Genomic DNA, 56579 nt, shown 5'->3' with positions numbered 1-56579 from the left:
GCGAGCCGGGCGGCCGCCTCGCGCAGCTCGGCCACCTCCGTCGCGCAGGTCTCGCAGCCGGCCAGGTGGCGCTGGAAGGCGGCCCGCTCGACGTCGTCGACCGCGTCGAGCACGTACGCGCCGGCCAGCGCGTGGATGTCGGTCATCGGCCCAGCTCCACTCCGAGGCAGTCGCGCAGCCGGATCAGGCCGTCGCGCATCCGGGTCTTGATCGTCGGCAGCGCGGTGTCCAGCAGCCCGGCGACCTCCCGGTAGCTGTGCCCGCCGTAGTAGGCCAGCGTGATCGCCTCCCGCTGCACCTCGGTCAGCTCGGTGAGGCAGCGGCGCACCTGCTGGCGTTCCAGCCGCGCCGCCGCCTCCTCGGCCACCTCGTCGTACGGGGTCTCGGCGGAACCGGCCGCGACCCGGCGGACCCGTTCCGCGCCGGCCTGCTCGGACCGGACCCGGTCCACCGCCCGCCGGTGCGCCACGGTGAAGATCCAGGCGGTGGCGGAGCCCCGGGCCGGGTCGAAGCGGGCGGCGGTCCGCCACACCTCGACCAGCACCTCCTGGGTCACCTCCTCGGCCTGGGCCGGGTCGCGGAGCACCCGGCGGACCAGCCCGTACACCCGGGGCGCGACGATCCCGTACAACCGCTCGAAGGCCGCCTCGTCGCCGCGCGCCACCGCGCGCAGCAGGCCGTCGGTCTCCGCCCGGGGCTCGGGCGGGACGTCCGGGACCGCGCGCAGCCGCGGCCCGCCCCCCGGCGGTGCCGTGGAGTCATCCGCGATGTCGCCCATCCGGTCTCGCCTTCCGTCCGCTCCGCATGCCAGAACGGTAGGCATTCGACGCCGCGCCCGCTGCGGATGGGTCCGAAACCGATCGGCCCGGCGACCCGCCGGCGCCCGGGTCGACGGCGTGCAGCAGCCGGAACAGCACCAGCCACTGCTCCGGCCAGACCAGGCCGACCGGCGTCGCCGGGTCGACCCGCGCCGCCCGCAGCGCGCCGTCCACCCGGCCCCGGGGATGGGCCGCCCGCAGTGAGGCCGCGACCGACCCGCCGGCGCCGCCGAACCCCAGCTCCACCATCCGCCGGTACGCGGGCAGCGCCGACGGGGGCAGCAGCGGCACCGGCCGGCGCTCGATCCGCAGGATGCCCCCGTCGACGGCGGGCACCGGGCGGAACGCGGTGCGGGGCACCCGGCCGGCCAGCCGCCAGTGGTGCTCCGGCCAGCTCAGCACGGTCAGCCGGCTCCACCGGCCGTGGTCACCGGTGCGCTTGCGGGCGTACTCCAGCTGGGTGAGCAGGGTGGCCGCGCGCAGCCGGGGCGCGGCCAGGCACCAGCGGACCACGGCGGCGGTCAGCGACCAGGGGATGTTGCCGGCCACCGCGAACGGCTCGTCCGGCGCGGGGGCGGCCAGGAAGTCGGCCTGCCGGTGCTCGACGTGCGGCAGGGCGGCGCAGACCGCGGCCAGCTCGGCGGTGACGGCCGGGTCCACCTCGTACGCGATCAGCCGGCCGCACCGGGCGGCCAGCGGCCGGGTCAGCTGCCCGCGCCCGGCGCCCACCTCCAGCAGCAGGTCGTCCGGCCCGGGCCGGGCCGCGCGGACCAGCCGGGTGACGGCGGCCGGGTCGGCGAGGAAGTTCTGGGACAGTACGCGACGGGACCGGTCGCGTGCGGTGGTGCGGGGTCGGCGGGGCGCCACGGGGATCGTCCTGTCTGTCGCCGGTCGGCGACGGGTACGGACAGGCGGCGCACGGCGGGGCCTGTCCGAGCGGATCGGGGTTCGGACGACCCTGGAAGATCGGCATGGGAACGCGACGGCGCTCTGCGCCCACCGACACGGCAGTGCCGTTCTGCGCCCACGGGCGCGACGGTGGTGCGCGCCTGACCCGCCGCTCTGCGCTCATCGGCGCGGCGGCAGAGCCGCTCTGCGCCCACGGGCGCGGCGGTGGCGTGCAGGTCCGACCCACGGCCGGCGGGCGGCCGGCGTGGGTGGATGGTCAGGTCAGGCGCGCGGGGCGTCCCGGCCGGCCAGGGCCGGACGCCGGACTCGCGGACGGGACGCCAGGAGCGGGCCCCGGGCGGCCGGCGTGACGGCCGCCTCGATCAGGGCATGCGTGATCATGCCGCCAGGCTAGCCGGACGCCTGCCGACCCGCGACGGATTATCGAACCGCGACGGCTCAGAGGGTGACCGTGCGGCCCTCGGTGCGGGCGGTCTCGGCGGCGGCCAGGACGGCGACCACCTCACGGCCGAAGCGCACGTCGCACCGGTGGTCCCGGGCGCCGGACGCGACCTCCTCCAGCAGCTGGTCGATCGCCGTACCGAACGCGGTCAGCGCGCTGCCGTCGCCCGGCGGGACGATCTCGGTGCCGTTCTCGCCGAAGAAGACGAAGTCGCGGGTCATCGCCTCGGACGGCGCGTCCAGGGTGAGCGAGAGCGTGCTGGTGGCACCGCCGTCGTGGGTGAGCAGCAGGTGGACCAGGCCGCTCGGGCCGTCCATCGCGGCCACCCGGGTGACCGCGCCGAGCACCGGCAGGATGACCGACAGGGCGTGCGGGCCGATGTCCCACAGCGCGCCGTGCTCCTTGCGCCACTGCGAGTCGCCGTACGGGTTGCCGGGCTGGTAGATCGAGGCGAACATGGTCGCCCGGGCGTGCTGCCAGCCGCCGGCCGCGGCGGTGGCGGCGAGGAAGCCGGTGATGTTGGGCAGGAAGCGCTGGGTGAAGAAGACCACCGAGGCGACGCCGGCCGACTGCGCCGCGGCCACCACCCGGTCGGCCGCCGCCACGTCGAGCGCCAACGGCTTGTCCAGCAGCAGGTGCCGCCCGGCGGTGGCGGCCCGCACGGCGATGTCGGCCTGCACGTCCGGCGGCAGCGCCACGGCGACCGCGTCGCAGGCGTCCAGCAGCGCGTCGACGTCGTCGAACGCCGGCACCCCGAGCTTCTGGGCCAGCGCGGCGGCCTTCTCCGGGTTGCGTCCCCAGACCCCGGCCAGCTGCGCGCGCGGGTGCGCGTCGAGCGCGGCGCCGTGCGTCTCCGCCGCCCAGTGACCGGTGCCGAACAAGCCGAACCGCAACACGAGTACCCCCGGTGTCGTCGTCGGCCCCGGCGACGCCGGGGCCGAGATCCACGCTAGCCCTCCGGCCAGGTCGGCGCGGGCGCGGGGCGACCCGACGCGCCGACCGGGACGACGGTGAGTACTACGCCGGTTAGTAGGCTGTGCCGGTGACCGGAACTCCGCTCGGATGCCCCCGATGACCAGCGCGGCCGGGGCCGGCTCGCCGGTGGACGGGCTGCTGCCGACGGCGGCGATCGTGCTGTCGCTCGTACTCGCGCTGTGGGCGCTGGTGGCCGCGGTGCGCCACCGGCCGCCGGACCGTACCCAGTTCGTCGGCCTGGCGGTGCTGGAGGCCACGCTGCTCGCGCTGGCCGTGGTGGCGCTGGTGGCGGTCGGCGGCGGTGACCGGCCGGGTGAGCCCGGCGCCTTCTTCGGCTACCTGGTGACGCTGGTCTGCCTGCCGCCGCTGGCGTGGGTGCTGGCGAAGATGGAGCCGACCCGGTGGGGCTCGGCGATCGTCTGCGCGGTCTGCCTGGTCACCCCGGTGGTCGTGGTCCGGCTGCAGCAGACCTGGGAGGTCCTCGGTGGTTGAGACCCGGGCGCCGCGGCGCACCAACTCCGGCCCCGGCCGACTGCTGATCGCGGTCTACATCCTGTTCGCGATCGCCGCCACCTCACGGGCCGGGCTGCAGATCGCCACGAAGTTCGGCGAGGCCCCGGTGGCGTACCTGCTCTCGGCGGTGGCGGCGCTGATCTACATCGTGGCCGCGGTCGGGCTGGCCCGGGCCGGGCACGCCGGCCGGCGGGTCGCGCTGGCCTGCTGCTCGGTGGAGCTGGTCGGGGTGGTCGCGGTCGGCGTGCTCAGCCTGGCCGACCGGGAGCTCTTTCCGGACGAGACGGTCTGGTCCGGCTTCGGCAGCGGGTACGGCTACATCCCGCTGGTGCTGCCGATGCTGGGCCTCTACTGGCTGTGGCGGACCCGCTCCGACGACCGCTGACCCGTCCCGTCCCGCGGCGACGCGGGACGGGACGCTGCCAGTGGGTCAGTCCTTCGGGCCGCCGGCGACGTAGATGACCTGACCGGAGACGAACGACGCGCCCTCGCTGGCCAGGAACGAGATGGTGTGCGCGACGTCCTCCGGGCGGCCGGGGCGGCGGACCGGGATCTCGGCCGCGGCGTGCTTCTGCAGGTCGTCGAAGTCGACCTTCATCCGGGCGGCGGTGGCGGCGGTCATGTCGGTGACGATGAAGCCCGGCGCGACCGCGTTCACGGTGACGCCGAACGGGCCCAGCTCGACGGCGAGGGTCTTGGTGAAGCCCTGCAGGCCGGCCTTGGCGGCGGAGTAGTTCGCCTGCCCCCGGTTGCCCAGCGCCGAGGTGCTGGACAGGTTGACGATCCGCCCCCACTTGCGGTACACCATGTGCTTCTGGGCGGCCTGGCTGAACAGGAACGCGCCGCGCAGGTGCACGCCCATGACCGTGTCCCAGTCGGCGTCCGACATCTTGAACAGCAGGTTGTCCCGCAGCACACCGGCGTTGTTGACCAGCACGGTCGGCGCGCCCAGCTCGGTGGCGACCCGCTCGACGGCCGCCGCCACCTGGTCGCGGTCGGACACGTCCGCGCCCACCCCGAGCGCCCGCCCGCCGGCCGCGGCGATCGCGTCCACGGTCTCCTTGGTCGCCGCCTGGTCGATGTCGACCACCGCGACGGTCATCCCGTCGGCCGCCAACCGTCGCGCGGTGGCCGCCCCGATCCCCCGCGCCGCCCCGGTCACGATCGCGACCCGCTGCTCCTGCGACATGCTTACCTCCCAGTAACTTCCGCCGATCGATGCACCCTAACCCAGGCGTACGCGCGATGGCCCGGCACCGATCGACGGTGCCGGGCCATCGAACGCGTCGGTCAGGCCGACCAGCTGCGGCAGAGGCGGATCCAGCGGTAGCCGTGGCCGGCGAGCTTGAGCCGGTCGAGCTTGCCGACCTCGTCGTAGTTGCGGTCGGAGAGGACGTCTATCGGCAGGTCCGCCTCGCCCTGCAGGGTGCTCAGGTCGATCTCCACGTCCTCGGTGCCGAGGTTGTGCAGGAAGACCATCGACCCGGTGGGACCGTCCGCCCGGTGCGCCAGCACGCCGGCCGGCATCGGCACGTCGATGTGGGTGGTGGTGCCCGAGCCGATCTCCGGCGCCTCGCGCAGCGTCCGGATCATCCGCTCGAACCAGCCGAGCAGCGACCGCGGGTCCTTGCGCTGGGCGGTGACGTTCACCTTGTCGTACGCGTAGTCACCCTTGTCGATCACCGGGCGGACCAGCTTCTCCGGCTCGGCCGTGGAGAAACCGCCGTTGGCCTGGTACGACCACTGCATCGGGGTACGGATCGCGTCCCGCCCGTCGAGCGACAGGTCCTCGCCCATCCCGATCTCCTCGCCGTAGCGCAGCACCGGAGTGCCGCGCAGCGAGAACTGCAGGGCGTACGCCAGCTCGATGTGTCGCCGGTCGTTGCCGAGCATCGGGGCCAGCCGGCGGCGGATGCCCCGGCCGTAGAGCTGCATGTTCTCGTCCGGGCCGAACTTCGCCAGCACGTCGTTGCGCTGGTCGGCGGTGAGCCGGGACAGGTCGATCTCGTCGTGGTTGCGCAGGAAGGTCGCCCACTGACCGCCGGTGGGCAGCTTCGGGGTGTCCCGCAGCGCCTCGATGATCGTCTCCGGGTCCTCCCGGGCCAGCGCGAGCATCAGCCGGCCGTTGAGCATGAAGTCGAACAGCATGTGGATCCGGTTGCCCGAGCCGCCGTCGTCGCCGAAGTAGACCGGCAGCTGGTCCGGCTCGACGTTCGCCTCGGCCAGCAGGACCGCGTCGCCGCGCCGCCACTGCACGTGCTGGCGCAGGTCGGTGAGGAAGTCGAAGTCCTTGGGCGAGTTGGGGTTGCCGGGCTCGGTCTGCTCGATGATGAACGGCACCGCGTCCATCCGGAAGCCGGAGACGCCGAGCTGCAGCCAGAACGAGGTGATCTTCTTGATCTCCTCGCGCACCTTCGGGTTCTCGATGTTCAGGTCCGGCTGGAACTTGTAGAACCGGTGGTAGTACCAGGCCTTGGCGGTGCGGTCGTAGCTCCAGGTCTCGTTCTGCTCGCCCGGGAAGACCATGCCCTGGTGCCGGTCCGCCGGCTCGTGGTCGGCCCAGACGTACCAGTCACGGTACGGCGAGTCGGGCGACGACCGGGCGGACTGGAACCACGGGTGCTGGTCGGAGGTGTGGTTGACCACCAGGTCGATGATCACCCGGATGCCCCGGTTCTGCGCCTGGTGCAGCAGCTCCGCGAAGTCGCCCAGGGTGCCGAAGCGCGGGTCGACGTTGTAGAAGTCGGTGGCGTCGTACCCGTCGTCCTTGTTCGGCGACGGGTGGATCGGGTTGAGCCAGAGGCAGGTCACCCCCAGCCGCGCGAGGTAGTCCAGCCGGCCGATCAGGCCACGGAAGTCACCGACCCCGTCGCCGTCCGAGTCCACGTACGTGTCGACGTCGAGGCAGTAGACGACCGCCTCGGAATACCACCTGTCACCCATGCCGGCCTTATGTCTCCGATCGGCCGACGCGGCAAACGCCGGCCGGCCGGCACCGGGGCGACGACCGGGGCGGTACCGTGCCGGACATGGACACCGGGACCGAACTGCGGGACGTGGACTGGACGGCCGGGACGTGGCTGCGCGAGCCGGTGCGGGCCGAGCGCACCGCCGAGGGTCACCTGCTGGTCGAGCCGGCGGCGGAGAGCGACTTCTGGCGGCACACCAGCTACGGCTTCGTGCACGACGACGGCCCGGCGCTGCTCGCGCCGCTGCCCGGCGGCGCCGCCGTGGAGGTGAGCTTCCGGCTGGACTACCACGCCCAGTTCGACCAGGCCGGCGTGCTGGTGCGGGTGGACGAGCGGAGTTGGGTCAAGGCGGGCGTGGAGGTCAGCGACGGCGCCCCGCAGCTCGGCGCGGTGGTCACCCGGGAGGTCTCCGACTGGTCGGTCGCCCCGGTGCCGGAGTGGGCCGGGCGGGAGGTCACCGTGCGGGTCAGCCGGGACGGCGACGCGGTGACCGTACGGGCCCGGGTGGCGGACGAGCCGTGGCGGCTGGTCCGGCTGGCCCCGCTCGCACCCGACGCCGAGGCGCTCGCCGGGCCGTTCTGCTGCTCACCCACCCGGGGCGGGCTGACCGTCCGGTTCACCGGCTGGCGGCGGGGCCCGGCGGACCGCGAGCTGCACCCGGCGAGCTGAGCCGACGATCAGTGCGGCCGGTCACCCGCAGGTGTGAGCGCCGGTGCCCGGGGTACGACCCGGAAATCCCCCGGCTCCCCTCGGAAGGACGCCCATGGCACTCGCCCAGAACGTCGACCCGCACCAGTTCAGCGGTCTGACCGGCTGGGTGGCGAGCGTCATCGACTCGCTCGGCGCCGTCGGGGTGGCCCTGCTGGTGGCCCTGGAGAGCATCGTCCCGCCGATCCCCAGCGAGATCGTGCTGGCGCTGGCCGGGTACCTGTCCGCCGAGGGCCGGTTCAACGTGGTGGTGATCGTGCTGGCCGCCACGGTCGGCTCGCTGGTCGGCGCCCTGGTGCTCTACTGGCTGGGCGCGGCGCTCGGCGAGGAGCGGCTGAAGCGCTGGCTCGACCACATCCCGCTGGTCGACCGGGACGACCTGGAGCAGGCCGACCGCTGGTTCGAGCGGCACGGCCGGTGGGCGGTGCTGATCGGCCGGGTGGTGCCGGTGGTGCGTAGCCTCGTCTCCGTGCCGGCCGGCGCCAACCGCATGCCGCTGGGCGAGTTCGTGCTGCTCACCACGCTGGGCAGTGGGGTGTGGAACACGCTGATCGTCGGCCTGGGCTATGTGCTGGGCAGCCGGTGGCAGCAGGTGGAGCAGTACAGCAACTGGTTCAACTACGCGATCTTCGCGGTCTTCGCGTTCATGATCGGGAGCTGGGTGCTGAAGAAGGTGCGCAAGCGGCGCGCGCGGCGCGACCGGACGCCGGTGCCGAGCGACCACTGAGGGCCGGGGCCGCGGGTCGGTCGCGCCGCGCGCCCGCTCACCTGCCGTCGGCCGCCGCGGCCGCCGGCTCCAGGATCCGCCGGCGCAGCACCAGCTGCTCCAGGGTGGTCCAGGCGGTGGTGGTGACCAGGTAGAGCACCGCCGCCAGCGGCACCACCAGCGCGATCAGCAGCGTGCTGAACGGCAGCAGCGGGATCAGCCGGCCCAGCGTCGCCGCGCCCGGGCCCTGCGTCGGCGCGCCGGCCACCGTACCGGTCTCGGCCGCCACCCGGCGGGCCCGGCGGGACTGCACGAACGCCAGCCCGGCCAGCGCGGCCAGCAGCACGCCGAACACCAGCAGCACGCCGCCGGTCAGCCCGTCGCCCAGGTGCCAGCCCAGCGGCACCCCGGCCAGCCGCTCGTCGAGCAGCCCGCCGGCGCCGTCGCCGGTGGCGAAGAGCCGGTACATGACCAGGAAGAACGGCGCCTGCAGCAGCGCCGGCAGGCAGCCGGCGACCGGGTTCGCCCCGGCCCGGCGGTAGAGGCCGAACAGCTCGGACTGCAGCCGGGCCGGGTCGTCGGCGTACCGCCGCTGCAGCTCGCGGACGTCGGGGGCGAGCGCCGCGCGGCGCCGCTCGCCGCGGACCTGGGCCGCGGTGAGCGGCGAGATGAGCAGGCGGACGGCCATGGTGAACAGGACGATCGCGGCGGCGGTGGCAGCGCCGCCGGAGAGCGGGCCGAGCGCGTCGGAGAGCCAGCCGACGACGGCGCCGGCCGCGCCGACCGCGTCGTGCACGGGTGAGAAGGAGAGCATGGTGAACCCCTCGGTCCGGTTCCGGACGTCCCGCGCAGACCGGCGGGACGGATGACGACGGAACCGGCCGGGCGACGGGCGCGCGGGCTCAGCCCGCGACCGGGCGCCACCCGACCGGGGGACGGCGGCCCGGCGCGCGCGGACGCGGCCGGCCGGCCGCGTCCGGATCGACCTGGCGGGGCACCCGCCGACCACGGGCCCGGGCCCGCAGCGCCACGGCCCGCCGCCCGACCCGCGGCGCACCCGGCCGGACCGCGCCGGCCCGCACCGCGAGCAGCGTGGTGAGCAGCAGCGCGGCCACCGCCGCCGCGCCGGCGAGCAGGTCGGCGGGGTGCTGGCCGAGCAGCGTCAGGCCGGTGAGCGCGTACGCCCACAGACCCGTCACCAGCAGCGAACCCGGCACGGCCACCAGACTAGGACCCGGTGTCACGCCCCAGGGCGGCAACGGCGGCGGCCACCACCTCCGGGCGGTCGCCGGGCAGCAGGTGCCGGGCGTCCCGCAGCACCTCCTGCCGGCCGTTCGGGAAGCTCGCCGCCAGCCGGGCGTGCCCGGCCCGCCACGCCGCCCGCCCCCGGGCGGTGGGCAGGTCGCCCAGCGCGGTGAGCACCACCACCGGCAGCGGCGGCGGCCCGGTCGCCGCGCGCAGCGCCACCAGGTCCGCCGCCATGCCCGGGTACGCCAACAACTCCACCAGCACCCGCAGCAGCACCGACCCGGACCGGTACGGCGCGGCGCGTTCCGGCTGCGGCGGGCGGACGCTCATCCGGCGTACCGCCCGGCGCCACACCCACGGCCCCAGCCGACCGGCCAGCCCGGCCCGGTCCGCGGCGGCGCCCAGGGTCGGCGCGACCGCCACCAGCAGCCGGGCCAGCCGGGCCGCCGCCCGTTCCGCGTGTGCCCGCCGTACGCCCGCGAGCGTCGGACCCGGGGCCGGCGCGTCCGCCCCGGCCGGGGCGGGGTCGACCAGGCTCGGGTCGACCAGCACCAGCCCGGCCAGCCGTTCCGGGTGCCGGCGGGCGTACGCCTCGGCCGGCAGCGCCGCCGCCGAGTGGGCCACCAGCACCGGCCGGCCCAGCTCCTCGACCAGCGCGCCGATCCGGGCCGCCTCGCCGGCCAGCGTCGGCACCCGCCCGTCGTCCGGCACCACGCCCAGCCCGGGACGGTCCAGCCGGGCGATCCGGTGCCGGCCGGCCAGCAGCGGCACCAGCGCGTCCCAGCTCGCCGCCCCCTCGGCCATCCCCGCGCAGAGCAGCACCGGCACGGGGTCGGGCCCAGCACCGTCCCCGCGCGGACCGACGGCCCGGTCGGCATCCCGGGCGCCGCCGGACGAGGTGGTCATCCGGTGTCGTGCCGGGCGCCGGCCGGGACGGCGCGCCGGGCCGGGTCGTGCGTCCGGGCGGCGACCGCCGCGGCGAGCAGCAGCCAGCCGGAGAGGCCGACCAGCTGGACCCGCTGGCAGGCGCCGAGCGCGTCGTCCGGGTGAACCGCCTCCCACAGCGTGATCGCCGTGCCGATCAGCAACAGCACCAGCACCGCGATCGCCCAACGGCGCAGCCCCGCCGCCCGCAGCGCGGGTAGCAGCGCGATCATCGACACCACCCCGCCGGCCACCGCCGCCGCCGAGCTGATCGAGTGCGCCTCGTGCCGCCAGGACAGGCCGCCCAGCTGCTCCAGCCGGGCACAGCGCGGATCGGTCGACGGCGAGCAGTCCATTGAGGTGAGACCGCCGTCGAACACGGTAGCCGCGCCGAAGACCACCGCCGCCAGCCAGGCCAGCCGGGTGGCGCCCCGCGCGCGGCGGGCCAGGAACAGGCCGGCGACCACGGTGAGCGCCCCGGCCACCACGTCGCCCAACCCGAACAGCAGGTGCCACGGCTGGTCCCGGGCGGCCAGCTCACTGGCGTACCCGTTGGTGAGGCCCAGCGGCGGGTTGAGCACCGGGCCGAGCAGCCAGGACGCGTAGAGCAGCGCGGCCAGCGCGAACGCCGCCGTGGCCAGCGCCCGGACCGCCCGGCCCGGGCTCACGACGACTCCCGCACCAGCGGGAACGGGAGCGTCTCCCGGATCGACCGCCCGGTCAGCAGCATCACCAGCCGGTCCACCCCCAAACCGAGGCCGCCGGTGGGCGGCATCGCGTACTCCAGCGCGGTGAGGAAGTCCTCGTCGAGCTGCATCGCCTCCGGGTCACCCCCGGCCGCCTGCAACGACTGCTCGGTGAGCCGGCGGCGCTGCTCGGTCGGATCGACCAGCTCGGTGTACGCGGTGCCCAGCTCCATCCCGAACGCGACCAGGTCCCACCGTTCCGCCAGCCGCGGGTCGTCCCGGTGCTGCCGGGTCAGCGGCGACACCTCGGTCGGGAAGTCCAGGTAGAAGGTGGGCTCCTCGGTCCGCGCCTCGACCAGCCGCTCGTACAGCTCCAGCAGCACCGCGCCGCGACCCCAGCGCGGGTCGTACGGCACCCGGGCGCCGTCGCACAGCTTGCGCAACGTGGCCACCTCGGTGTCGGCGGTGACCTCCTCGCCCAGCGCGGCGGAGACCGCCTCGTTCACCGTCCGGGCCGGCCACTCGCCGCCGATGTCCACCATCCTGCCGTCGGGCCGGCGGGCCACCGGTGACCCGTGCACCGCCACCGCGGCGGCGACGATCAGCTCCCGGGCCAGCCGGCGCATGTCGTGGTAGTCGGCGTACGCCTGGTACGCCTCCAGCACGGTGAACTCCGGGTTGTGGCTGTGGTCGACGCCCTCGTTGCGGAACGCCCGGCCCAGCTCGTACACCCGCTCGATCCCGCCCACGGCGAGCCGCTTGAGATACAGCTCCGGGGCGATGCGCAGCGACAACCGCAGGTCGTACGCGTTGATGTGGGTGACGAACGGGCGGGCGTTGGCGCCGCCGTGCACCCGCTGCAGGATCGGCGTCTCCACCTCGAGGAAGTCCTGGTCGGCCAGCGACCCGCGCAGGCTGTGCAGGGTCGCCCCGCGGGCGCGCAGCAGCTGCCGGGCCTCGGGGTTCACCGCCAGGTCCAGGTAGCGCTGCCGGACCCGGGCCTCGGGGTCGGCCAGACCGTGGTGCTTGTCGGGCAGCGGCCGCAGGCACTTGGCGGTGAGCTGCCAGTCGCGCACCCGCACCGACACCTCACCGCGCCGGGTGGCGTACACCTCGCCGGTCGCGCCGACGTGGTCGCCGATGTCGACGGCGGCCCGCCACCGGTCCAGGTCGTGCTCCAGCATCAGCTGGAGGTCACCGCTGGCGTCCCGGACGGTGGCGAAGCAGACCCCGCCCAGGTCGCGCACCCGAAGCACCCGCCCGGCCACCGCGACGGTCTCCCCGGTGCCGGTGTCCGGCGCCAGGCCGCCGTGCCGGGCCCGCACGTCCGCGCAGCTGTCCGTCCGCGGATAACCCACCGGGTACGGCTCGACGCCGGCGTCCCGCAGCCGGTCCAGCTTCGCCAGCCGGACCCGCATCTGCTCCGGCAGGTGTTCCGGGGTCGCCTCCGGGGTGACCGCGTGCACGGTGCCGGCGTCCGGCGGCACGAAGCCCACCCCGCCGCCGGCCGGCGGCACCCCGTAGAGCGGCGCCGGACGGCCACCGGGCAGCGCCAGGAAGCCCTCGGCGACAGCCGCGGCGAGCCCCACCCGGGCCAGCTCCCGGCGCTCGCCGAAGCAGAGATAGCGGGGCGTCCAGTGCGGCTGGTACTTCGCGTTGGACAGGTACAGCGACTCCAACTGCCACCAGCGGGAGAAGAACAGCAGGGTGTGCCGCCACAGCCGGATCACCGGGCCGGCGCCGATCCGGGCGCCCTGCTCGAAGACCGACCGGAACACCGCGAAGTTCAACGACACCCGGGCCACCCCGAGCCGGGGCGCGGCCTGCAGCAGCGCCGCCACCATGAACTCGGTGACCCCGTTGTCGGCCGTCCGGTCCCGGCGCATCAGGTCCAGCGACAGCCCGTCCGTGCCCCACGGGCTGAGCGACAGCAGCGCCCGCACCCGGCCGTCGGCGTCGTACGCCTCGACCAGCACGCAGTCGCCGTCGGCCGGGTCGCCGAGCCGGCCCAGCGCCATCGAGAAGCCGCGCTCGTACTCGGTGTCCCGCCAGCCGGTGGCCAGCGCGGCGAGGTCCGCCAGTTCCTGCGGCGACAGCTCGGCGTGCCGGCGGATCCGGGTCGCGTACCCGGCCCGCTCCACCCGGTGCACCGCCTGCCGGACCGGGCGCATGTCCCGCCCGTCCAGGTCGAACTCGCCGGCCACCAGGATCGCCTCGTCGCCCAGGTGCAGCACCTTCAGCCCGTGCCGGTGGTAGGCCCGCGCGCCGGCCTCGCTCGCCCCCATCACCGCCGGGGTCCAGGCGTACTCCCGCGCCTGGTCCAGCCAGGCGCGGATGGCCGGCGCCCACGCCTCCGGGTCGCCGACCGGGTCGCCGCTGGCCAGGCTGACGCCGTTGACCACCCGGTAGGTGATGGCCGCCTTGCCGCTGGCCGAGAAGATCGCCGCCTTGTCCCGCCGGGTGGCGAAGTAGCCGAGCGAGTCCCGCTCCCCGTACCGGGCCAGCAGGGCGCGGATGCGCTGCTCCTCCTCCGGGTGCAGCACGGCGGCGGCCCGCTGCGAGCGCAGCAGGGTGGCGAGGCCGGCCAGGAAGGCCGCCGCGCCCATCGCGCCGAGCAGCAGGTTCACCCAGCCGGGCGCCTGCCCCTGCCGGGTGAGGTCCAGGGTGATCGCGCCGCCGAAGACCTTCTCGATGGCGTACCCGAGCCGGTCCAGCCAGGTCCGCAGGCTGCCCGGCACGGCGGTGAGCAGCAGGTACCCGACCGCCACGGCGGCCGCCGCCAGCCCGAAGAAGACCCCCAGCGCGCGGCGGGTGCTGCCGCTGCGGACCCGGGCGTAGAACTCCCGCCGGGCGGCCAGCAGCAGCGCCAGCGCGCCGGCGGCGAACGCGATGCCGACCCAGACGCCGACCGTCTCGATCAGGTTGAAGATCCGCCGGCCGGCGTCGTCGGTGAGCCGCTCCGCGCCGACGGTCACCAGCAGCACGGCGGCCAGCGCGCCGACCACCAGGCTGAGCGTGAAGTAGACGACCAGCACCCAGTACGCCAGCCGCTTGCGCCGCAGCACCGCCGAGGCGAGGGTGCCGAGGAAGACCGCGTACGCCAGGTTGGCCGGCGCGGGCAGCAGCAGCGTGTCGATGGTCGTCCGGACCGGCTGGAACTCGGCCCGGACCGCGCTGCTGAGCGCGGCCAGCCCGCAGATCACGGCGATCGCCCAGAGCAGGGTCGCGAACGCCCGCGGCACCTGCCGGCGCCAGTCGGGCGCGGGCCGACCGGCGTCGCCGTGCCGTCTCACCGTCACCATCGAGCGCGTCGCCGTCACCCGACCTCCCTCACCTGCCCGTACGGACGGCCCGACGCACCCGTCGGGGTGCGCGACCCGAGCCATCGTAAGCATCCGCCGGTGTGTCCGGACGTGTCGGGTTTCTCCGGGCGGACACACTGGGTAATGGCCGGGTCGACACCGTGGCGGGGTGGATCCGCCGCGACCGGCATGGACGGGACGGTGGTGGCGATGGCCGGCGGGCTGGCGGCGTGGGAGACGGGTACGGCCGAGGCCGGCGTCGACCTGCGCACGGTGGGGGTGGAGGAGGAGTTCCTCCTGGTCGACCCGCACACCGGCAGGGCGGTGCCGGCGGTGGACCTGGTGCTGGAGCAGGTGCCGGCCGAGCTGCGCGGTCAGGTGGAGCGCGAGTTCCAGACCAGCCAGATCGAGATCGGCAGCCCGCCCGGGCTGGAGCTGAGCTCGATCCGGCACTCGCTGGGCGTGCTGCGCGCCGCGCTGGCCGACGCCGCCGAGCGGGCCGGCGTACGACTGCTCGCGATCGGCACCGGCCCGGTGGACGGCCCGGTCCCGCCGGTGGTCGACAAGCCCCGCTTCGACCGGATGATCGAGCGGTTCCGGCTGCTGGTGCCCGGCCCCGGCAACAACGGCATGCACGTGCACGTCGGGGTGCCCGACCCGGACACCGGCGTGCAGGTGCTCAACCACGTCCGGCCCTGGCTGCCGGTGCTGCACGCGGCGACCGCCAACTCACCGTTCTCCCAGGGCGTCGACACCGGGTACGCCAGCTGGCGCTCGGTCGAGTGGGAGCGCTGGCCGTCGGTGGCGCCGGTGCCGTGGCTGGAGTCGTACGAGCACTACGGCCGGCTGATCCGGCAGCTGATCGCCAGCGGCGTGATGCTGGACGAGGGGATGCTGTACTGGTACGCCCGGCTGTCCGCGCGCTACCCGACGGTGGAGATCCGGATCGGCGACGTCTGTCCGTCGCTGGACGACACGGTGCTGGTCGCCGCCCTGGTCCGGGCGCTGGTGGCGACCGCGATGACCGACATCGCCGACGGTCGGCCGGCGGTGAACACCGACCACCACCTGCTGGTCGCGGCGCACTGGCGGGCCGCCCACGACGGGCTGGAGGGCGAGGGCGTCGACCTGTCCAACGGCGAGCTGCGGCCGGCCTGGGAGCTGCTGGACCGGCTGGTCGAGCGGGTCAGCCCGGCGCTGGCCGAGCACGGCGACCTGGCCGAGGTGACCACCCTGCTGGACGGGCTGCGCCGGCACGGCACCGGGGCGGCCCGGCAGCGCGCCGTGTTCGCCCGTACCGGCCGGCTGCGGGACGTGGTGGACGACGTCGCACGGCAGACCCGTGGCTGATCATTCCGTGGCAGAGTGGTCGGCGTGACGCAACGGCTGATCGTCATCGGCGGGGACGCCGCCGGCATGGCGGCGGCCTCCCAGGCCCGTCGCCGGCGCGGCACGGACGACCTGGAGATCGTCGCCTTCGAGCGGGGGCACTTCACGTCGTACTCGGCGTGCGGCATCCCGTACTGGATCAGCGGGGTGGTCCCCGAGCGGGACACGCTGATCGCCCGCACGCCCGAGGCGTTCCGCACCGACCACGCCATCGACGTGCGGCTGCGCACCGAGGTCACCGCCATCGACCTGGCCCGCCGCGAGGTGGTCGCCCGCGAGGTCGACGGCGGGGCCGAGGTCCGCGAGCGGTTCGACACCCTGGTGTACGCGACCGGCTCGGTGCCCCGGCAGCCGGAGTGGGCGACCGGCGATGTCGAGGGCATCTTCGGCATCCAGACCCTGGACGACGGCGCGGCGCTGCGCGGCTACCTCGACGGCGACCCGGCGCCCCGGACCGCGGTGGTGGTCGGCGGCGGGTACGTCGGGGTGGAGATGGCCGAGGCGCTGATCGAGCGCGGCTTGGACGTCACCCTGATCGAGCAGGCCGACCAGCCGATGTCGACCGTGGACGAGGACATGGGCGCGCTGGTCGCCGAGGCGATGCGCGGGCTGGGCATCCGGCTGCGCTCCGGCACCGAGGTGACCGGCGTACTGGACCGGGACGGCCGGGTGTCCGCGGTGGTCACCGCCGACGGCCCGGTGCCGGCCGACGTCGTGGTCCTGGGCCTGGGCGTACGCCCCAACGTCGCGCTCGCCGAGGCCGCCGGCCTGCCGCTCGGCCCGAGCGGGGCGATCCGGGTGGACCGCCGGATGCGGGTGCCCGGGGTGCCGGACGTGTGGGCGGCCGGCGACTGCGTGGAGAGCCTGCACCGGGTCAGCGGGATGCCGGTGCACGTGCCGCTCGGCACGCACGCCAACAAGCAGGGCCGGGTCGCCGGGATCAACATCGGCGGCGGGTACGCCAGCTTCCCCGGCGTGATCGGCACCGCGGTGACCAAGGTCTGTGACCTGGAGGTGGGGCGGACCGGCCTGCGGGAGCGGGACGCGGCGGCCGCCGGCTTCGACTTCGTCTCGGTGCTCACCGAGTCGACCAACCGGGCCGGCTACTACCCGGGCGCGAAGTCGATGACCATCAAGCTGATCGCCGAGCGGCCGACCGGGCGGCTGCTCGGGGCGCAGATCGTGGGCCGTTCCGAGGCGGCCAAGCGGATCGACGCGCTGGCCGTGGCGCTGTGGAACGAGATGACCGTGGATGAGATGGCCGCGCTCGACCTGGGTTACGCCCCGCCGTACGCGCCGGTCTGGGATCCGGTGCTGATCGCCGCCCGCAAGGCCGTCGACGCCCTCGCAAACGCCGGCCGCTGACCCCGCCGTACGCGCCGCTCTCGCCGCCTGCGCGGCTTCCTCGCCACCACCGCAGCCTTCTCGGCGCCACCGCAGCCTTCTCGGCGCGGCCATGTGGCGTGGCGGCGCCGCCGCCGCGGCCCGACCTGGTGGCACGGTGGCGGTTCTACAACAACGGGTGCATCTGTTGTCGCTCGGGGGACAACAAGTGCACCCGTTGTGCGGTGGGATGGCGCGGTGCGGATGCCGGGAGACGACGCGACGGGACTGGACTGGTTGCTGTTCACCCAGTCGGGGGTGCTGAGCTGGACGCAGGCGACCGAAGAGCTGACCCCGGGTCAGGTCCGGCACCTGGTCGCGAGCGGGCGCTGGCACCGGGTGTCTCGCGGCGTGCTGCGGGCGGGCCCCGACGGTCCGTACGACCGGGAGCAGCAGTGCTGGGTCGCCGTGCTGGCCGCCGGGCCGGGCGCGCTGCTGGCCGGCTTGGCCGCCGCGCAGGCGGGCGGTCTGCGCGCCGGGCGGCGTGACGATCCGCTCGACGTGCTGGTGCCGCACGAACGGCGCGCCGCCGAGCTGCTGCGCCGGCTGCCGCTGGGCATGCCGGCGGTACGGGTCCGGCGCAGCCACCACCTTTCCGAGGTGGACCGCCAGCTCGGCCGCCCGGGACGGACCACCATGGCCCGCTCCCTGGTGGACGCCGCGCAGTGGGCCCGCAGCGACGACCAGGCACAGGAGATCCTCGCGGCGGGCTGTCAGCAACGGTGGGTCACCCCGGCGGAGGTCGTCGAGGTGCTGGATCGGCTCCCCCGGGTGCGCCGCCGACAGCTGATCGGGCAGACCCTGCGGGACATCGCCGGCGGGGCGGAGGCGCTCTCCGAGATCGACCTGGTCCGGCTCTGCCGTCGACACCGCCTGCCCACCCCCGAACTGCAGGAGCGGCGGCGGGACGCGGACGGCCGGGTGCGCTATCTCGACGCGTACTGGAAGGAGTGGGGGCTGCACGTCGAGGTGGACGGAGCGCACCACATGGACGTCCGGCAGTGGGCGGCGGACCTGCGCCGGCAGAACCGGATCTGGATCTCCGGCGACCGGATCCTCCGGTTCACCGCCTTCGACGTCCGGCGACGCCCGGCCGAGGTGGTGGAACAGCTCCGCGCCGCCCTGACGGCCGCCGGCTGGCAGGGCTGACGGCGCGCCGCGGTACCCGTCCACCGCAACCGATCGCGGTCCACCCACCGCCCCGGATTCTGTCGGGGGTCACGGTTAGCGTGATCACATAGTCGCAGTGCCGGTTCCGGCGCCGATCCCCTCGGAGGCACCCATGTCGCAGGAGACGACCTACCTCGAACTGTCCGAAGTGGATGGTTCGGCGCACAAGTTCTACGAGGTCGTGGTGGCGGACACCGCGCTCACCGTGCGCTACGGCCGGATCGGCGACCAGGGCCAGGTCAAGACCGCCAGCTACCCGGACAACGCGCGCGCCCGCGCCGCCGCCGCGAAGAAGATCGGCGAGAAGATCCGCAAGGGGTACGCTCCGGCCGTGCCCGGCGTCCGCCAGAAGCGGACGGTGTCCCGGCGGCAGATCGTCAGCACCCGCTCGACCGCCCGCACCGCTCCGGTCCTCTGGCGGTACGACTCCGGCGCGCCCGCGTTCGGCATCTTCGTCGACGGGCAGAGCTGCATGGTCGGCAACGAGCACGGGGTGATCACCACCCTGGGCCACGACGCCCGGGTGCTCAACCAGGTCCGGCTGCCCGACGGGGTGAAGTGCATCGTGGCCGACGACGCCTGGATCTACGCCGGCTGCGACGACGGCAACGTCTACGACCTGTCCGGCAAGGTGCCCCGAGCGGCGTACGCGATCGCTCCGGAGATTGACATCTACTGGCTGGACATCCACGACGGCGTGCTGGGCGTCTCCGACGCCGGCGGCGGGATCGCCGCGATCGACCACGAGGACGAGTTCCTCTGGCGGCGGGCGGGGCGCGGCCGGGCCGCCTGGATGGTCCGGGTCGACTCCGACGCGCTCTACCACGGCCACTCCCAGGGGGTCACCGGCTACGACTGGCGGACCGGCCGGGAACGGTGGCACACCCCCACCGGGTCGGTGCTGTTCGGTTGGCAGGAGCGGGACGCCGTGTTCGCCGGCACCGGCACCCGGCAGGTGGTGCGGCTGCACAAGGACGGGCGCACCGAGCGGCGCTTCCACTGCGACGCCCCGGTCTTCTCCTGCGCCACCGCCGACGGCGGCCGGTACGTCTTCGCCGGCGACAGCCAGTCCTCGATCTACTGCTTCGACGCGGCCGGCAACCGGCTGTGGAAGCTCGGCACCGGCTGTGGTTCGGCGTACTCCATGCAGTACCACGACGAGCGGCTCTACCTGGTCACCACCAGCGGTCACCTGGCCTGCGTCGACGCCAGCGAGCCGGCGATCCGGGCGGCGGAGGCCGGCAGCGTGCCCGAGGTGGTCGACGTGAAGGCGCCGGCCCGGCTGCCCGAGCCGGCGGCCTGGACGAGCGTCGAGGTCACCACGGACGACTCCGACGGCGTGGTGGTGCAGTGCGTGGACGACGGCGGCCGGCTGCGCATCCACGTGCTCTCCGCCGGCTACCGGCGGGACTGGTCGGTGCAGTTCCCCAAGGGCATTCGCGAGCCCGGCGCCCGCTACCTGGTCACCGACGTGCGCGAGGCGGGCCGGGGCGGCTTCTATCGGGCGTACGGCGACATCCGCCGGCTGCGCTGAGCCCGGCGGGCGACCAGCGAGCCGGCGGGCAGGCAGGGGGCGGCGGGCCGCCGGGCACGCGACGGGCCGCCGGGCACGCGACGGTGGGCCGGCGAGCGGCAGCGGCGCCGATCCGGAAACCCCCGGGGGGCACGCCTCCGGGGCTGACGGAAGGATGGGCGGATGGAGATTCCCGCGCACCTGGCCTGGACCGAGCGGACCCCGGCCGGCCCGGCCTGGCGGGCGGTCCTGCCGGGCCGGCTGGCGGAGTGCGTCGCCCGGTGGGAGCTGCGCGGCGTCGGAGCGCCCTATCCGGACGCGTTCGCGTCGCTGGCGGTGCCGGCCGAGCTGCCCGACGGCACGCCGGTGGTGCTGAAGCTCCAGTACCCCGACGAGGACAGCGTGCACGAGGCGACCGCGCTGGCGCACTGGGCGGGCCGGGGCGCGGTCCGCCTGCTGGCCCACGATCCGCATCGCCGGGCGCTGCTGGTCGAGCGGTGCGTGCCCGGCACCCCGCTGCACCACCTGCCACCCGAGGCGGCGCTGGACGCGGCCGTCGCCCTGCTGCCCCGACTCTGGGTGCCGGCCGGCCCCCCGTTCAGCCCGCTCGCCGAGGAGGCGACCGGCTGGGCCGAGCGGATCCCGACAAAGTGGGAGGACGCCGACCGGCCGTACGAGCGGCGTTTGGTGGACGCCGCCCTCGGGATGCTGGCCGACCTGGTGCCCAGCCAGGGCGAGCAGGTGCTGGTCAACCAGGACCTGCACGCCGGGAACGTGCTCCGGTCGTCCCGGGAGCCGTGGTTGGTGATCGACCCGAAACCGCTGGTCGGTGAGCGCGAGTTCGCGGCGGTGCCGCTGGTGCGCGGGCCGGAGCTGGGGCACTCGGCGCGGGCGGTCCGGTACCGGCTCGACCGGCTCAGCGCGGAGCTGGGCCTGGACCGGGAACGGGTCCGGGGCTGGACGATCGCGCACACCGTGGCCTGGAGCATCGGTGGGGAGCACGTCTTCCCCACCCACGTCGAGGTGGTCCGCTGGCTGCTCGACGCGGCCTGAGGCCGGTCAGCCGGACTGGCAGGTGGGGCACCAGTAGAGGTTGCGGCCGGCGAGCGTCCCCCGGCTGACCGGGGTGGCGCAGACGTGGCAGGGCGCGCCGGGCCGGCGGTAGACGTACACCTCACCGCCGTGCCGGTCGACCCGGGCCGGGCGGCCGGTCGCCTCCGGCAGGTGGGGGTCGCGCACGGTGTCGATCCGGCCGCGGCCGACAGCCACCGTCATCAGCTCGACCAGGTCGGCCCAGAGCGCGTCCCAGCCGGCCCGGCCCAGGTCGCGCCCGGGCAGCGTGGGTGACAGTCCGGCGCGGAACAACGCCTCGGTCACGAAGATCAGGCCGGTGCCGGCCACCACCGACTGGTCGAGCAGCAGCGCCGCGAGCGGCGTCGGGCTGCGCCCGATCCGGGCGTACGCCCGCTCGGGATCGGCGTCCGCGCGCAGCGGGTCCGGGCCGAGCCGGCCGCGCAGCGCCGCCACCTCGGGCGGGGTGAGCAGCTCGCAGGCGGTGGGGCCGCGCAGGTCCAGCCAGTGCCGGTCGCTGGCCAGCCGGAGCCGAAGCTGGCCGACCGGCGCCGGCGGCTCCCCCGCGCCGTCGGTGAACTTCCCGTAGAGCCCGAGGTGGACGTGCAGGGTCAGCTCGTCGGCGTAGTGGTGCAGCAGGTGCTTGCCGTACGCCTCGGTGGTGTCCAGGACGGTGCCGGACAGCCGGGCGGCGCCCTCGGCGAAGCGGCCCTGCGGGCTGCTGGCGGTCACCTTGTCGCCGGCGAAGAGCGCGGCGTGGCGGGCGGCGAGGCGGTGGATGGTGTGTCCCTCTGGCACCGGTCAACGGTAGCCCGGCGGGGACGGTCACCGAGTGTGGTGAATCGACGGACGGGGTACCTCATGGTGGTCAGCCCGCGTGGCAGCCGACCGACCCCCGTTCGCGCCTCCACGCCCAGCCCAGGAGGTGTCACGGTGAACATTCCTTCTCTGTCGCGTCGGCGTCGGGAGCCCCCGCCGAACGACCCGCGAGACGACAGCGTCACCCCGGACCCGCGCGATCCGCAGGACGTGGACGGGGACGGTCGGATCGACGGGACCGAGGCCGGCACCGAGCAGGCCGCGTACGCCGGTGACACCGCTGGGCCGGACGCCCGGCCGGTGGTCACCGAGCGGGACGGCGACCAGGCCACCTACCGCAGCAACGCGGTGAGCATCGGCGGCGAGCGCAACGCCGAGGCGGAGCGCCGGGCCGCGGTGGCCCGCGCCGCCACCGCCCGCTCCGCGACCGGCGCCACCACCGGACCGACGGGCCGGGTGGCCCCGATGGACGACGAGCCGCGCACCCCGGTCACCGACACCGACCGGACCGGATCCCTCCGGGCGGTCCCCACCCCCGCCGAGGCCGACACCGACCGGACCGGATCCCTGCGGCCGGTCACCACCCCCGCCGGCACCGACCGCACGGACGACGACCGGGCCCGGGGCGCCGGCGCCGTCGGGGCCGCCGCGCCGCTGCGCACCGACCGCACCGACCGGGACGACGACGCCCTGCGCGACGACGACACGGTACGCACCGGCGAGCCGCGCACCGTCGACCCGGGCCGGGCCGACCCGGACGCCACCCCGGTGGTCGCCGGGCCGCGGCCGCGGGCCAGCCTGCTGGCCACCCTGGGGTTGATCCTGTCGGTGGTGGGGGCGCTCTTCGTGCTCACCGGCACCCTGGCCGGGTACGGCATCGGGCTGGGCGCGGTCGGCGCGGTGTTCTCCGTGCTCGGCCTGCGGGCGACCCGCCGCCGGCACGTGGCCGGCGCCAAGGACGCGCTGATCGGCATCCTGGTCGGCCTGGCCGCGGTGGTGCTGGGCGTGATCGCCTTCACCGGGCAGTTCGACTGGCCGACCACGGACGGCGACTGGGTGGGCCGGTTCCGTGAGTGGCTTGACTCACAGTTTGTCGACCGCTTCTGAGGGCACATTTCTCCTCGCCGGCGGTGCGCCGGCGACGCCCGATCTCCTCCGGTGGTTCACCGGCCGGGCATGCACTCTTTCGGGGGGCGGCGGTTCGCCGCCCCCCGAAGCACGTTCAGGGTCGCCGTGCCCCACCCGGGCGCGGCGACCCTGTCCGGTTTCCGGACACATCCGGCTCCGACGCAACGGATCACCGCTTCGCGCCGGTCAGACGCAACGATCAGCCGCCACACGCAAGCCTCGGCGGTGGATGTCGTCGCCCGGTGCCGCATACGGTTGACCAACGGCGCCAGCCCGTCGGCCGAGGTGGCCGGGCGCGCCCGACCCCCAGGAGCAGGACATGACGATGGACGCGACCCGCCAGCGCTTCCTGATGTGCCGGCCGACGTACTTCGCCGTCGACTACGCGATCAACCCGTGGATGGACCCGACCGCGCCGGTCGACGCCGAGCTGGCCATCCGGCAGTGGGAGCAGCTGCGCCAGACGTACCTCGACCTGGGCCACGAGGTGGAGCTGGTCGACCCGGTGGCCGGCCTGCCGGACATGGTCTTCGCCGCCAACGGCGGCACGGTGATCGACGGCAAGGCGATGGCGGTGCAGTTCCGCGACCCGCAGCGCGCCGACGAGGCCCCCGCGTTCCGGGCCTGGTTCGAGGCCGCCGGCTTCGAGCTGTACGACCCGAAGCACGTCAACGAGGGCGAGGGCGACGTCCTGCTGGTCGGCGACCACCTGCTCGCCGGCACCGGGTTCCGCACCGCGCACGCCTCGCACGCCCAGCTCCAGGAGGTCTTCGGCTACCCGGTGATCACGATGCAGCTGGTGGACCCGCGCTTCTACCACCTGGACACCGCGCTCACCGTGCTCGACGAGCGGACCGTGGCGTACCTGCCGGAGGCGTTCTCGCCCGGCAGCCAGGCGGTGCTGCGCCGGCTCTTCCCGGACGCGATCCACGCCACCATGGCCGACGCCGAGGTGCTGGGTCTGAACGCGGTCAGCGACGGCCGTACCGTGGTGCTGCCCGCGCAGGCCACCGACCTGGCCGCGAAGCTGCGCGACCGGGGCTACGAGACCATCGGGATCGACCTGTCCGAGCTGCGCAAGGCCGGCGGTGGACCGAAGTGCTGCACGTTGCGACTCCGTCAGGGAAAGGCGAGCCAGTGATCGAGGACATGCTGCGGACCCCGTCCGCCGTCCGGGACGCGGAGAAGTACACCGCGCACAACTACCACCCGCTGCCGGTGGTGATCTCCTCCGCCGAGGGCGCCTGGCTCACCGACGTGGACGGCCGGCGCTACCTGGACTGCCTCGCCGGGTACTCCGCGCTGAACTTCGGCCACCGGCACCCCGGGCTGATCGCGGCGGCGCACGCGCAGCTGGACAAGCTCACCCTGACCAGCCGGGCGTTCATCCACGACCAGTTCGCCGACTTCTGCAAGGAGCTGGCGGAGCTCTGCGGCAAGGACCTCGTGCTGCCGATGAACACCGGCGCCGAGGCGGTCGAGACCGGCATCAAGGTCGCCCGCAAGTGGGGTTACCAGGTCAAGGGGGTCACCCCCGGCCAGGCGAACATCGTGGTGGCCGAGGGCAACTTCCACGGCCGGACGACCACCATCGTCAGCTTCTCCACCGACGAGGACGCCCGCGCCGACTTCGGGCCGTACACCCCCGGGTTCACCGTGGTCCCCTACGGCGACCTGGCGGCGCTGGAGGCGGCGATCGACGAGAACACCGTCGCGGTGCTGCTGGAGCCGATCCAGGGCGAGCAGGGCGTCGTGCTGCCGCCGGAGGGCTACCTGCCGGGCGTACGCCGGGTCTGCACCGAGAAGAACGTGCTGTTCATCGCCGACGAGATCCAGTCCGGCCTGGGCCGGACCGGGCACACCTTCGCCTGCGAGCACGAGAACGTGGTGCCGGACATGTACCTGCTGGGCAAGGCGCTCGGCGGCGGCATCGTGCCGGTCTCGGCGGTCGCCGCGAACGCGGACGTGCTCGGGGTGCTCAAGCCGGGCCAGCACGGCTCGACCTTCGGCGGCAACCCGCTGGCCTGCGCGGTCGCCACCGAGGTGGTCCGGCTGCTGGCCACCGGCGAGTTCCAGCGCCGCTCCGCCGAGCTGGGCGAGCGGCTGCGCGCCGGCCTGGAGGGGCTGATCGGCAAGGGCGTGGTGAGCGTCCGGGTGCGCGGCCTCTGGGCCGGCGTGGACATCGACCCGGCGCTGATGAGCGGCCGGCAGGCCTGCGAGCGGCTGATGGAGCGCGGTGTGTTGGCCAAGGACACCCACGGCTCCACCATCCGGCTGGCCCCGCCGCTGGTGATCACCGAAGACGAGATCGACCACGCGGTGGCGCAGCTCGCCGCCGTACTGGCCGGCTGACCTGTCGTACGCGAGAGGGCGCCGGGACCGCGACGGTCCCGGCGCCCTTCGTCGTACGGTGCCCGGTCAGTTCCGGGGCAGTCGCATCGCCATGGTCGGCGCCTCGGCCATCACCGAGGTCGGGGTGTACGGGGCGTCGCTGGGCAGCGCGTCGGCCCGACCGATCTGCACCCCGGGGTACAGCTCGACCATGTCGGCGCCGGCCAGCACCCGCGACTGCTGCGGCGCGAGCGGGACCCGGTCGGCATCGGTCATCGAGCCGTTGGGCCGGATGCCGGAGCCGTTGGTGCTGACGTCGGTCACGATCACCTCGCCGACCCGCAGCTCGAACCGGACGTGACCGCGGCTGATCCAGCGGCGGGCCTCGTCGTTGAGCCACTGGCCGAGCATGATCCCGCCGGTGGACTCGGGGGCCCGGCCGACCGTCACCGGGTCGGTCTCGGTGAGCACGAACCGGCGCCGGACCAGGCCGCCGATCCGTACCGCCAGCACCTCCGTACGCGGCCGGGGGCCGGCGTCGCCGAGCCGGGCCCCGTGCCGGGGGCAGGTCGGCTGGCCGTTGCGCAGGGCCGGCGGCGGCTGGCCGGCCGGGGCGCGCTCCACCCGGGCCAGGTCGGCGAAGGCGCCGCCGCCCCCGCCACCGCCGAACAGCGCGCAGCCCGGCTCGGGGCAGCGCCACTGTCGGGCCAGCAACTGCCGGCCGACCGGGGACGGCTCCCCCTCGACCGGGCTGTGCCCGCCGCCGACGTGGGCGATGAAGACCGGCCCGCCGGCGCCGGGCACCGGGGCGACCACCCGGCCGGGCTGCTCGACCACCCAGGGGAACCGGCCGCGCGCGGCGTCGAAGCGCACCCGGCTGAGCACCGGCAGCCCGAGCAGGTCGGCCACCTCCAGCATCCGGTCGCCGGGGTTGTCGAGCACCTCGACCAGGCCGTCGTCGGCCCAGCGGCGCACCACCATCCGCTCGTTGGAGGTGAGGTCGGCGTCGGAGAGCAGCGCCCGGTGCACGATCGCGTAGACCGGGACGCTGTCCTCCTCCAGCTCGCGGGAGAGCGCGTCGATCACCATGCCGAGCCGCAGCAGGCTGGCCGGCCGGCCGCCGTCGAGGTCCTGATAACGGATCACCTCGGCCAGGTCGATCACGGCCCGGGCCAGCGACGGGTCGGTGCAGACCCGGCCCTCGATGGCGTCCAGCACCTTGCTGATCTCGAATCTCATGCCGCGCTCCGGATGATCTCGTCGATCCGGCGGGCCAGCTCGACGTCGCGGTGGGTGACCCCGCCGCGGAAGTGGGTGACGAGGTGGAAGGTCAGCGTGCGCCAGCGGATGTCGATGTCGGGATGGTGGTCGAGCTCCTCGGCCACCACCGCCACCCGGTCCACCACCGCGATGGCGGCCGGGAAACTGCCGAGCTGGACGGTACGGGCGAGGCCGGTCGGGTCACCCGACCAGTCGGGCAACCCGGTCAGCTCTTCTCGCACCGCGTCCGCGGTGAGCAGGTCTGCCATGCACCGAGCCTACCGGTGGCGTGCGATGGAGGTCGTGGCCGCTGGCGGCCGAGGGGCTGTCAACGGTCAGGAGTCCGCCCCGTCGTTGTGGCCGCCCCGGCTCAGCCGCGCAGCGGCCGGCCCACCTCCTGCAGGTGCGCCAACGCCTGCCGGTACGACTCGACCAGCCCGGTCTCGACGTACGGCACCCCCCGCCGCACGCAGTACGCCCGCACGATCGGCCGGGCCCGGCGCAGGTTGCCCCGGGGCATGTTCGGGAACAGGTGGTGCTCGATCTGGTGGTTGAGCCCGCCCAGCGCGACGTCCACCCAGCGCCCACCGCCCACGTTGCGCGCGGTCAGCACCTGCTTGCGCAGGTAGTCCAGCTCGTCGTCGGCGGTGGGCATGGGCATGCCCTTGTGGTTCGGGGCGAACGCGCAGCCCATGTAGAGGCCCCACAGTCCCTGGTGGACGGCGACGAAGGCGAGCGCCTTGACCGGCGACATCACGGTGAACAGCAGCGCCAGGTAGCCGAGGCCGTGCGCGGCGAGCAGCGCCAGCTCCACGCCGCGGTACCGCACCGGGGTGCGCCACCGGCCGTCCGGCTCCCGGCCGAGCAGCGCCCGGACGCTCGCCACGTGCAGGTTAAGCCCCTCCAGCAGCAGCATCGGGAAGAACAGCCAGGCCTGCCGGCGGGCCAGCAGGCGGCCGACCCCGCTGGTCGCCGCCGCCTGCTCGTACGTCCAGACCAGGGCGCCCGCGCCGACGTCCGGGTCCTCGTCGGTGTGGTTCGGGTTGGCGTGGTGCCGGTTGTGCTTGTCCACCCACCAGCCGTAGCTGAGCCCGACCGCCAGGTTCCCGGCGAGCAGCCCGGCGACCTCGCTGGGACCGCGCCGGCGGAACATCTGCCGGTGCCCCGCGTCGTGTCCGAGGAACGCCACCTGGGTGGTCGCCACCGCCATCACCACCGCCAGCGCGGGCTGCCACCAGGAGTTCCCGACCGCCACCACCGCACCCCAGCCGGCCAGGAACAGCACCGCGGTCAGCGTGATCCGGGCGGCGTACCGGCCGGGGCGCCGGCGCAGCAGCCCCGCCGACCGGACCAGCCGCGACAACTCGGCGTAGTCGCTCCCCCGCCGGATCGGTTCCTCCAACACGGTCGCGCTGCCCATCCGAGCCCCTCTCCTGCCGGGACACCCGGGTGGTGACCCACTGTCGAGTCTGCCGGCGGCCGTCGCTCTGAGTAATCCTGCCCGCACCCCGACCCGTGGTGGTGCTAGCCCTACCCGTCAGCCCATCCGGTGCAGCGCGGCCCGCAACCTGGTCAGGTCGCGGCGCCGCCGCTCGTAGGTGGCGGCGAGCGCGATCAGCGCGACTCCGCCGGCGGCCAGGTAGATCCACCGGGGCAGCAGGTCCCAGCCGCGGGCCACCTCGTGCAGGGCCAGCAGGGCGAGGGTCGCGCCGCCCAGCAGCACCGGCGCCCGCCACCGCCGGACCGCCCCGACCAGCACCACGGCCAGCGCCGCGCCGCCGAGCAGCAGCCGTCGCCAGGGCTGCGGCTCCGGCGCGCCCAGCACCGACGCCAGGCTGGGCAGCAGCCCGGCGGCGAGGCCCGGCCCGAGCGCCAGCCAGCTGGTCAGCCCCGGGCGGGTGCGCAGCGCCACCAGCCCCGCGGCCAGCGCCAGCCCGGCCGCCGGCAGCGTGTACGCCTCCAGCAGCGCCACCTCGCCCGCGGCGAGCAGCAGCCAGGCGCCGGCCAGCTCGCTGCCACCGGCGATGCCCGCCAGCCACCAGCGGGCGGCGGTGGACTCGCCCCGACGCGGCACCCGCAGCGCCACGGCGGCGCCCCAGAGCACGCAGACCGCCGCCGCGTGCCGCGCCGAGCCGAGCGTGAGCAGCAGCGCCAACCCCGCCACCGCCTGGGCGGCGACCTCCAGCGCGGCCCGGGCCGGCACGGCGTACCCGCTCCCGCCCGCCGTCGCCCGCTCCCGCACCGCCCGGCGCGGCACCGCGGCGGTGACCAGCCGGTCGTCCCCCGCCGGCGCAGGCGCCTCGGCGATCGGGCCGGACCGGTCGCGCTCGGGCAGCGGCGCCGCAAACAGCACCAGCACCGCGACCGCGAGCACCGCGAAGCCGGCGGCGCGCAGCGGCAGCCCGGCCGCCAGCGACGCGGTCACCGCGAAGCAGGTCCCGGCGGCGACCGCCGTCAGCCAGCCGAGCAGCCGGGCCATCGCCCGCCGCCCGGCGACGCCGGCCACCGCCGCGGCGACCACCAGGACGGCCAGCCCGGCCAGGGTGGCGGCCCGGGTCGCCAGCAACCCGGCCAGGCCGCAGCCGGTCCACACCAGACCGACCGGCACCGCCACCAGGTCGACCGGGAACCCGGCCCGGCCCGCGTTGGCCCGTACCGGTCCGGCCGGCGCGGGCCCGTCGACCGCGGCCCCGTCCGACGCGGGAGTGGTCGGCGCGGCCGGCCTCGGCAGCGCGGGCATGTCCGGCGCGGGCGCGGTCGGCTCCGCTCGGGTCAGGGCCGCGAGCAGCAACGCGGCGATTCCGGTGAGCAGCACCGCCGCCGGGACGGTCGGCCAGGGGGCGCGCACCGCGACCAGCAGCACCGGCAGTGCCGCCGCGCCGAACGGCAGCGCGGCCAGCGCCGACGCCCGCCGACCGCCCCGCGTCGCGACGGCGGCGGCCACGGCCAGCACCAGCAGCGCCGGCCCGGTCGCCGGGCCGGCCGACTCCGGGACGCCGTGGGGCGCGCCGGACCACAGCCCGACCGGCTCGCCGTACGGCAGCAGCAGTGCCCGCACCACTGTCGGCGCCACGGCGAGGACGGCCAGGCCGCCCGAGATGCCACCCACCAGCCGTCCGGCCACCGCGCCACGGTCGACGACGGCGAGCAGCAGGGCGGCGGACGCGGCGTAGAGCGCGAACGGTTCCCGGGTCGGGACGAGCGGCGTCACCAGGACGAGCACGGCCAACGCCACGGTCAGCGCGGTCGAGGCGTACCCGTCGAGGTCGGGGCGGGCGCGGCGGAGCGTGCGCAACGCGACGAGCAGCAGCACGGCGGCGGCGAACGCGCCCCGCAGCTGCCACCAGGCGGGGACGCCCGCCCAGCGCAACGCGACGGCCACCGTAGCCGGCGCCGCGACCAGGGCGCTGGCCAGCGCGAACCCGGCGATCCGCTGCGGCAGGCGGTCGCCGCGCCCGGCCACCACCGGCGCGGCGAGACCGGCCGTGAGCACGGCGCCGAGCGCGGCCAGCGTCCCGCCCGGGGCGGCGAGCCCGACCAGCAGCCCGTGCCCGATCAGGGCGGCGCCGGCCGACGCGCCGGCCAGCACGGTCGGCGTGCGCCGCCCCGGCCGCAGGACGGCGAGCAGCAACGCCACGCCCACCGGCAGCTCGACGGCGAGCACCGCCGGCCACGGGGTGGCCGCCACCGCCGGCAGCGCGGCGACGGCCAGCGCCAGGCCGGCCGGCACGGTCACCGGCCGGACGGCCCGGGGCAGCAGCAGGGCCAGGCCGGCGACGGCCAGCGCGACGCCGAGCGGAAGCTGCCAGCCCCAGGACAGCCCGGGGCCGGCTTCCGCGCCCCGCCAGGGCGGCAGCGACCGGGCCGCCGCGGCGCCGGCGAGCAGGACGGTGGTCACCGCCGCGACCTGGAACGACCCGCCCACGACGACCAGCGCGCCGATCCGGGGGCCGGGGCGGAACCGGGCCGGCAGCGCCCGAACGCCACCGGCCAGGCCGGCCGCCACCAGCGCCGCGGCCAGCGGCAGGAAGCCGGCGCGCAGCTCGGCCACCGGCCGCAGCACCGCCGCGGCCAGGGCCGGAACCAGCAGCCCCGCCGCCACCTGCCGGAGCGCGACCACCCCGGCGACCCACGCCGCGGCGAGCAGGACCAGGCCCACCACCAGCAGCGGCACGCCGGCCAGCAGCGGCTGACCGACGGCGCGGCCGTGCAGCAGCGGCACCAGGGCGTTGCCGGCGGCACCGACGACCGCCGCGCCGAAGCCCAGCCAGGCCAGGGCCTGCCCGGCGGCCACCGCCGACGGGACGCGCGGGTCGACCGGGACGGCGGCGGATCGGGTCCGCAGCGCGGCCAGCACGCCGAGGTCGGCCAGCGCCAGCCCGAGCAGGGTCAGCGTCCAGCCGGTGGCGTCCGGCCGGGAGTGCGCCACGGCCAGCGGCAGCACCGGCTGGGCCAGTAGCAGCGCCGCGAACCAGGGCACGGTCAGCCGGCTCAGCCGGGCGTACCCGACGGCGACCGCCCCGCCGGCCCCGGCGACCAACGCCGCGTACCGGCTGCCGGGCCAGCCGGCCACCCCGAACAGGTCGATCGCCCAGGCGGCGTACCCGTCGAGGACCACCAGCAGCAGGCCCACCGCCGCGAGCGTCTCGGCCGTGCCGCGCAGCCCCCGGCGGGTCGCGAGCAGCGGCGCGGCCAGGAACAGGGCGGTGACGGCGGCGAGGATGAGCGCCCGGCCGGCGACCCCGACGGTGGCCCAGGCGACCGCGGTGAAGACCACCGCGGCGGTGCCCAGCAGCAGTCCACCGAGGACGAACAGCAGCCCCTGCACGGTGCGGGTGGAGGCCTCCGGTCGTCCCGGCCCCACGCGAGCGGGCCCCACGGGAGCCAGCGGCACGGGGGGCCGAGCCGGCGACGTCGGGCCCGGCACGGGCGGCACCGGGAAATCCGTCCGGACCCGGGTCGCCAGGTCCGCCCGCCGCCGCTGCGCCGCGAGCAGCCGGGCCGACCCGTCCTGGTACGCCGCCCGCGCCCGCTCCACCTCGCGGCCGAGCACCACGATCTCCCGGTCGAGCCGGACCACCTCGGCGGCCGGCGGGTACGGCGGCCGGCCGCAGCCGGAACAGCCACGGCTCAGGTCGGCGGGCGCCCCACAACCGGGGCAGGGATACGCGCTGATCTCCACCCGCCCATCGTCACCGGCGGCCGGGCGCCGGCACAGAGTGCGCGTACCTAGGTACGGGTGTTGTCCCGCACCCAGGCCGCGTACGCCGGGTCGCCGCTGACCACCGAGCTGACCAGGATCTCCGGCACGTCGTACGGGTGGGTGGCACGGATCTGGTCGACCAGCGCGGCGGCCCGGTCCGGCGCGGTCTTGAACTGCACCGACCACTCGGTGCTGGTCTCCACCCCGGACCGCCACCAGTAGGTGCTGTCCACCTGCCCGCCGACCTGAGCGCAGGCGGCCAGCCGACCGGCGACCGCGGCGGCGGCCAGCACGTCGGCGACCGACCGGGCGTCCACCACCGTCGTCACCACACAGATCTGCTCCACGCCCGGCACCCTACGCGCGCCCGGCCGCACCGGCGCCCGGCTCGGCGTCCGCGCCGACCACCCCGTCCCGGTGCTCGGCCACCCAGGCGTCGATCCGGCTCCACCAGTCGAAGAGCCAGTCGATACGCTCCTGGCGGCCGGTCGGCACCTCCTCCGGGGGCACCGACCAGAAGCGCATCACGATGCGCTTGTCCATCGGCAGTTCCCGCCAGACGTCGGCGACGGTGAGCATCCGGTCCAGCCCGGTGTGCGCCACGAAGATCACTCCGGCGTCCGGGGCGGCCTCCAGCGCGGCGAGCAGGCCACCGGGCTGCGGGGCGAGCACGTGCCGCAGCCGCTCGGCGCGCAGCGCCATCCGTTCCAGGCCGAGCGAGCGCAGCCGGGCGATCGCCCGCAGCCGACGGGTCGGGGTGAAGTTGCCGCCCTCCGGGAAGATCACGAACGCGTCGTCGTCGTCCAGCCCGGTGGCGAGGTGGCCGACCTGCCGCACCACCGCGTCCCGCCCGTCCGGGCCGGGGGCGATGAACCGGTTGGGCAGCCGGTTGAGCAGCACGTCGATCGCCGGGTCCCACTGCAGGCTGGCCTTGAGCACGATCCGCGGCTCGCGGTGGAACCAGTTGACCAGGGCGTGGATCAGGATGAACGAGTCACCCGGGCCGGCGTGCCGGCAGAGCACCAGCTCCGGCCGGCCGGGCAGCGCGGTGTCCGGGTCGGTGCCGACCACGTCGATGCTGAGCCGCAGCGTCCAGCGGGCCTGCCAGAAGAGCACCTGGAGGAACCGGCCGGCCAGCACGTAGTGTGCGCGCTGGAAGGCCGGCGACCGCTTCCACCGGCCGAAGCCTGAGGCCAGCCAGAGCACGAAGAGCGCGATCAGCGCCGCCGCGTCCCAGACCAGGTAGACCGCGCCGATCCAGAGCAGCCGCAGCGGGCGCAGCCGGCCGGGCACGAACGGCGAGGCGGCCAGCGCCAGCAGCACCCAGACCGGCACGGTGGTCACCACGGCTACCGCGAGCAGCACCACGGCGGGCCCGAGCAGCAGCCGGCGGAGCCAGCGGGGCGGCAGCGGCATCAGCGGTCGAGCTCCGCGAGGTAGTGCCGGGACGCGGTGTACGCCCGGCTGATCCGGCGGCCCACCGCCGCCATGTCCCGGTACGCCCACGGGCTGTCGTCCCGCGGCTCCAGGCCACCGGTGGGCAGCACGTGCACCCGCACCCCGTCGGGCAGGGCGGCCATCTCCCGGGCGAACCGGTGCCGCCGGGCGATCTCGAACGCGACCTGGGCGATCTCCCAGGGCCGCCGGGGCGGCGTCAGCTCTCGCTCGATCCGGCCCACCTGGAGTACGAAGATCTCCTTCGCGCCCGACGCGACGGCCTCACCGATCGGGATCGAGTTGACGATCCCCCCGTCGACGTAGTGCTGGCCGTCGATCTGGGCCGGTGGCAGCAGCCCCGGCACCGAGGCGGAGGCGAGCACCGCCGGCACCACCGGCCCGCTGTGGAACCAGTGTTCGGCCGCCCGCTCGATGTTCGCCGCGCAGCAGCGGAACGGCACCTTGAGGTCGGCGAAGGTAGTCTCCGCCCCCAGCTCGCTCTCCAGCAGCCGGCGCAGCGGCCCCGGCGAGTGCAGGTGGGTGCGGGCGGCGAACCGGCGCAGCTGGCGGGCGACGGAGTCGCCGTACACCTCGCTCGCCTCCGGCGAGGCCCAGAGCCGGACCAGCCGGTCGGTGACCGCCTCGGACGGGTCGGCGGCCACCAGCGCGCCGTTGACCGCGCCGATCGACGTGCCGAACACCAGGTCGGGGCGGATCCGGGCGCGGAACAGGGCGCGCAGCATGCCGACCTCGACCGCGCCGAGCACTCCCCCGCCGCCGAGCACGAACGCCACCGGACCGCCACCCATGCCGTTCATCCTGGCACGTTCCGGCCGGGCCGCCCGGTGGAGCGTCCCGGCCGGCCGCCGGACGCCCGCCCGCAGGTGGCGGGCGGCGACCCGGTGGGCGCGGAGGGTGAAGAACAGGACGACCGTTGACACGACGGACACGTTCCCGCAACCTGACACCACCCCCGTCCCAGGCAGGTGCGTTCATCGATGGCAGCGTTGCACGCCGGCCGGTTGCTGGCCCGCAGGTACCGACTCGTCGACCGGATCGGCGTCGGCGGCATGTCGGTGATCTGGCGGGCCCGCGACGAGGTGCTGGACCGGATCGTCGCGGTGAAGGTGCTCGCCCCCTCGCTGGCCGGCGACGCCCGGTTCCGGGACCTGGTCCGCGAGGAGGCCCGGTCCGCGGCGCAGCTGGTGCACCCGCACGTCACCTCGGTGCACGACTACGGCGAGACGCTCGCCCCGGACGGGACGATCACCTCGTTCGTGGTGATGGAGCTGCTCACCGGCGAGGTGCTGGAGCGCCGGCTCACCGAGGGGCCGCTGCCCTGGCCGGAGGCGGTCGGGCTGGCCGCCCAGGTGGCCGACGCGCTGGCGGCCGCGCACCGGCTCGGCATCGTGCACCGGGACATCACCCCGGCCAACGTGATGCTCACCCCGGTCGGCGCCAAGGTGCTGGACTTCGGCATCGCCACCCAGGTCGGCGCGCCCGACACCGACGAGGACGGGGCCACCTTCGGCACCCCCGCGTACGTGGCGCCGGAGCGGCTGGACGGGGCGCCCGCGCAGCCGGCCACCGACGTCTACTCGCTGGGCGTGCTGCTGCACGAGACGCTGACCGGCCGGCCGCCGTACCCGGCGGACACCTGGGAGCAGCTCGCCGACGCGCTGCGCGACCAGCCGCCGCCGTCGCTGGACGGGGTCGCCGGGTTGCCGCCCGCGGTGGCCCGTACCTGCCTGCGCTGCCTGGCCCACGACCCGCGCGAGCGGCCGACCGCGCACCGGGTGGCCGCGGCGCTGCGCGAGCAGCTGCTGCCCGGCGACCCGCCGGCGCCGACCGTGCCCCTCCCGGTGGCCGCCTCGCGGTGGCGGCGGTGGCTGTCGCCGGCGGCCGCGCTGGTGGCGGTGGCCGCCGGCGCGGCGGTGCTCACCCCGCGGCTGGTCCCGGACGGCGCGGCCCCGCCGGCCGCCGGGCCGACCGCCGCCGCGCCCGAGCAGCGGCCCGCCGTACGCGGGACGCCGTGGACGCCGCCACCGCCGGCCGGCGCCACGCCGGCGCCGGCCCCGCCGACCACGGGCGGCCAGGGCGCGGGTGGTCTGACCGCCGCCGCGGCCCGGCTGCACCAGCTGATCGACGACGGGGTACGCGCCGGAGACATCCGCACCGACGTCGGCCTGGACCTGCGCAACGTGCTGGGCAACCTGACCCGGGAGGCCACCGAGGGCCGGTCCGACCTGGCCACTCCGGTGGCCCGGCTGCGGCAGAAGGTCGACCGCCGGGTCGGCGAGGGCGGCATCACCCCCGGGTACGCCCGCCGACTCGACGCCGCCATCGTGGCGCTGGACGGCGAACGGACCTGAGCTCAGCGGGCCGCGACCGGCTCCCGGGTCGGCGCCGCCGCCAGAGCGAACCGGCGGTAGACCCGCTCGTAGCCGCGCGCCATGGTCTCGACCGAGAAGTTCCGGGCCGCGTGCGCGACGCTCGCGGCCGGGTCGAGCCGGCCCGCCGCGGACAGCGCCGCCGGCAGCTCGTCCTCCCGGTCCACGATCAGCCCGGTCACCCCGTCCACCACCAGCTCGGGCACCGAGCCGCGGCGCAGGGCGACCACCGGCGTACCGGCGGTCATCGCCTCCACCATCACCATCCCGAACGGTTCGTCCCAGCGGATCGGCATGATCAGGCAGCGGGCGTCGACCAGCATCCGCAGGGTGGCCTCCCGGTCGGCGTTCAGCACCACCGTGACGTCCTCGTCGAGCAGCGGCTCGACCACCTCGGTGAAGTACCGGCGCTCGGCCAGCTCGTTGCACTTGCCGGCCAGGACCAGCGACAGGCCGGCGGCCCGGCAGGCCCGGATCGCCACGTCGGGGCCCTTGTCCGGGCTGAACCGGGCCAGCCAGAGCACCGGCCCCCGGCCGGGTTCCCGCTTGCGCGGCACGTCCCGCCCGTCGATCGCGTTGTGCACGGTGCCCACCCAGGGCAGCCCGGGATTGGCCCGTCGCTGGGCGTGCGAGATGGCGACGAGCCCGACGCCGGTGTCCGTCTCGCTGAGCACCGTGCCGTACTCGCCGACCGGGTTGCCGTGCACGGTGGCCACGGTGGGCACCGCGCGCCGGCCGGCAACCAGTGGGCCGATCGTGGTGTGGTCGTGGACGATGTCGAAGTCCGCGGCGGAGATCAGCTGATTCACCCGGGCCAGGTGGGCCAGTTCGGGCAGCGCCTCGCCGAGCCGGTGGTACTGCAGCTCGGGCACGGTGGAGACGAACTCACCGACCGTGCCGTGCTGCCGCCCCGCGCCGAACAGGGTGACCGCGTGGCCGTGCGCGACCAGGGTGTCCACCAGGCCGTGCACCAGCTGTTCCAGGCCCCCGTACCCGGGTGGCGGCACGGACAGCCAGGGTGGCACCACCATCGCGATCCGCAGCGACCGCTCAAGCGGACGGGCCGGCGGACGGTGGGTCACGGCCACGAGTCCTCCTCGGTGGTCACGATCGGATCGCGGGCGACTTCCCGGCCCCGGCGGCGGTAAACGGCGCGTCCCCGGGCGCGGCCCGGGCGGCCGCGCCACGCGGCGACCGGTCGGCGGGCCGGTGCCGGGCAAGGATCGCCGCGCCGGAGGTGAGACCGCCTCACCCGGCCCGGGTGAGGCGGCGCCGGAACGAAAAGCGGGCGGGGGGGGGGGGGGGGCCCCCCCCCCGCGGCCCCCCCCCCCCCCCCGCCCCTGGAGGAGGCAGGTCTGGTGTTATGACGTCTCAGTGAGCGTGACGGTTGCCTTCGTCTCGGATCCGTTTCGCTTGTAGGTGACCTCGACCCGGTCGCCGACCTTGCCGGCCTGCACGGCGCCGACCAGGTCGTTGGAGTCGTTGATCACCGTGTTGCCGAACCGGGTGACCACGTCGCCCCGCTGCAGGCCGGCCTTCTCGGCCGCGCTGCCGGGAACGACCGCGGCGATCAGGGCGCCGCCGTCCTCGGCCGCGTTGACGCTGACCCCGAGGGACGGGTGGCTGACCTTCTCGCCGCGCTGGAGCTTCTCCGCGACGTCCTTGGCCTTGTTGCTCGGGATGGCGAAGCCGACCCCGATGTTGCCGTTGCTGCCCTGCCCGGCGGTGGCGATGGCGGTGTTGATGCCGATCACCTCGCCGCGGGTGTTGACCAGGGCGCCACCGGAGTTGCCGGGGTTGATCGGGGCGTCGGTCTGCAGCAGCCCGGAGATCGAGCTGGAGCCCTGCTGCGGGGTCTGCTGCTGGCCGCCCTCACCGGCCTGGATGGTCCGGTCCCGGGCGCTGAGGATGCCGGCGGTCACCGAGCCCTGCAGGCCCAGCGGGCTGCCCAGGGCGAGCACCTGGTCGCCGACCTGCATCCCGTCGCTGTCGCCGAACTTCGCCGCCTTGAGGTTGCCCACCCCGCCGGCCTTGACCACGGCAAGGTCGGTCTTCGGGTCGGTACCGACGATCTTGGCCTGAGCGGTCTTGCCGTCGGCGAAGACCACCCGGACGGTGTCCCCGGAGGCGGACGCCACCACGTGGTTGTTGGTCAGCACGAACCCGTCGGCGCTGAGCACCACGCCGGAGCCCTCGCCGCTGTCGGTGATGATCGAGACCACGCTGTCCTGCACCGCGGCGGCGATCTTCGGCAGGTCGGCGCTGTTGATCACCGGGGCGGCCGAGTAGGTGCGGGTGATGCCGCCCGAGTCGCCGTCGACGGCCAGCGCCAGCGCGCCGCCGGCCACGCCGGAGCCGAGCATCAGGGCGAACACGGCCACGCCGGCGCCGACGAACTTCGCCACCTTCGACGGGCGCGGGCCCGGGGCGGCCGCCCACGGCGGCACCGGCTGGCCACCGTGCTGCGGCGGCACCGGCCCGTTGGGGCCGTGACCGCCCGGGTGGCCGCCGGCCCAACCGGCCTGCGGCTGGCCGGGCTGGTAGCCGGCCGCCGGGTACTGCGCGGTGGGGTACTGGCCGGCGGTCGGGTACTGGCCGGGGTACGGCTGGTAGCCGGGCCGGTGGCCCTGGTCCGCACCCGGCGGGTAGGGCGCCACCGGAGCGCCGGACGACGGGGCGTACGGGCCGCCGGACGACGGGGCGTACGGGTTGCCCGACGGTGGGGCGTACCCGCTGCCGGTGGTCGGGGCGGACGGCGGGTAGGGGGCGCCGGAGGCCGGGGCGCCGGCCGGCTCCCCCGCGGTGCCGGCGGCGTCGCCCGGTCGGTCGGCCGGGACGGCCGGGAAGGCGTTGGTGGGGTCGGACTGCCCGTGCTCGACGCGGGACAGCTCGGCGGTGGAGTGCGACGGCTCGGCGTCGGAGGTGGCCGGCCGTCGCTGGGGGTCGGTCTCGAACTCGGTCATATGCCTAGCTTCTCCCCTGGCTCTGTCACGAGCCTGATATCAGCCTGGAAGTTTTCTGAAAGTCAGGACGGCTCGCCGTCGGAGTCCGGCAGCAGCGGCAGCCGGACCCGGAAGGTGGCCCCGCCGCCGGGCGTCCCGTCCACCTCGACCGTGCCGTGGTGGGCGGTGACCAGCGCGGCGACGATGGCCAGCCCCAGCCCGGTGCTGGTGATCCCGCTGGCCCGTCGGGTCCGGGCGGCGTCCGCCCGGTAGAACCGCTCGAACACCCGCTCGGCCTGCTCCGGGGTGAGGCCGGGGCCGGTGTCGATCACCTCGACCACGGCCAGGTTGCCCGGCTCGGTACGCAACCGCAGGGTCACCGACGCCTCGGCCGGGGTGTGGGTCAGCGCGTTGGTCATCAGGTTGCCGATCACCTGGCGCAGCCGGGCGTCGTCCCCGTACACCACCAGCGGGCCGGCGCCCGGCTCGATCTCCAGCGCGATCCGCCGCTCGGGGGCCACCACCCGGGCCGCCTCGACGGCGTCGGAGGCGAGCACCGGCAGCTCCACCGGCGCCAGCTGGACGGGCCGTTCCCGGTCCAGCCGGGCGAGCAGCAGCAGGTCCTCCACCAGCAGCCCCATCCGGGCCGCCTCGTCCTCGATCCGGCGCAGCAGGTCCGAGGTCTGCTGCGGCTCCCGGGCGGCGCCCTGCCGGTACAGCTCGGCGAAGCCGCGGATGGTGGTCAGCGGGGTGCGCAACTCGTGCGAGGCGTCCGCGACGAACTGCCGCATCCGCTCCTCCGAGCGGCGGGCCCGCGCCTCGGAGGCCTGGGCGGCGTACGCGGCGTCCCGGGCGCTGGACTCGGCGGACCGGGCGGCGGTCTCGGAGGCGGCCCGGGCGGTGAAGGCGGCCTCGATCTGGGCCAGCATCGCGTTCAGCGCGCGGGAGAGCCGGCCCAGCTCGGAGGTGGCGCACTCCTGCCCCTCCTCCGGGTCGGGCACCCGGCGGGTCAGGTCGCCCCCGGCGATCGCCGCGGCCGTGCGCTCGATCTCCACCAGCGGTTTCAGGCTGGTCCGGACGATGGCCGCGCCGATCGACGCGAGCAGGATCAGCACCGCGCCGCCGACCAGGAGGTCTATCCAGACCAACCGCTTGACGGCGAGGTCGACGCCGTTGAGGTGCTGCCCGAAGGCCACGATCCGGCCGTTGCCGAGATCGGTGTAGAGCATCCGCCAGCGGGTCCGCCCGTCCGCCGAGCGGACGGTGGTCGGGTCACCGACCCGCGCCTGGTAGCCGGCGTAGTCGGTGGGGAACGGCGGCAGCTCGGCGGTGCTCATCCCGGAGTACCGGGACGGCTCCTGCACTCCGGTGGGGGTGGCCTGGGCGGCCACGTAGTCCGACGGGATGCCGACGAAGATCCGCCCGCCGCCCGCCTGCTCCAGGCCGCGGGCCACCCCGATGGTGTCCCCGCGCAGTTGGTCGTCCACCTGACCGATCAGGTAGTCACGCAGGAAGTACGTGGTCAGCGAGCTGATCACCACCAGCGCGGCGGCCACCAGGGCGAGCACCGACGCGACCAGCTTCACCCGCAGCGGTACGCCCCGGATCCGGCCCTTCGCCTCGTGCAGGACGCTCACGGGGTGACTCCGGTTCGCGACTGCGGGGCTCGCAAACCCGGCTCACTCCTCGCGCTCACGATGCCAGCCCGGTTCGCGACTGCGGGGCTCGCAAACCCGGCTCACTCCTCGCGCTCACGATGCCGGCTTGCGCAGGACGTAACCGACGCCCCGAAGCGTGTGGATCAGCCGTGGCTGGGTGTTGTCCACCTTGCGCCGCAGGTAGGAGATGTACGACTCGACGATGTTGTCGTCACCGCGGAAGTCGTAGTTCCAGACGTGGTCCAGGATCTGCGCCTTGGACAGCACCCGGTTGGGGTTGAGCATCAGGTAGCGCAGCAGCTTGAACTCGGTCGGCGAGAGCTGCACCCGCTGGCCGGCCCGGTGCACCTCGTGGGTCTCCTCGTCCAGCTCCAGGTCGGCGAAGGTGAGCCGGGACGGGGCGTGCTCGCCGGTGGCGGTGCGGCGCAGCACGGCCCGGATCCGGGCGGTGAGCTCCTCCAGGCTGAACGGCTTGGTGACGTAGTCGTCGCCGCCCAGGGTGAGCCCGCGGATCTTGTCGTCGGTGGCGTCCCGCGCGGTCAGGAACACCACCGGGGTACGCGTGCCGCCCTCGCGGAGCATCCGGATCACCTCGAAGCCGTCCAGGTCGGGCAGCATCACGTCGAGCACCACCAGGTCGGGGCGGTGATCCTTGGCCGTGTGCAGCGCCGCGCTGCCGCTGGTGGCGGTGGCGACGTCGAAGCCGGCGAAGCGCAGGCTGGCGGAGAGCAGTTCGAGGATGTTGGGGTCGTCCTCGACGACGAGCAGTCGCGCCTCGGTCTGGGTAGCGGCCATGGTGGCCATCATCCGTGACATCGCTGCACCGACGCTGGGCGGTTCCTGGAAAAAGGCTGTGAGGCGCGTCAGCGCAGCAGCCGCCGCAGCCCGTCCAGCGCACCGTCGAGCACCCGGATGGCGGTGCGCAGCTGGCCGTCGCTGAGCCGGCCGGCGCGGACCAGCGCGCCGACCTCCACCGTGAAGGCGGCCAGCCGCTGGTCGAACTCGGCCAGCAGCGGCGACCCGCCGTCGGCCGGGCGGGCGCCGTTCGCCGGCCGGGGGGCGTACGCGGGTCCGGGGCCGGGGTGGCGGGTCTGCCGGGCCGCCTCGCGCAGCTCGCGCTTGAGGTCGCGCACCGAGCCGCGTACCTCGGTCTGGATCTCGCCGGCCAGCGCCGAGAGGTCCTGCACCGAGGCCGAGATGTCCGACTCCAGGGTGGCCAGCTCGTCGGCCCGCTGGCGCAGCTCGGCCCGCCCAGCCCCGGTGATCTCGTAGACCTTGCGGCCACCGGCGGCGGTGTGGTTGACCAGTCCCTCCACCTCGAGGCGTTGCAGCCGGGGGTAGATGGTGCCGGCGCTGGGCGCGTACAGGCCGAGGAAGCGGTCCTCCAGCAGCCGGATCAGCTCGTACCCGTGCTTCGGGCCGTCGGCGAGCAGCTTGAGCAGGTAGAGCCGGAGCCGCCCGTGACTGAACACGGCGGTCACGGCAGCTCCTCCTGCTCCTCGTCGTCCACCGGGCGGGCGAGCAGCGCGATGCTGCCCGACGTCGCGGAGGCATGCAGCGTACCCCCGCCGGCGCCGAGCACCCCGTGGCCGTCCTTGACCGCGGCGAAGCCGTGCCCGCACACCTGGGGGAACCCGCTGGTGATCCGGCCCGAGGTGGTGTGCAGGCGGACGGTGAGGTCGCTGTCCTCGCGGACCCGGACGGTGATGCTGCCGGAGATGGTGGTGAGCCGGATGTCGCTGGGGCCGGGGTTGTCCAGGTCGCAGGTGATCGCCCCGGAGACGGTGTTGGCGTGCACCCGCTCGGCCGCGCCGTCGGCCAGGATCACCTCGCCGGAGACCGTCTCCAGGGTGAGGTCGCCGGTCACGCCGAGCGCCTCGACCGGGCCGGAGACCACCCGGGCGGCCGTCCGCCCGGCCAGCCCCATCAGGGTGACCCGGCCGGAGGTGACGTCGACCCGGGTGTCGCGCCGCAGCCCGGAGACGACCAGCGAGCCGTCCACCAGCTGCAGGTCGGCGAGCGCCTCGACCGGGACGGCGACCGACACGTCGGCACGGAACCGGCGACCGAGCTGGCCGAGCCACCAGAGCAGGCCGGGGAAGCGGGGCGGCCGCTGGTGGCCGATGCGCAGCTCGCCGTCGCGGTGCTCGACCAGGATCGGCCGGCGGCTGACCCGGGTGACGTCGACCCGGGCGGGGCCGTCGGTGCCGACCACGTTGAGCCGCCCGGTGACCAGCCGGACGTTCAGCCGGGTCACCGGCCCGTCCAGGTTGAGCTGCTGCGGGCGCTCGACCGTCCAGTTGGTCATGGCGTTCCTCCCCTCGACGTGGGTGCGGCGACGGCCGCACCCTCACCGGGAGAGCGTAACGCGATACATCGCGATAGAACAAGACTGTCGCGAGTGTCAGGTGTCAGGCCGCCAGGCCGAGCTCCCGGTCGGTGGCGGGCAGCGGGAAGGCGAGCGGCACGGCCGCGACCGGCACCGGCGCGGCGACCGGGGCGGGCACCAGGTGGATCGCCGACTCGGCGGCCCGGGCCAGCAGGCGACGGTCCGCGCCGGCGGCCGGGTGCAGCGCCCCGGCGATCGCCACGCCGACCACCAGGTCGCGGGCGGCGAGCACCCGACGGACCGACTGCCAGAGGTTCTCCTCGCCCAGGAAGGCGGCGGCGGTGGTCCACTCCCCCGTAGCCGCGCAGCGGTAGCTGATCCGCAGCGGCACCACCGGCGCCCCGGCGTCGATCGCGGCCTGGAACGCCGCCGGTCGGAAGCCCCGCTCCGGGCGGCACTGCGCCGAGGGGGCGGTGCCGCACCAGGTCGTACCCTCCGGGAAGACCGCGACCGGGTCGCCGGCGCGCAGCGCCGCGGCCAGCTGGGCCACCGTCCGCGGCAGCTCCCGCGGCTTGGCCCGGTCGACGAACACCCCGCCCGCGGCGCGGGCCAGCAGCCCGACCACCGGCCAGTCCCGGACCTCCCGCTTGGCCAGCATCCGGGCCGGGGCCACCGCCAGCACCGCGAGGATGTCCAGCCAGGACACGTGGTTGGCGACCAGCAGCGCGCGCCGCCGGGGCAGCCGGCCGCTGATCTCCAACCGCACCCCGATCGCCCGGGCGGTGCCGCGGGCCCAGGCCCGGACGGCCGCCGCCCGCTCCGGCCGGGGCAGCACCGGCAGCACGACGGCCATCCCGGCCCCGGCCAGCAGCATTCCCAGTACGCCCAGCAGCCGGGCCACCCGGCGGGCCGGCGACACGGCCGACACCTCGCCGGGCAGCGGCAGGCAGTCCGGTCCGCAGCCCGAGGAGGGCCGCCACAGGTCGGCGCTCATCACTCGCCTCCGCCCAGGAAGTGCTTCAGGTAGCGCGGGTTCATCCGGTCCAGCGAGAACAGCACGTAGAAGTCGGCGCAGCCGAAGTCCGGGTCGTACGCCGGCTCGCCGGCGATCCAGGCGCCCAGCCGCAGGTAGCCGCGCAGCAGCGGCGGGATCATCGCCCGCCCGGCGGCCCCGCCCTCGGCCCGGTCGGCGGCGAACGCGGTCGGCTCGGCGAACCAGGGGCGCAGCGGCTCGACCCGCATCGGCGGCGGCGCGAGGTGCTTCGCCCGCGCCTGGGCCCACACCTCGGCGACCGTCCGGCCGCCGTCGTCGACCGGCACCGAGGCGCAGCCGCCGAGCCAGTTCGAGCCGCGCAGGTGCAGGTAGCGGGTGATGCCCGCCCACATCAGGTTGATCACCGCGCCGTCGCGGTGGTCCGGGTGCACGCACGAGCGGCCGGCCTCAACCAGCACGTCCCGCAGCGGGTCGAGCGCGGTCAGGTCGAACTCGCTCTCGGCGTACCGGCGGGTGGTCCGGCCCGGCGGCAGCAGCCGGTACGTGCCGACCACCCGACCGGTGCGCTCCTCCCGCACGATCAGGTGGTCGCAGTGGGCGTCGAGCTCGTCGACGTCCAGCCCGGCCCCACCCGGGCGGAGGGTGGCGCCGAGCTCAGTGGCGAACACCTCGTGACGCAGGCGTTGCGCGGCCGCGACCTGAGTGGGGTCGTCGGCGATCAGCAGGGTGTATCCGCTGGTCGTGAGGGGGGCGCCAGCGGCATGCAGAACGGCCATGTGACCTGTGTAAGGGCCCCGGGTTGCCGCTCACCCCGGCCACGGATGTCGATCCGGTGAACGCCGGTCGGCGGCTGGGCCCGCGCGGCGACGTGGGACGCTGCCCGGACGGGATTCGCGCCGGCCGGCGCGCGGGGAGGAACGGATGATCATCGAGGCGCGGTACAACGGACCGCCCGGCTCGGGCAACGGCGGCTGGAGCGCGGGGGTGTTCGCCGGCGCGTACGGCGGGGACCGGCCGGTCGAGGTGACCCTGCGCCGGCCGCCGCCGCTGGACACCCCGCTCACCCTGACCGACGGCGACGTACGGGATCCGGCCGGCGCGCTGGTCGCCCGGGTCGAGCCGACCGACGAGCTGCCCGAGGCGGTGCCGCCGGTCGACCCGGCGACCGCGGCGGCCGCCGCCGGGGCGTACCCCGGGCTGGTGGACCACCCCTTTCCCGGCTGCTGGGTCTGCGGCCCGGCGCACCCGGACGGGCTGCGGATCTTTCCCGGCCCGCTGCCGGACGGGCGGACCGCGGCGCCGTTGCGGGCGCCGGCGCGGGTGGAGCCGGCCACCGTCTGGGCGGCGCTGGACTGCCCCGGCGGCTGGGCGGTGATCGGCGCCGGCCGGCCGTACGTGCTGGGCCGGATCGCGGCGGTGGTCGACGCGCTGCCCGCCCCCGGCGACGCCTGCGTGGTGACCGGGGCGCTGACCGGCGCCGAGGGGCGCAAGGCGTTCGTGCACACCGCCCTGTACGGCCCGACCGGCGCGCTGCTCGGCCGAGCCCGGGCCACCTGGATCGCGGTGGCCGCCGGTACGCCCTGAGGACGACGGCCTACGACCTGAGGCGGAGAGGGAACCGACGACCCGGGCCGGATTGACCCGGTTGACCGGGCTTGCCACGCTGTGCGTCGGCGCTCCCCGCAACGGGCGCCCTGGAGCGCGGCGCGCGACGCGCCGCCGCACGGGAGGAGAACGATGTCCGACGGGCAGTGGAGCCCCAGCACCGGCCAGATCGTCGTGTCCGGACTGACCAAGCAGTACAAGAACGTCCGGGCGGTGGACAACCTGTCCTTCACCGTCGAGCCCGGTCGGGTGACCGGCTTCCTCGGCCCCAACGGCGCCGGCAAGACGACCACCCTGCGGATGCTGCTGAATCTGGTCACCCCGACCAGCGGCGACGCCACCATCGGCGGCAGCCGGTACGCCGCGCTGACCGACCCGCTGCGGCACGTGGGCGCGGTGCTGGAGGCGTCCAGCGCGCACAAGGGCCGGACCGGCCGCAACCACCTGCGGGTGATCTGCGCGGCGGCCGGCCTGCCGGCGGCCCGCGCCGACGAGGCGCTGGCCCTGGTCGGGCTGACCCCGGCGGCGAACCGCAAGTTCAAGGGCTACTCGCTGGGCATGAAGCAGCGGCTGGGGATCGCCGCGGCGATGCTCGGCGACCCCCGGGTGCTGATCCTGGACGAGCCGGCCAACGGGCTGGACCCGGAGGGCATCCGGTGGATGCGCGGCTTCCTCAAGGGCCTGGCCCAGGAGGGCCGCACGGTGCTGGTCTCCAGTCACCTGCTGTCGGAGATGCAGCTGCTCGCCGACGACGTGGTGATCATCGCCGCCGGCCAGCTGATCCGGCAGGGGCCGGTCGACCAGGTGATGGGCTCGATGACCAGCGGCGGCCAGGTGCGGGTGCGCACCCCGCAGGCGCCGGAGCTCACCGCGGCGCTGGCCGCCCAGTCGGCCACCGTCACCCCGGACGAGCACGGTGCCCTGCTGGTGGCCGGGGCGGACGCCCCGACCGTCGGCCGGGTGGCCCTGGCCGCCGGGGTGGAGCTGCACGAACTGACCACGGAACGACCCGACCTGGAACGGGTCTTCCTCGAGCTGACGGCCGGGAAGGCGGGCATCCGATGAACCTGGTCCGGTCCGAACTGCTCAAGATCCGTACCACCAGCACCTGGTGGCTGCTCGGCCTCGGCGCGTTCCTGGCGCTGGCGCTGGCCTTCGCCTTCAACGCCTGGTACGCGCACACCGTACTCAGCGGCAACAGCGAGGTGGCCGTCGGCGGCGAGCCGGCCACCGCGGCCGGTCAGGCGGCGAACATCTACACCTCCGGCCAGTTCCTCGGCCTGCTGTTCGTGATGCTGATCGGCATCCTGATGGTGACCAACGAGTTCTTCCACCAGACGGCCACCACCACCTTCCTCACCACCCCGCGGCGCACCTCGGTGATCCTGGCCAAGCTCGGCGCGGCGTCCCTGATGGGCTTCGGCTTCTGGCTGGCCACCACGGTGATCAACCTGGTCGCCGGGGCGATCTTCCTGAACCTGGACGGGCACGGCACCCAGCTCGGCGAGTGGACCGTGCAGCGGGCGCTGCTGCTCAACCTGCTCGCGTACGCGATCTGGACGATCCTCGGGGTGGGCATCGGCACGCTGATCCCCAACCAGCTCGGCGCCGTGATCACCGCCGCGGTGGTCTACCTGGTGGCCACCCAGGTGGTCCAGGTGCTGTTCGTGCTGCTGTCGAGCTGGCTGGACAACGAGGCGATCGCCAAGTGGCAGGTGGTCTGGCCGGCCATCGCCTCGCAGGTGATGATCAGCGGGGAACGGTCCGGGATGCTGCCCGCCTGGTGGGTGGGCGCGCTGGTGCTGATCGGGTACGCGCTGGTCAGCGGCGCCGTCGGGGTATTCGTCACCCGTCGGCGGGACATCGCCTGACCGTTCCGGCCGCGTCAGGCGCCGGCCCCGGTGCGACGGTTCCCCGTCGCGCCGGGGCCGTTCCCGTCGGCCCCTCATAACAGGAGTCGACATGACACGCGGCGTTTACTGAACTTCTGGCATCTTCTGTGAAACGGACCACCCGTCGGAGGCGGAAATGCCTGACGGGATCGCACGGCGTAGCCTGGGACCATCCCCGTGCGCCCCGGTTCCGGGGTGCCGGTGGCCCACCGCGTGACAGACGAACCCGCGTGAAAGAGGCGATTACCGGCCGTGTCGACCCAGCAGACTTCGCAGGAGAACCCACTGGCGGGTTTCGGCCCGAACGAGTGGATCGTCGAGGAGATGTACCAGCGCTACCTCGCCGACCCCTCGAGCGTCGACTCGGCCTGGCACGACTTCTTCGCCGACTACCGCCCGGCGCCCGGCGCCGGCACCCCGCGTCCGGCGGCGGCCGCCCCCGCGAAGCCCGCCGCGGCTGAGCCGGCCGGCCAGCAGGAGGCCGCCGCGGCGGTGGCCCAGCCGGCCACCCGGCCCGCCCCGGCGAAGCCGGCCCCGGCGGCCAAGCCCGCGGCCACGAAGCCCGCCGCGCCGGCCGCGAAGGCGGCGCCGGCCAAGCCGGCCGCGAAGGCGCCGGCGGCGAGCGGCGCGGGCACCACCCCGCTGCGCGGCGTGGCCGCCAAGATCGTCCAGAACATGGACGCCTCGCTGGCCGTGCCGACCGCGACCAGCGTGCGCGCGGTCCCGGCCAAGCTGCTGGTGGACAACCGCATCGTGATCAACAACCACCTGGCCCGCGGCCGCGGTGGCAAGGTCAGCTTCACCCACCTGATCGGGTACGCGATGGTCCGGGCGCTGGTCGAGCACCCGGAGATGAACAATTCCTTCGCCGAGACCGACGGCAAGCCGGCGATGGTCCGCCCGGAGCACGTCAACCTGGGCATCGCCATCGACCTAACCAAGCCGGACGGCACCCGCAACCTGGTGGTGCCCTCCATCAAGGGCTGCGAGCAGCTGGACTTCCGGCAGTTCTGGCAGGCGTACGAGGACGTGGTCCGGCGCGCCCGCCGCAACGAGCTGACCATGGAGGACTACTCCGGCACCACGATCTCGCTGACCAACCCGGGCGGCATCGGCACGGTGCACTCGATCCCGCGGCTGATGCAGGGCCAGAGCGCGATCATCGGCGTCGGCGCGATGGAGTACCCGGCGCCGTACCAGGGCATGAGCGAGGCCACCCTGGCCGAGCTGGCGGTCAGCAAGATCATCACGCTGACCAGCACGTACGACCACCGGATCATCCAGGGCGCGCAGTCCGGCGAGTTCCTCAAGGTGATGCACGAGCTGCTGCTCGGCGAGCGCGGCTTCTACGACCAGATCTTCACCTCGCTGCGCATCCCGTACGAGCCGGTGCGCTGGGTGCGCGACGTGGCCGTCGACTCCGAGGGCCAGATCAACAAGACCGCGCGGGTGCACGAGCTGATCCACGCGTACCGGGTGCGCGGCCACCTGATGGCCGACACCGACCCGCTCGAGTTCGCCATCCGCAAGCACCCCGACCTGGACGTGCTCGAGCACGGGCTGACCCTGTGGGACCTCGACCGGACCTTCCCGGTCAACGGTTTCGCCGGCCGGCAGCGGATGAAGCTGCGCGACATCCTCGGGGTGCTGCGCGACTCGTACTGCCGCCGGGTCGGCATCGAGTACATGCACATCCAGGACCCGGAGGAGCGGCGCTGGATCCAGGAGCGGATCGAGCGCCGGTACGAGAAGCCGGCCGCGGACGAGCAGAAGCACGTGCTCAACCGGCTGAACGCCGCCGAGGCGTTCGAGACCTTCCTGCAGACGAAGTACGTCGGCCAGAAGCGCTTCTCGCTGGAGGGCGGCGAGTCGCTGATCCCGCTGCTCGGCGAGGTGCTGGAGTCGTCCGCCGAGGGCGGGCTGGACGAGGTCGTCATCGGCATGGCCCACCGGGGCCGGCTGAACGTGCTGGCCAACATCGTCGGCAAGCCGTACGAGAAGATCTTCTCGGAGTTCGAGGGCCACCTCGACCCGCGCTCCACCCAGGGCTCCGGCGACGTGAAGTACCACCTCGGGCAGAACGGCAAGTTCACCTGCCCGGACGGCGAGCACTCGGTCAAGGTCTCGGTGGTGGCGAACCCGTCCCACCTGGAAGCGGTCGACCCGGTGCTGGAGGGCATCGTCCGGGCCAAGCAGGACCGGATCGACCTCAAGCTGGAGGGCTACACCGTGCTGCCGCTGGCGGTGCACGGCGACGCCGCCTTCGCCGGCCAGGGTGTGGTGGCCGAGACGCTCAACCTCTCCCAGCTGCGCGGCTACCGCACCGGCGGCACCGTGCACGTGGTGGTCAACAACCAGGTCGGCTTCACCACCGCCCCGGAGTACAGCCGGTCCAGCCTCTACAGCACCGACGTGGCCCGGATGATCCAGGCGCCGATCTTCCACGTCAACGGCGACGACCCCGAGGCCGTGGTCCGGGTCGCCCGGCTGGCCTTCGAATACCGTCAAGCGTTCAACAAGGACGTCGTGATCGACCTGGTCTGCTACCGCCGGCGCGGGCACAACGAGGGCGACGACCCGTCGATGTCCAACCCCCAGATGTACAAGATCATTGACTCGAAGCGCTCGGTGCGCAAGCTCTACACCGAGGAGCTGATCGGCCGGGGCGACATCACCGTGGAGGACGCCGAGGAGCTGCTGCGCGACTACCAGGCGCAGCTGGAGCGGGTCTTCAAGGCCACCCGGGACGCCGCCACCACGCCGCGCCAGCTCGGCCGCCCGAAGCGGGAGGAGGAGCCGGAGCCCCAGGTCGAGACCGCGACCGACGCGTCGGTGGTCAAGGCGATCGGTGAGGCGCACGTCAACCTGCCCGAGGGCTTCACCCCGCACAAGCGGATCCAGCAGCTGCTCGACCGGCGGGCCAAGATGTCCGTCGAGGGCAACATCGACTGGGGGTACGGCGAGATCATCGCCTTCGGCGCACTGCTGCACGACGGGGTGACCGTCCGGCTCGCCGGTCAGGACTCCCGCCGCGGCACCTTCGTCCAGCGGCACGCCTCGGTGGTCGACTCGCGGACCGGCGACGACTACCTGCCGCTGAAGACGCTGACCGCGAACGGCGAGCGGTCCCGGTTCTTCGTGCACGACTCGCTGCTGAGCGAGTACGCGGCGATGGGCTTCGAGTACGGCTACTCGGTGGAGAACATCAACGCGCTGGTCTGCTGGGAGGCCCAGTTCGGCGACTTCGTCAACGGCGCCCAGTCGGTGATCGACGAGTTCATCTCCTCCGGCGAGGTGAAGTGGGGCCAGCGCTCCGCGGTCACCCTGCTGCTGCCGCACGGCCACGAGGGCCAGGGCCCGGACCACACCTCCGGCCGCCCCGAGCGGTTCCTGCAGATGTGCGCCGAGGACAACATGCGGGTGGCCATCCCGACCACCCCGGCGAACTACTTCCACCTGCTGCGCCGGCAGGCGCTCTCGCCGAAGCGCAAGCCGCTGGTGGTGTTCACGCCGAAGTCGCTGCTGCGGCACAAGCTCTGCGTCTCCTCGGTGGAGGACTTCACCACCGGCACCTTCCAGCCGGTCCTGCCCGACACCGCGGCCCCGGCGCCGGAGCAGGTGAAGCGGGTGCTGCTGTGCTCGGGCAAGGTCTACTACGACCTGTTCCAGGCGCGCGCGGAGCGCGGCGTCAACGACACGGCGATCATCCGGCTCGAGCAGCTCTACCCGCTGCCGGTGGAGGAGATCCGGGCCGCCCTGGCGCAGTACCCGAACGCCGAGGACTTCGCCTGGGTGCAGGAGGAGCCGGCCAACCAGGGTGCCTGGAGCTTCGTCGCGCTCAACCTGCTGGAGCACCTGACCGACGTCCGGCTGCGCCGCATCTCCCGCCCCGCCGCCGCGGCCCCCGCGGTCGGCTCGGCCAAGATGCACGAGGTCGAGCTGACCGCCCTGGTCGAGGCGGCCCTCCCCCGCTCGTGAACCGTCCGTGCGGCGGGGGGAGGAGTCCGTCTCGCTGGAGTGGGTCGGCGAGCGGCTGCGGGACTTCGTGGACCTGAACCCGGAGTTCGAGACGCCGATCGAGCGCTTCGCCACCTGGCTGGCCCGCCTCGACGACGAGGACGACGAGTAGCCGAGCGTCGGGCGTCCGGGTCGAAGGTCCCGGGCGGGTGGGGCGGCGATCTTCTAGGGTGGGGGCGTGGCCCGCAGCGTCTACCTGACCAGCGTGGGTTCCGGCGGGGGTAAGTCCACCATCGCGCTCGGGCTCGCGGAACTCCTCTCCCGGCAGGTCGAGCGGATCGGCGTGTTCCGACCGCTGGTCGCCGGCGCCCGCCCCGACCCGATCCTCGCCCTCCTCCAGGACCGTTACCGGGTCGAGCAGCCGACCGCGGAGCTGGCCGGCGCCAGCCACGCCGAGGCGGTCGCGCTGGTCGCCGACGGGCGCCGGGAGGAGCTGATCTCCCGGATCGTCGAGCGGTACCGCGCGGTCGAGCGGCAGTGCCCGGCCATGGTCGTGGTGGGCAGCGACTTCGCCGACGGCGGGGACGGCGCCGGCCCCCGCGAGCTGGCCTTCAACGCCCGGCTGGCCACCGAGTTCGGCAGCGTGGTGGTGCCGGTGGTGGACGGCTTCGGGCAGCCGCCCGAGGCGGTCGCGGCGGCGATGCGCGGGGCGTACCACGATCTGGAGGACCTGGGCGCGACGGTGCTGGCGGTGATCGCCAACCGGGTGTCCGGCCCGACCCCGCTGCCCGACCTGCCGGTCCCGGCGTACGCCATTCCGGAGGTGCCGGCCGTGTCGGCGCCGACGGTGGCCGAGGTGGCGGCGGCGCTCGGCGCCACCCTGCTGGCCGGCGACGACGCGGCGCTCGGCCGGGACGTGCTCGACTACGTGGTCGGCGCGGCGCACGTGCCCACCCTGCTCGACCACCTGACCGAGGGCGCGCTGGTGATCACCCCCGGCGACCGGGCCGACCTGCTGGTCGCGGCGAGCGCCGCGCACGTCGCCGGCCAGGTCTCCGTGGCCGGCCTGGTGCTCACCCTCGGCGAGCGGCCCGACCCGCGGGCCATGCGGCTGGTCGAGGGGTTGAACACCGGCCTGGCGGTGCTCTCGGTGCCCAGCGACAGCTACGACACGGTGGCCGCGTCCAGCCGGATCGAGGGCCGGCCGAGCCCGGCCAACCCGCGCAAGGTGGAGGCGGCGCTCGGCGCGTTCGAGAACAACGTGGACACCGTCGACCTGGCCCGCCGGCTGTCGGTGAGCCGCTCCGAGCGGGTCACCCCGCTGATGTTCGAGTACGACCTGCTCGACCGGGCCCGGGCCGACCGCCGCCGGCTGGTGCTGCCGGAGGGCACCGAGGAGCGGATCCTGCGCGCCACGGAGATCCTGCTGCGCCGCGGGGTGGCCGACCTGACCCTGCTCGGCCGCCCGGACGACATCGCCCGGCGCACCCGCGAGCTGGGCATCGACGTCACCGGCGCGGACGTGGTCGACCCGGCCACCAGCCCGCTGCGCGACGAGTTCGCCGACCGGTACGCGAAGCTGCGCGCCCACCGGGGCGTCACCCAGGAGCTGGCGCACGACGTGGTGGCCCAGCCGAACTACTTCGGCACCATGATGGTGGCGACCGGGCACGCCGACGGGATGGTCTCCGGCGCCACCCACACCACCGCCGCCACCATCCGCCCGGCCTTCGAGATCATCCGTACCGTGCCGGGCGTCTCGGTCGCGTCCAGCGTCTTCTTCATGCTGCTCGCCGACCGGGTGCTGGTCTACGGCGACTGCGCGGTCAATCCCGACCCGGACGCCGCCCAGCTCGCCGACATCGCCATCTCCTCGGCCGACACCGCCGCCCGGTTCGGCATCGAACCGCGGGTGGCGATGCTGTCGTACTCCACCGGGGCTTCCGGCTCGGGCGCGGACGTGGAGAAGGTCGCGGCGGCCACCAGGCTGGTCCGCGAGCGCCGGCCGGAGCTGCTGGTCGAGGGCCCGATCCAGTACGACGCGGCGATCGACCCGCAGGTGGCGGCCACCAAGCTGCCGGACAGCGAGGTGGCCGGGCGGGCCACGGTCTTCATCTTCCCGGACCTCAACACCGGCAACAACACGTACAAGGCGGTGCAGCGCTCGGCCGGCGCGGTGGCGGTCGGCCCGGTGATGCAGGGCCTGCGCCGCCCGGTCAACGACCTGTCCCGGGGCGCGACCGTCCCCGACATCGTCAACACGGTGGCGATCACCGCCATCCAGGCCGCCGGGGAGCCGTCGTGAGCCGGGTGCTGGTCCTCAACTGCGGGTCCTCGTCGGTGAAGTACCGGCTCTACGACGGCGAGGAGGTCCGGGCCAAGGGCACCGTGGAGCGGGTCGGCGAGCCGGGCGGCGGGCCGGCCGACCACGAGGCGGCCGTCCGGCAGATCCTCGACCGGCTGGACCTGACCGGGCTGGCCGCGGTCGGGCACCGGGTGGTGCACGGCGGCCGGCGGTTCAGCGAGCCGGTGCTGATCGACGACGCGGTCTTCGCCGCGATCCAGGAGCTGGTGCCGCTCGCCCCGCTGCACAACCCGGCGAACCTGGCCGGCATCGAGGTGGCCCGCGAGGCGCTGCCCGACGTGCCGCAGGTGGCGGTCTTCGACACCGCGTTCCACCACACCCTGCCCGAGGCCGCCGCGACCTACGCCATCGACCGGGACACCGCCCGCCGGTACGACGTCCGCCGGTACGGCTTCCACGGCACCTCGCACGCGTACGTCTCGAAGCGCACCGCCGAGCTGCTGGGCCGCCGGTACGACGAGCTGAACACCATCACCCTGCACCTGGGCAACGGGGCGAGCGCCTGCGCGGTCCAGGGCGGCCGCAGCGTGGCCACCTCGATGGGCATGTCCCCGCTGGAGGGCCTGGTGATGGGCACCCGCAGCGGCGACCTGGACCCGACGATCGTCTTCCACCTGCGCCGCGAGGGTGGGATGAGCGTGGACGACATCGACGACCTGCTCAACCACCGCAGCGGGCTGCTCGGCCTGACCGGCGCCAACGACATGCGCGAGGTGCTGGAGCGCCGCGCCGCCGGGGACCCGGCCGCGACGCTCGCCTTCGACGTCTACTGTCGACGGATCACCGGCTACGTGGGGGCGTACTACGCGCTGCTCGGGCGGGTGGACGCGGTCGCCTTCACCGCCGGGGTGGGCGAGCACGCCGCACCCGTACGGGCGGCGGCGCTGGTCGGGCTGGAGCGGCTCGGCATCGCGGTCGACCCGGCGCGCAACGACGCCGCCGGTGACCGGGTGATCTCGCCGGACGGCACGGAGGTGACCGTCTGCGTGATCGGCACCGACGAGGAGCGGGAGATCGCCCGGGAGACCCGGGCGGTGGTCGCCGCGGCCGGCTGAGCCGGGCTCAGCCCAGCGCCAGCCAGAGCACCAGGGCGATCAGCACCACCGCGGCGACGGCGCCGCCGATGATCAGCGGCAGCCGGGAGGGCGCCGCCGCCGGCGCGACGGTCTCCGGCGCGTGGAGGAACGCGCGGAACTGCTCGGTGTTGCCGCTCGGGTCCACGTACTCGTCAGGCATGCCGGAAACCCTAGCGGAAGTGAGCGGTTCCGCACTCCCCCGCGGGACGGTGCGTGACGTGTCGGATCCGAGCGGTGGAGGCGGGCCCGGCCGCGCGGCGGGTCCGATCCGGTCCGGACGGCGGGGCCGCGACCGGTGGCCCGGCCATACGGTGGAGGCATGGGGGCGAGGCGGCTGGTGGCCGTGCTGGTGACGGCGTTGCTGGCCGGTTGCGGCCCGGCCGGCGCCGCGACCGAGGGGCCGCCGCCGGCCCGGCACGCCCCGACCGCGCCACAGCCCGTCGCGGTACGCACGCTGACCATCGACCCGGCCGGTCCCCGGCCACTGCCGGTGACCCTGTGGTACCCGACCGCGCACGGCCGGGTCGCCCCGGGCCGGTTCCCGGTGGTGGTCTACAGCCACGGCCTGCGCAGCCTGCCCGCCCTGCACGCCGCGCTGACCGGCCGGTGGGCGGCCGCCGGTCTCGTGGTGGCCGCGCCGACCTATCCGCACACCAACCTGCGCAGCCGCCGGTTCGACCGGGCCGACGTGCGCAACCAGCCGGCCGACGGCTGGCGGGTGATCCGCTACCTGGTCCGGCTGGACGCCCGCGCCGGCGACCCGCTCGCCGGGCACCTGGACACCACCCGGTTCGCCGCGGCCGGGCACTCGGCGGGCGGCTTCACCACGGCCGGCATGTTCACCTCGGGTCACTCGCCCCGGCTGCGCGCGGGCATCGTCATCGCCGGCGGCGGGCTGGCCGGCGCCTTCGCCGGCCCGAGCGCGCCGATGCTGTTCGTGCACGGCACCGCCGACCCGGTGGTGCCCGCCTCGGTGGGCCGGGCCGCGTTCGCGCGGGCCACCGGGCCGGCCGCCTTCCTGTCGGTGCTCGGTCAGGGGCACGGCGAGTACCTCACCCCCGGCCGGCCCGGCTTCGACCCGGTGTTGGCCACCACCACCGACTTCCTCCGCTGGACCCTCTACGACGACCGGGAGGCGGGCCGCCGGCTGCCCGCCGACGCCCGGGCGCCCGGCGTCACCACCCTCGACGACCGCCTGCGCGGCTGACCCGGGAACGGAGTCGCCCGGCGGGACCGGCCTCGTCGACCGATCGCGCCACCGAATTTCCGCTCGCCGGCCGACCCGAGCGCGTTCTACCGTGCACGGGATGGAGATCGACGAGCGCGCGGCGCGGCAGTTGGCGAGCATCGCGCAGGTGCTGGAGCTGACCGCCCCGGCCGGCATCCCGGTGTGGCTGCGCGGTGGCTGGGCGATGGACTTCTGCCTCGGCGAGGTGACCCGGCCGCACACCGACGTCGACTGGTACTGCTGGCGGGCCGACGCCGACCGGCTCGCCGCCCTGCTGACCGGGCACGGCTGGGCCCCGGATCCCCGGGTGCCGGTGGAGACGCAGCTCGACCTGGTCCGGGGCGACGTCGAGGCGAGCTTCGCGTACCTGGACCGGGACGCCGCCGGCCGGGTGGTGGTGGGCGGCGGCCCGTGGGCCGGCACCCCGCTGCCGGCCGGGCTGCTGGACGGCCCCGAGAGCCGGATCGGCGCCCTGGTCGCGCCGGTGATCGGGGTGGCGGCGCAGATCGAGTTCAAGGAGATGTACCCGGTGTGGATGCCGGAGCGCCCGCGCCGGGCCAAGGACGCCGCCGACCTGGCCCGGCTGCGGGCCGTCCGCCGGCCCGGCTGACCCGGGTGTGGCCAAGCTCGCTGGTTGGCCCACTGCGTCGAGGCACAATCGAATTCATGTCCCGTCGCCCCCACCCGCTGCTGCTGACCGCCGCGCTGCTCGGCACCGGCCTGGTCGGCTGCTCGGCGCCCGCGTCGACCGACCGTCCCGCCGCGGCGCCGGAGGCGTCCAGGCCGGCACCGGAGGCGGCCAGGCCGAGTGCTCCCGCGCCCCGGGTACCCGCCGGGACAGCGCCGGCCGAGCCGTTCGCGGTGGGCGTACGCCAGTTGAAGCTGGACCGCGGCGGCCGTGCGCTGCCGGTGACCGTCTGGTACCCGGCGGCCGGGGCGGCCGGTGACGCGGCCCGGCGCGGCGCGACGGCGGCGACCGGCCGATTCCCGGTGGTGATGTTCAGCCACGGCCTGAACGGCCGCCCGGAGGACTACGCGCTGCTGCTGACCCGCTGGGCGGCGGCCGGGTTCGTGGTGGCCGCGCCGACCTTTCCGCACACCGCCCGGGGCACCGACGGCAACGTGCTGGACGTGCTGAACCAGCCGGCCGACGTGTCGTACGCGCTGGACAAGGTGCTCGCCCTCGACGGCGCCGCCGGCGACCCGCTGCGCGGTCGGCTGGCGGTCGACCGGGTGGCC

General features: G+C 75.1%; 49 protein-coding genes and 2 pseudogenes (2 of these 51 running past the window's edge). 23 read left to right on the top strand and 28 right to left on the bottom strand.

Features of this window, described 5'->3' with window-relative positions; genetic code table 11:
* The 4 genes and pseudogenes from ACFY3U_RS23325 to ACFY3U_RS23310 form a co-directional block, all read right to left on the bottom strand.
* Positions 1–146, bottom strand: partial view of an anti-sigma factor domain-containing protein gene (locus ACFY3U_RS23325; protein ID WP_387205306.1) — the beginning only. The gene continues 595 nt to the left of window position 1, outside the view; only the first 146 of its 741 coding nucleotides appear in the window; the start codon lies at positions 144–146; its stop codon lies off the left edge, out of view.
* A complete protein-coding gene (gene sigK / locus ACFY3U_RS23320) occupies positions 143–778 on the bottom strand; it encodes an ECF RNA polymerase sigma factor SigK (protein WP_387205305.1) in 636 nt (211 codons plus the stop codon). The genes ACFY3U_RS23325 and sigK overlap by 4 nt, the downstream gene beginning before the upstream one ends.
* 115 nt (positions 779–893) lie before the next feature.
* Positions 894–1685, bottom strand: a pseudogene (gene erm / locus ACFY3U_RS23315) (ErmE/ErmH/ErmO/ErmR family 23S rRNA (adenine(2058)-N(6))-methyltransferase); the annotation flags it as partial.
* A 480-nt stretch (positions 1686–2165) separates the two neighbouring features.
* Entirely contained in the window at positions 2166–3065 is a 900-nt protein-coding gene (locus tag ACFY3U_RS23310) for a Gfo/Idh/MocA family protein (RefSeq protein WP_387205303.1), read from the bottom strand.
* Positions 3066–3240: 175 nt separating this feature from the next.
* On the opposite strand from ACFY3U_RS23310, the gene ACFY3U_RS23305 reads away from it, so the two are divergent.
* Complete coding sequence (locus tag ACFY3U_RS23305) at positions 3241–3636, top strand: hypothetical protein (protein WP_387205302.1); 396 nt, start codon at positions 3241–3243, stop codon at positions 3634–3636.
* Positions 3629–4115 (top strand): annotated as a pseudogene (locus ACFY3U_RS23300) (hypothetical protein). The gene ACFY3U_RS23305 and the pseudogene ACFY3U_RS23300 overlap by 8 nt, the downstream one beginning before the upstream one ends.
* On the opposite strand, the gene fabG reads toward ACFY3U_RS23300, so the two are convergent.
* Entirely contained in the window at positions 4088–4846 is a 759-nt protein-coding gene (gene fabG, locus ACFY3U_RS23295) for a 3-oxoacyl-ACP reductase FabG (protein WP_387205300.1), read from the bottom strand. The pseudogene ACFY3U_RS23300 and the gene fabG sit on opposite strands and share 28 nt — an antisense overlap.
* Positions 4847–4947: 101 nt before the next feature.
* Positions 4948–6600 (bottom strand): alpha-amylase family protein, encoded by a 1653-nt coding sequence (locus ACFY3U_RS23290; protein ID WP_387205298.1) that lies wholly within the window; start codon positions 6598–6600, stop codon positions 4948–4950.
* Between the two features lie 86 nt (positions 6601–6686).
* Here ACFY3U_RS23290 and ACFY3U_RS23285 point away from each other — a divergent pair, with 86 nt between their 5' ends.
* Entirely contained in the window at positions 6687–7295 is a 609-nt protein-coding gene (locus ACFY3U_RS23285) for a DUF1349 domain-containing protein (RefSeq protein ID WP_387205296.1), read from the top strand.
* Between the two features lie 94 nt (positions 7296–7389).
* On the top strand, positions 7390–8061 hold the full coding sequence (locus tag ACFY3U_RS23280; protein WP_387205294.1) for a DedA family protein: 672 nt from the start codon (positions 7390–7392) through the stop codon (positions 8059–8061).
* 37 nt (positions 8062–8098) lie between these two features.
* Here ACFY3U_RS23280 and ACFY3U_RS23275 read toward each other — a convergent pair whose 3' ends face one another.
* The 5 genes from ACFY3U_RS23275 to lysX all read right to left on the bottom strand — a co-directional run bounded on the left by ACFY3U_RS23275 (position 8099) and on the right by lysX (position 14218).
* Positions 8099–8854, bottom strand: coding sequence for a YidC/Oxa1 family membrane protein insertase (locus ACFY3U_RS23275; protein WP_387205292.1), 756 nt, complete (start codon positions 8852–8854; stop codon positions 8099–8101).
* Between the two features lie 88 nt (positions 8855–8942).
* A complete protein-coding gene (locus ACFY3U_RS23270) occupies positions 8943–9257 on the bottom strand; it encodes a DUF6412 domain-containing protein (protein ID WP_387205290.1) in 315 nt (104 codons plus the stop codon).
* Between the two features lie 10 nt (positions 9258–9267).
* On the bottom strand, positions 9268–10194 hold the full coding sequence (locus ACFY3U_RS23265; RefSeq protein WP_387205288.1) for an alpha/beta fold hydrolase: 927 nt from the start codon (positions 10192–10194) through the stop codon (positions 9268–9270).
* Complete coding sequence (locus ACFY3U_RS23260) at positions 10191–10880, bottom strand: DUF998 domain-containing protein (protein WP_387205286.1); 690 nt, start codon at positions 10878–10880, stop codon at positions 10191–10193. Before ACFY3U_RS23260 ends, ACFY3U_RS23265 begins: the two co-directional genes overlap by 4 nt.
* Positions 10877–14218 (bottom strand): bifunctional lysylphosphatidylglycerol synthetase/lysine--tRNA ligase LysX, encoded by a 3342-nt coding sequence (lysX, locus tag ACFY3U_RS23255; protein ID WP_387205284.1) that lies wholly within the window; start codon positions 14216–14218, stop codon positions 10877–10879. The genes ACFY3U_RS23260 and lysX overlap by 4 nt, the downstream gene beginning before the upstream one ends.
* A 192-nt stretch (positions 14219–14410) precedes the next feature.
* Between lysX and ACFY3U_RS23250 the strand changes: the two genes are divergently transcribed.
* The 5 genes from ACFY3U_RS23250 (at position 14411) to ACFY3U_RS23230 (ending at position 20708) form a co-directional block, all read left to right on the top strand.
* A complete protein-coding gene (locus ACFY3U_RS23250; protein WP_387205349.1) occupies positions 14411–15550 on the top strand; it encodes a glutamate--cysteine ligase in 1140 nt (379 codons plus the stop codon).
* Between the two features lie 24 nt (positions 15551–15574).
* A complete protein-coding gene (locus ACFY3U_RS23245; protein WP_387205282.1) occupies positions 15575–16954 on the top strand; it encodes an FAD-dependent oxidoreductase in 1380 nt (459 codons plus the stop codon).
* Between the two features lie 222 nt (positions 16955–17176).
* Positions 17177–18121: an endonuclease domain-containing protein gene (locus tag ACFY3U_RS23240; RefSeq protein ID WP_387205347.1), complete on the top strand. Its 945-nt coding sequence runs from the start codon at positions 17177–17179 to the stop codon at positions 18119–18121.
* Positions 18122–18254: 133 nt separating this feature from the next.
* Positions 18255–19676: a WGR domain-containing protein gene (locus ACFY3U_RS23235; protein ID WP_387205280.1), complete on the top strand. Its 1422-nt coding sequence runs from the start codon at positions 18255–18257 to the stop codon at positions 19674–19676.
* 162 nt (positions 19677–19838) lie between these two features.
* On the top strand, positions 19839–20708 hold the full coding sequence (locus ACFY3U_RS23230) for an aminoglycoside phosphotransferase family protein (RefSeq protein ID WP_387205278.1): 870 nt from the start codon (positions 19839–19841) through the stop codon (positions 20706–20708).
* Between the two features lie 6 nt (positions 20709–20714).
* On the opposite strand, the gene ACFY3U_RS23225 is transcribed toward ACFY3U_RS23230, so the two are convergent.
* Positions 20715–21524, bottom strand: a complete 810-nt coding sequence (locus ACFY3U_RS23225) for an Fpg/Nei family DNA glycosylase (RefSeq protein WP_387205276.1) — start codon at positions 21522–21524, stop codon at positions 20715–20717.
* Positions 21525–21659: 135 nt separating this feature from the next.
* On the opposite strand from ACFY3U_RS23225, the gene ACFY3U_RS23220 reads away from it, so the two are divergent.
* The 3 genes from ACFY3U_RS23220 to rocD all read left to right on the top strand — a co-directional run bounded on the left by ACFY3U_RS23220 (position 21660) and on the right by rocD (position 25025).
* A complete protein-coding gene (locus ACFY3U_RS23220; protein WP_387205274.1) occupies positions 21660–22652 on the top strand; it encodes a DUF4190 domain-containing protein in 993 nt (330 codons plus the stop codon).
* A 346-nt stretch (positions 22653–22998) separates the two neighbouring features.
* The gene (gene ddaH / locus ACFY3U_RS23215) at positions 22999–23814 is read left to right on the top strand and encodes a dimethylargininase (protein WP_387205346.1); all 816 of its coding nucleotides are present in this window, start codon (positions 22999–23001) and stop codon (positions 23812–23814) included.
* Complete coding sequence (rocD, locus tag ACFY3U_RS23210) at positions 23811–25025, top strand: ornithine--oxo-acid transaminase (RefSeq protein ID WP_387205272.1); 1215 nt, start codon at positions 23811–23813, stop codon at positions 25023–25025. The genes ddaH and rocD overlap by 4 nt, the downstream gene beginning before the upstream one ends.
* A gap of 66 nt (positions 25026–25091) precedes the next feature.
* Here rocD and ACFY3U_RS23205 read toward each other — a convergent pair whose 3' ends face one another.
* From ACFY3U_RS23205 to ACFY3U_RS23175, 7 genes are all read right to left on the bottom strand, one after another.
* Positions 25092–26243: an FHA domain-containing protein gene (locus ACFY3U_RS23205; RefSeq protein WP_387205270.1), complete on the bottom strand. Its 1152-nt coding sequence runs from the start codon at positions 26241–26243 to the stop codon at positions 25092–25094.
* Positions 26240–26533, bottom strand: a complete 294-nt coding sequence (locus tag ACFY3U_RS23200) for a 4a-hydroxytetrahydrobiopterin dehydratase (RefSeq protein WP_387205268.1) — start codon at positions 26531–26533, stop codon at positions 26240–26242. Before ACFY3U_RS23200 ends, ACFY3U_RS23205 begins: the two co-directional genes overlap by 4 nt.
* Before the next feature lie 101 nt (positions 26534–26634).
* Positions 26635–27684 carry a fatty acid desaturase family protein gene (locus ACFY3U_RS23195; protein ID WP_387205266.1) on the bottom strand — a complete coding sequence of 350 codons (1050 nt, stop codon included), beginning with the start codon at positions 27682–27684 and terminating at the stop codon, positions 26635–26637.
* A 117-nt stretch (positions 27685–27801) separates the two neighbouring features.
* Complete coding sequence (locus ACFY3U_RS23190) at positions 27802–31446, bottom strand: SCO7613 C-terminal domain-containing membrane protein (protein ID WP_387205264.1); 3645 nt, start codon at positions 31444–31446, stop codon at positions 27802–27804.
* A 47-nt stretch (positions 31447–31493) separates the two neighbouring features.
* Positions 31494–31814 (bottom strand): divalent-cation tolerance protein CutA, encoded by a 321-nt coding sequence (gene cutA, locus ACFY3U_RS23185; RefSeq protein ID WP_387205262.1) that lies wholly within the window; start codon positions 31812–31814, stop codon positions 31494–31496.
* Between the two features lie 10 nt (positions 31815–31824).
* Positions 31825–32883 (bottom strand): 1-acyl-sn-glycerol-3-phosphate acyltransferase, encoded by a 1059-nt coding sequence (locus ACFY3U_RS23180; RefSeq protein WP_387205260.1) that lies wholly within the window; start codon positions 32881–32883, stop codon positions 31825–31827.
* Entirely contained in the window at positions 32883–33713 is an 831-nt protein-coding gene (locus tag ACFY3U_RS23175) for a patatin-like phospholipase family protein (RefSeq protein ID WP_387205344.1), read from the bottom strand. The genes ACFY3U_RS23180 and ACFY3U_RS23175 overlap by 1 nt, the downstream gene beginning before the upstream one ends.
* Positions 33714–33902: 189 nt before the next feature.
* Here ACFY3U_RS23175 and ACFY3U_RS23170 point away from each other — a divergent pair, with 189 nt between their 5' ends.
* Entirely contained in the window at positions 33903–35276 is a 1374-nt protein-coding gene (locus ACFY3U_RS23170; RefSeq protein WP_387205258.1) for a serine/threonine-protein kinase, read from the top strand.
* A 2-nt stretch (positions 35277–35278) separates the two neighbouring features.
* Here ACFY3U_RS23170 and ACFY3U_RS23165 read toward each other — a convergent pair whose 3' ends face one another.
* The 8 genes from ACFY3U_RS23165 to ACFY3U_RS23130 form a co-directional block, all read right to left on the bottom strand.
* A complete protein-coding gene (locus ACFY3U_RS23165; RefSeq protein ID WP_387205342.1) occupies positions 35279–36325 on the bottom strand; it encodes a glycosyltransferase family 4 protein in 1047 nt (348 codons plus the stop codon).
* Positions 36326–36655: 330 nt separating this feature from the next.
* Positions 36656–38257, bottom strand: a complete 1602-nt coding sequence (locus ACFY3U_RS23160; protein WP_387205256.1) for a trypsin-like peptidase domain-containing protein — start codon at positions 38255–38257, stop codon at positions 36656–36658.
* A gap of 62 nt (positions 38258–38319) precedes the next feature.
* Positions 38320–39873, bottom strand: coding sequence for a sensor histidine kinase (locus tag ACFY3U_RS23155; RefSeq protein ID WP_387205254.1), 1554 nt, complete (start codon positions 39871–39873; stop codon positions 38320–38322).
* A gap of 114 nt (positions 39874–39987) precedes the next feature.
* Positions 39988–40689, bottom strand: a complete 702-nt coding sequence (locus ACFY3U_RS23150; protein ID WP_387205252.1) for a response regulator transcription factor — start codon at positions 40687–40689, stop codon at positions 39988–39990.
* Positions 40690–40757: 68 nt separating this feature from the next.
* Positions 40758–41375, bottom strand: a complete 618-nt coding sequence (locus ACFY3U_RS23145; RefSeq protein ID WP_387205250.1) for a PadR family transcriptional regulator — start codon at positions 41373–41375, stop codon at positions 40758–40760.
* On the bottom strand, positions 41372–42202 hold the full coding sequence (locus ACFY3U_RS23140; protein WP_387205248.1) for a DUF4097 domain-containing protein: 831 nt from the start codon (positions 42200–42202) through the stop codon (positions 41372–41374). The genes ACFY3U_RS23145 and ACFY3U_RS23140 overlap by 4 nt, the downstream gene beginning before the upstream one ends.
* Before the next feature lie 103 nt (positions 42203–42305).
* Positions 42306–43217, bottom strand: a complete 912-nt coding sequence (locus ACFY3U_RS23135) for a lysophospholipid acyltransferase family protein (protein WP_387205246.1) — start codon at positions 43215–43217, stop codon at positions 42306–42308.
* The gene (locus ACFY3U_RS23130) at positions 43217–43993 is read right to left on the bottom strand and encodes a GNAT family N-acetyltransferase (protein ID WP_387205244.1); all 777 of its coding nucleotides are present in this window, start codon (positions 43991–43993) and stop codon (positions 43217–43219) included. The genes ACFY3U_RS23135 and ACFY3U_RS23130 overlap by 1 nt, the downstream gene beginning before the upstream one ends.
* Before the next feature lie 145 nt (positions 43994–44138).
* Here ACFY3U_RS23130 and ACFY3U_RS23125 point away from each other — a divergent pair, with 145 nt between their 5' ends.
* The 7 genes from ACFY3U_RS23125 to ACFY3U_RS23095 all read left to right on the top strand — a co-directional run bounded on the left by ACFY3U_RS23125 (position 44139) and on the right by ACFY3U_RS23095 (position 54091).
* Positions 44139–44801 carry a hypothetical protein gene (locus tag ACFY3U_RS23125; RefSeq protein ID WP_387205242.1) on the top strand — a complete coding sequence of 221 codons (663 nt, stop codon included), beginning with the start codon at positions 44139–44141 and terminating at the stop codon, positions 44799–44801.
* Between the two features lie 153 nt (positions 44802–44954).
* The gene (locus ACFY3U_RS23120; RefSeq protein ID WP_387205240.1) at positions 44955–45887 is read left to right on the top strand and encodes an ABC transporter ATP-binding protein; all 933 of its coding nucleotides are present in this window, start codon (positions 44955–44957) and stop codon (positions 45885–45887) included.
* Positions 45884–46693 carry an ABC transporter permease gene (locus tag ACFY3U_RS23115; RefSeq protein ID WP_387205238.1) on the top strand — a complete coding sequence of 270 codons (810 nt, stop codon included), beginning with the start codon at positions 45884–45886 and terminating at the stop codon, positions 46691–46693. Before ACFY3U_RS23120 ends, ACFY3U_RS23115 begins: the two co-directional genes overlap by 4 nt.
* A gap of 273 nt (positions 46694–46966) precedes the next feature.
* Positions 46967–50692, top strand: a complete 3726-nt coding sequence (locus ACFY3U_RS23110; protein WP_387205236.1) for a multifunctional oxoglutarate decarboxylase/oxoglutarate dehydrogenase thiamine pyrophosphate-binding subunit/dihydrolipoyllysine-residue succinyltransferase subunit — start codon at positions 46967–46969, stop codon at positions 50690–50692.
* Between the two features lie 7 nt (positions 50693–50699).
* Positions 50700–50843, top strand: a complete 144-nt coding sequence (locus ACFY3U_RS23105) for a DUF6104 family protein (protein ID WP_387205234.1) — start codon at positions 50700–50702, stop codon at positions 50841–50843.
* Between the two features lie 66 nt (positions 50844–50909).
* The gene (gene pta / locus ACFY3U_RS23100; RefSeq protein WP_387205232.1) at positions 50910–52976 is read left to right on the top strand and encodes a phosphate acetyltransferase; all 2067 of its coding nucleotides are present in this window, start codon (positions 50910–50912) and stop codon (positions 52974–52976) included.
* Entirely contained in the window at positions 52973–54091 is a 1119-nt protein-coding gene (locus ACFY3U_RS23095; protein WP_387205230.1) for an acetate/propionate family kinase, read from the top strand. The genes pta and ACFY3U_RS23095 overlap by 4 nt, the downstream gene beginning before the upstream one ends.
* 7 nt (positions 54092–54098) lie before the next feature.
* Here the strand turns inward: ACFY3U_RS23095 and ACFY3U_RS23090 are convergent, their stop codons facing one another.
* Positions 54099–54272, bottom strand: coding sequence for a hypothetical protein (locus ACFY3U_RS23090; protein ID WP_387205228.1), 174 nt, complete (start codon positions 54270–54272; stop codon positions 54099–54101).
* A 159-nt stretch (positions 54273–54431) separates the two neighbouring features.
* On the opposite strand from ACFY3U_RS23090, the gene ACFY3U_RS23085 reads away from it, so the two are divergent.
* The 3 genes from ACFY3U_RS23085 to ACFY3U_RS23075 form a co-directional block, all read left to right on the top strand.
* Entirely contained in the window at positions 54432–55319 is an 888-nt protein-coding gene (locus ACFY3U_RS23085; RefSeq protein ID WP_387205227.1) for an alpha/beta hydrolase family protein, read from the top strand.
* 100 nt (positions 55320–55419) lie between these two features.
* Positions 55420–55950: a nucleotidyltransferase domain-containing protein gene (locus ACFY3U_RS23080; RefSeq protein ID WP_387205225.1), complete on the top strand. Its 531-nt coding sequence runs from the start codon at positions 55420–55422 to the stop codon at positions 55948–55950.
* Positions 55951–56006: 56 nt separating this feature from the next.
* On the top strand, positions 56007–56579 hold the 5' portion of the coding sequence (locus tag ACFY3U_RS23075; RefSeq protein WP_387205223.1) for an alpha/beta hydrolase family protein. 411 nt of this gene lie beyond the right edge of the window; the window shows 573 of its 984 coding nt (coding positions 1–573); it begins with the start codon at positions 56007–56009; its stop codon lies beyond the right edge, outside the window.

Origin of the sequence: Micromonospora sp. NPDC000089 (genome assembly GCF_042899365.1) — a bacterium.
Lineage (GTDB): Bacteria > Actinomycetota > Actinomycetes > Mycobacteriales > Micromonosporaceae > Micromonospora.
Note: the sequence above shows the minus strand (reverse complement) of the source record. Positions and strands in the feature narration are given on the sequence as shown.

What these genes read in the sequence shown, in the direction of transcription:
- ACFY3U_RS23125 (WP_387205242.1), top strand. Translation starts at nt 44,139, where the DNA reads ATGATCATCGAGGCGCGGTACAACGGACCGCCCGGCTCGGGCAACGGC.
- ACFY3U_RS23170 (WP_387205258.1), top strand. Translation starts at nt 33,903, where the DNA reads ATGGCAGCGTTGCACGCCGGCCGGTTGCTGGCCCGCAGGTACCGACTC.
- ddaH (WP_387205346.1), top strand. Translation starts at nt 22,999, where the DNA reads ATGGACGCGACCCGCCAGCGCTTCCTGATGTGCCGGCCGACGTACTTC.
- ACFY3U_RS23280 (WP_387205294.1), top strand. Translation starts at nt 7,390, where the DNA reads ATGGCACTCGCCCAGAACGTCGACCCGCACCAGTTCAGCGGTCTGACC.
- ACFY3U_RS23305 (WP_387205302.1), top strand. Translation starts at nt 3,241, where the DNA reads ATGACCAGCGCGGCCGGGGCCGGCTCGCCGGTGGACGGGCTGCTGCCG.
- ACFY3U_RS23275 (WP_387205292.1), bottom strand. Translation starts at nt 8,854, where the DNA reads ATGCTCTCCTTCTCACCCGTGCACGACGCGGTCGGCGCGGCCGGCGCC.
- ACFY3U_RS23130 (WP_387205244.1), bottom strand. Translation starts at nt 43,993, where the DNA reads ATGGCCGTTCTGCATGCCGCTGGCGCCCCCCTCACGACCAGCGGATAC.
- ACFY3U_RS23150 (WP_387205252.1), bottom strand. Translation starts at nt 40,689, where the DNA reads ATGGCCGCTACCCAGACCGAGGCGCGACTGCTCGTCGTCGAGGACGAC.
- ACFY3U_RS23160 (WP_387205256.1), bottom strand. Translation starts at nt 38,257, where the DNA reads ATGACCGAGTTCGAGACCGACCCCCAGCGACGGCCGGCCACCTCCGAC.
- ACFY3U_RS23180 (WP_387205260.1), bottom strand. Translation starts at nt 32,883, where the DNA reads ATGCCGCTGCCGCCCCGCTGGCTCCGCCGGCTGCTGCTCGGGCCCGCC.
- ACFY3U_RS23200 (WP_387205268.1), bottom strand. Translation starts at nt 26,533, where the DNA reads ATGGCAGACCTGCTCACCGCGGACGCGGTGCGAGAAGAGCTGACCGGG.
- ACFY3U_RS23235 (WP_387205280.1), top strand. Translation starts at nt 18,255, where the DNA reads ATGTCGCAGGAGACGACCTACCTCGAACTGTCCGAAGTGGATGGTTCG.
- ACFY3U_RS23265 (WP_387205288.1), bottom strand. Translation starts at nt 10,194, where the DNA reads ATGACCACCTCGTCCGGCGGCGCCCGGGATGCCGACCGGGCCGTCGGT.
- ACFY3U_RS23140 (WP_387205248.1), bottom strand. Translation starts at nt 42,202, where the DNA reads ATGACCAACTGGACGGTCGAGCGCCCGCAGCAGCTCAACCTGGACGGG.
- ACFY3U_RS23080 (WP_387205225.1), top strand. Translation starts at nt 55,420, where the DNA reads ATGGAGATCGACGAGCGCGCGGCGCGGCAGTTGGCGAGCATCGCGCAG.
- ACFY3U_RS23285 (WP_387205296.1), top strand. Translation starts at nt 6,687, where the DNA reads ATGGACACCGGGACCGAACTGCGGGACGTGGACTGGACGGCCGGGACG.
- fabG (WP_387205300.1), bottom strand. Translation starts at nt 4,846, where the DNA reads ATGTCGCAGGAGCAGCGGGTCGCGATCGTGACCGGGGCGGCGCGGGGG.
- sigK (WP_387205305.1), bottom strand. Translation starts at nt 778, where the DNA reads ATGGGCGACATCGCGGATGACTCCACGGCACCGCCGGGGGGCGGGCCG.
- ACFY3U_RS23175 (WP_387205344.1), bottom strand. Translation starts at nt 33,713, where the DNA reads ATGGGTGGCGGTCCGGTGGCGTTCGTGCTCGGCGGCGGGGGAGTGCTC.
- ACFY3U_RS23135 (WP_387205246.1), bottom strand. Translation starts at nt 43,217, where the DNA reads ATGAGCGCCGACCTGTGGCGGCCCTCCTCGGGCTGCGGACCGGACTGC.
- ACFY3U_RS23115 (WP_387205238.1), top strand. Translation starts at nt 45,884, where the DNA reads ATGAACCTGGTCCGGTCCGAACTGCTCAAGATCCGTACCACCAGCACC.
- ACFY3U_RS23085 (WP_387205227.1), top strand. Translation starts at nt 54,432, where the DNA reads ATGGGGGCGAGGCGGCTGGTGGCCGTGCTGGTGACGGCGTTGCTGGCC.
- ACFY3U_RS23120 (WP_387205240.1), top strand. Translation starts at nt 44,955, where the DNA reads ATGTCCGACGGGCAGTGGAGCCCCAGCACCGGCCAGATCGTCGTGTCC.
- ACFY3U_RS23195 (WP_387205266.1), bottom strand. Translation starts at nt 27,684, where the DNA reads ATGGGCAGCGCGACCGTGTTGGAGGAACCGATCCGGCGGGGGAGCGAC.
- ACFY3U_RS23290 (WP_387205298.1), bottom strand. Translation starts at nt 6,600, where the DNA reads ATGGGTGACAGGTGGTATTCCGAGGCGGTCGTCTACTGCCTCGACGTC.
- ACFY3U_RS23250 (WP_387205349.1), top strand. Translation starts at nt 14,411, where the DNA reads ATGGCCGGCGGGCTGGCGGCGTGGGAGACGGGTACGGCCGAGGCCGGC.
- ACFY3U_RS23230 (WP_387205278.1), top strand. Translation starts at nt 19,839, where the DNA reads ATGGAGATTCCCGCGCACCTGGCCTGGACCGAGCGGACCCCGGCCGGC.
- ACFY3U_RS23090 (WP_387205228.1), bottom strand. Translation starts at nt 54,272, where the DNA reads ATGCCTGACGAGTACGTGGACCCGAGCGGCAACACCGAGCAGTTCCGC.
- ACFY3U_RS23165 (WP_387205342.1), bottom strand. Translation starts at nt 36,325, where the DNA reads ATGGTGGTGCCACCCTGGCTGTCCGTGCCGCCACCCGGGTACGGGGGC.
- ACFY3U_RS23205 (WP_387205270.1), bottom strand. Translation starts at nt 26,243, where the DNA reads ATGAGATTCGAGATCAGCAAGGTGCTGGACGCCATCGAGGGCCGGGTC.
- ACFY3U_RS23240 (WP_387205347.1), top strand. Translation starts at nt 17,177, where the DNA reads ATGCCGGGAGACGACGCGACGGGACTGGACTGGTTGCTGTTCACCCAG.